Annotated in this window: 34 protein-coding genes (2 of these 34 cut by a window edge); 15 read left to right on the top strand and 19 right to left on the bottom strand. The window is 46.8% G+C overall.

Annotation, left to right across the window (positions count from 1 at the left end; genetic code table 11):
• Together C7475_RS29165 and C7475_RS29160 are read left to right on the top strand one after the other, a co-directional pair.
• A protein-coding gene (locus C7475_RS29165; RefSeq protein WP_110056965.1) for a hypothetical protein crosses the window boundary here: on the top strand, positions 1 to 291 show its 3' end. It extends 456 nt beyond the left edge of the window; 291 of the gene's 747 nt are visible here — the last part of the coding sequence; the start codon falls outside the window, past its left edge; it ends in the stop codon at positions 289 to 291.
• A 77-nt stretch (positions 292 to 368) separates the two neighbouring features.
• Positions 369 to 1,085 carry a hypothetical protein gene (locus tag C7475_RS29160; RefSeq protein WP_110056964.1) on the top strand — a complete coding sequence of 239 codons (717 nt, stop codon included), beginning with the start codon at positions 369 to 371 and terminating at the stop codon, positions 1,083 to 1,085.
• A gap of 140 nt (positions 1,086 to 1,225) precedes the next feature.
• On the opposite strand, the gene C7475_RS29155 is transcribed toward C7475_RS29160, so the two are convergent.
• From C7475_RS29155 to C7475_RS29130, 6 genes are all read right to left on the bottom strand, one after another.
• Positions 1,226 to 1,711: an SMI1/KNR4 family protein gene (locus C7475_RS29155; protein ID WP_110056963.1), complete on the bottom strand. Its 486-nt coding sequence runs from the start codon at positions 1,709 to 1,711 to the stop codon at positions 1,226 to 1,228.
• Positions 1,711 to 7,746, bottom strand: coding sequence for a deaminase domain-containing protein (locus C7475_RS29150; protein ID WP_110056962.1), 6,036 nt, complete (start codon positions 7,744 to 7,746; stop codon positions 1,711 to 1,713). The genes C7475_RS29155 and C7475_RS29150 overlap by 1 nt, the downstream gene beginning before the upstream one ends.
• Before the next feature lie 26 nt (positions 7,747 to 7,772).
• Positions 7,773 to 9,563, bottom strand: a complete 1,791-nt coding sequence (locus tag C7475_RS29145; RefSeq protein WP_146217691.1) for a hypothetical protein — start codon at positions 9,561 to 9,563, stop codon at positions 7,773 to 7,775.
• A 49-nt stretch (positions 9,564 to 9,612) separates the two neighbouring features.
• Entirely contained in the window at positions 9,613 to 11,685 is a 2,073-nt protein-coding gene (locus C7475_RS29140; RefSeq protein ID WP_146217690.1) for a fibronectin type III domain-containing protein, read from the bottom strand.
• Positions 11,686 to 11,690: 5 nt separating this feature from the next.
• Positions 11,691 to 16,100 (bottom strand): hypothetical protein, encoded by a 4,410-nt coding sequence (locus tag C7475_RS29135; protein ID WP_110056959.1) that lies wholly within the window; start codon positions 16,098 to 16,100, stop codon positions 11,691 to 11,693.
• Positions 16,101 to 16,435: 335 nt separating this feature from the next.
• The gene (locus C7475_RS29130) at positions 16,436 to 16,639 is read right to left on the bottom strand and encodes a hypothetical protein (RefSeq protein WP_110056958.1); all 204 of its coding nucleotides are present in this window, start codon (positions 16,637 to 16,639) and stop codon (positions 16,436 to 16,438) included.
• 90 nt (positions 16,640 to 16,729) lie between these two features.
• Here C7475_RS29130 and C7475_RS29125 point away from each other — a divergent pair, with 90 nt between their 5' ends.
• Positions 16,730 to 17,131, top strand: coding sequence for a hypothetical protein (locus C7475_RS29125; protein ID WP_233260002.1), 402 nt, complete (start codon positions 16,730 to 16,732; stop codon positions 17,129 to 17,131).
• Between the two features lie 155 nt (positions 17,132 to 17,286).
• Here C7475_RS29125 and C7475_RS29120 read toward each other — a convergent pair whose 3' ends face one another.
• The 8 genes from C7475_RS29120 to C7475_RS29085 all read right to left on the bottom strand — a co-directional run bounded on the left by C7475_RS29120 (position 17,287) and on the right by C7475_RS29085 (position 28,472).
• Positions 17,287 to 18,813 carry a SusD/RagB family nutrient-binding outer membrane lipoprotein gene (locus C7475_RS29120; protein ID WP_110056957.1) on the bottom strand — a complete coding sequence of 509 codons (1,527 nt, stop codon included), beginning with the start codon at positions 18,811 to 18,813 and terminating at the stop codon, positions 17,287 to 17,289.
• A 9-nt stretch (positions 18,814 to 18,822) separates the two neighbouring features.
• A complete protein-coding gene (locus C7475_RS29115; RefSeq protein ID WP_110056956.1) occupies positions 18,823 to 22,032 on the bottom strand; it encodes a SusC/RagA family TonB-linked outer membrane protein in 3,210 nt (1,069 codons plus the stop codon).
• 18 nt (positions 22,033 to 22,050) lie between these two features.
• The gene (locus tag C7475_RS29110) at positions 22,051 to 22,968 is read right to left on the bottom strand and encodes a FecR family protein (protein ID WP_110056955.1); all 918 of its coding nucleotides are present in this window, start codon (positions 22,966 to 22,968) and stop codon (positions 22,051 to 22,053) included.
• Positions 22,969 to 23,012: 44 nt separating this feature from the next.
• Positions 23,013 to 23,570, bottom strand: coding sequence for an RNA polymerase sigma-70 factor (locus C7475_RS29105; protein ID WP_110056954.1), 558 nt, complete (start codon positions 23,568 to 23,570; stop codon positions 23,013 to 23,015).
• Positions 23,571 to 23,674: 104 nt separating this feature from the next.
• On the bottom strand, positions 23,675 to 24,460 hold the full coding sequence (gene eutC / locus C7475_RS29100) for an ethanolamine ammonia-lyase subunit EutC (RefSeq protein WP_110056953.1): 786 nt from the start codon (positions 24,458 to 24,460) through the stop codon (positions 23,675 to 23,677).
• A 37-nt stretch (positions 24,461 to 24,497) separates the two neighbouring features.
• A complete protein-coding gene (locus C7475_RS29095) occupies positions 24,498 to 25,877 on the bottom strand; it encodes an ethanolamine ammonia-lyase subunit EutB (protein ID WP_110056952.1) in 1,380 nt (459 codons plus the stop codon).
• Between the two features lie 158 nt (positions 25,878 to 26,035).
• On the bottom strand, positions 26,036 to 27,367 hold the full coding sequence (gene eat, locus C7475_RS29090; protein ID WP_110056951.1) for an ethanolamine permease: 1,332 nt from the start codon (positions 27,365 to 27,367) through the stop codon (positions 26,036 to 26,038).
• Between the two features lie 100 nt (positions 27,368 to 27,467).
• Positions 27,468 to 28,472, bottom strand: a complete 1,005-nt coding sequence (locus C7475_RS29085) for a GlxA family transcriptional regulator (RefSeq protein ID WP_110056950.1) — start codon at positions 28,470 to 28,472, stop codon at positions 27,468 to 27,470.
• A gap of 136 nt (positions 28,473 to 28,608) precedes the next feature.
• Between C7475_RS29085 and C7475_RS29080 the strand changes: the two genes are divergently transcribed.
• On the top strand, positions 28,609 to 29,001 hold the full coding sequence (locus tag C7475_RS29080) for a VOC family protein (RefSeq protein WP_110056949.1): 393 nt from the start codon (positions 28,609 to 28,611) through the stop codon (positions 28,999 to 29,001).
• Between the two features lie 286 nt (positions 29,002 to 29,287).
• Positions 29,288 to 30,442 (top strand): alginate lyase family protein, encoded by a 1,155-nt coding sequence (locus C7475_RS29075; RefSeq protein ID WP_110056948.1) that lies wholly within the window; start codon positions 29,288 to 29,290, stop codon positions 30,440 to 30,442.
• 113 nt (positions 30,443 to 30,555) lie between these two features.
• On the opposite strand, the gene C7475_RS29070 is transcribed toward C7475_RS29075, so the two are convergent.
• Entirely contained in the window at positions 30,556 to 31,818 is a 1,263-nt protein-coding gene (locus C7475_RS29070; RefSeq protein ID WP_110057015.1) for an epoxide hydrolase family protein, read from the bottom strand.
• A 538-nt stretch (positions 31,819 to 32,356) separates the two neighbouring features.
• Here C7475_RS29070 and C7475_RS29065 point away from each other — a divergent pair.
• The 3 genes from C7475_RS29065 to C7475_RS29055 all read left to right on the top strand — a co-directional run bounded on the left by C7475_RS29065 (position 32,357) and on the right by C7475_RS29055 (position 35,889).
• Entirely contained in the window at positions 32,357 to 32,758 is a 402-nt protein-coding gene (locus tag C7475_RS29065) for a BlaI/MecI/CopY family transcriptional regulator (protein ID WP_110056947.1), read from the top strand.
• A 26-nt stretch (positions 32,759 to 32,784) separates the two neighbouring features.
• A complete protein-coding gene (locus C7475_RS29060) occupies positions 32,785 to 34,734 on the top strand; it encodes a M56 family metallopeptidase (protein WP_110056946.1) in 1,950 nt (649 codons plus the stop codon).
• A 213-nt stretch (positions 34,735 to 34,947) separates the two neighbouring features.
• Entirely contained in the window at positions 34,948 to 35,889 is a 942-nt protein-coding gene (locus tag C7475_RS29055) for a hypothetical protein (RefSeq protein ID WP_110056945.1), read from the top strand.
• 148 nt (positions 35,890 to 36,037) lie between these two features.
• Here C7475_RS29055 and C7475_RS29050 read toward each other — a convergent pair whose 3' ends face one another.
• Positions 36,038 to 39,277, bottom strand: a complete 3,240-nt coding sequence (locus C7475_RS29050) for a S41 family peptidase (RefSeq protein ID WP_110056944.1) — start codon at positions 39,275 to 39,277, stop codon at positions 36,038 to 36,040.
• 106 nt (positions 39,278 to 39,383) lie between these two features.
• Positions 39,384 to 40,820 carry an amino acid permease gene (locus C7475_RS29045; protein ID WP_110056943.1) on the bottom strand — a complete coding sequence of 479 codons (1,437 nt, stop codon included), beginning with the start codon at positions 40,818 to 40,820 and terminating at the stop codon, positions 39,384 to 39,386.
• Between the two features lie 1,039 nt (positions 40,821 to 41,859).
• Here C7475_RS29045 and C7475_RS29040 point away from each other — a divergent pair.
• From C7475_RS29040 to C7475_RS29010, 7 genes are all read left to right on the top strand, one after another.
• The gene (locus C7475_RS29040) at positions 41,860 to 42,633 is read left to right on the top strand and encodes a hypothetical protein (protein WP_110056942.1); all 774 of its coding nucleotides are present in this window, start codon (positions 41,860 to 41,862) and stop codon (positions 42,631 to 42,633) included.
• A 330-nt stretch (positions 42,634 to 42,963) separates the two neighbouring features.
• Positions 42,964 to 45,138 (top strand): TonB-dependent receptor domain-containing protein, encoded by a 2,175-nt coding sequence (locus C7475_RS29035; protein WP_110056941.1) that lies wholly within the window; start codon positions 42,964 to 42,966, stop codon positions 45,136 to 45,138.
• Positions 45,139 to 45,360: 222 nt separating this feature from the next.
• Complete coding sequence (gene katG / locus C7475_RS29030; protein ID WP_110056940.1) at positions 45,361 to 47,640, top strand: catalase/peroxidase HPI; 2,280 nt, start codon at positions 45,361 to 45,363, stop codon at positions 47,638 to 47,640.
• A 74-nt stretch (positions 47,641 to 47,714) separates the two neighbouring features.
• Positions 47,715 to 48,707, top strand: a complete 993-nt coding sequence (locus tag C7475_RS29025; RefSeq protein WP_110056939.1) for a hypothetical protein — start codon at positions 47,715 to 47,717, stop codon at positions 48,705 to 48,707.
• A gap of 50 nt (positions 48,708 to 48,757) precedes the next feature.
• Positions 48,758 to 49,144: a helix-turn-helix domain-containing protein gene (locus C7475_RS29020; RefSeq protein WP_110056938.1), complete on the top strand. Its 387-nt coding sequence runs from the start codon at positions 48,758 to 48,760 to the stop codon at positions 49,142 to 49,144.
• Between the two features lie 16 nt (positions 49,145 to 49,160).
• Positions 49,161 to 49,955, top strand: coding sequence for an AraC family transcriptional regulator (locus C7475_RS29015; RefSeq protein WP_110056937.1), 795 nt, complete (start codon positions 49,161 to 49,163; stop codon positions 49,953 to 49,955).
• Positions 49,956 to 50,019: 64 nt separating this feature from the next.
• The gene (locus C7475_RS29010; protein ID WP_110056936.1) at positions 50,020 to 51,852 is read left to right on the top strand and encodes a hypothetical protein; all 1,833 of its coding nucleotides are present in this window, start codon (positions 50,020 to 50,022) and stop codon (positions 51,850 to 51,852) included.
• Positions 51,853 to 51,854: 2 nt separating this feature from the next.
• On the opposite strand, the gene C7475_RS29005 is transcribed toward C7475_RS29010, so the two are convergent.
• Together C7475_RS29005 and C7475_RS29000 are read right to left on the bottom strand one after the other, a co-directional pair.
• Positions 51,855 to 54,254, bottom strand: coding sequence for an ABC transporter permease (locus C7475_RS29005; RefSeq protein ID WP_110056935.1), 2,400 nt, complete (start codon positions 54,252 to 54,254; stop codon positions 51,855 to 51,857).
• A 194-nt stretch (positions 54,255 to 54,448) separates the two neighbouring features.
• Positions 54,449 to 57,671, bottom strand: the 3' portion of a protein-coding gene (locus tag C7475_RS29000) for a TonB-dependent receptor (protein WP_110056934.1). The gene runs 2 nt beyond the window's last position; only the last 3,223 of its 3,225 coding nucleotides appear in the window; the start codon is cut by the window's right edge — 1 of its three bases falls inside, at position 57,671; the stop codon is at positions 54,449 to 54,451.

Below are 57,671 nucleotides of genomic sequence, written 5' to 3'. Positions count from 1 at the left end.
CAGGACTTCCGTTCCGGCTATGGCAAAGAGATATTCAAAGTGGTACGCTGGCTGGTAAGCAGGAATTTCTCCGCAGCATTGAATATTGCCACTGACCTGCGTCAGCTGAAATGTGATGCGCAGACAACATATGATAATGATGCTTTGTATCAGACCCTGGAAAATGCAAGTCAAAAGTCAAGTGCTGCACAAGGTGTAACCGGCGGTAGCGGTAGTAACAGTGGGGCTATATGGGGTATCATTGGTTTCATTCTTATTATCATTAAGTTGATACTGATGTTTTCAAACTAAGATCTGATTTCCCGATAAAACGAAAGCTGACTGAAACGCATTATTGCTTTCAGTCAGCTTCATATACTTTATAACCCATGCAATACGAACAAACCCTCACTGCCAGCATATCCGAACATGAGAAGACATTCCGCACCGCTATCAGCAATGACCCTGTGCTGCTCCACTTCCTTCAGGCGGGGACTATGGGCAGTGGTGAAAGATTTGCCAAGCAGGCAATCTACAGGGAGGCTGCATTTGTGACATTTATCTCTCCTTATTTTCAGGATGCATATGTTAAAGCCACCATCAGCGCGCTTGATCTGAAAGATACAAACCTGATGAGTGACGTAGCGGCGAATCCTATCCTGCTGGATTACCAACACAGACAACAGGCCTTTGATCAGATCCTTGTTTACCTGGAAGAAAAGAAAGCAAAACTGGCCTCACTGCATTATAAAATAGTAATGCATGAGCCAATGGACTTTATGGAGCTGCCTGATTTTACCAATATAATGACAATCACTAACCTAAATTATCTGCCCGGTGAGTTCCTGGACTTCCGTACCGCTTATGCGGAAGTGGCCCTAAAGGTGATAAAATCTATCGCTAACCGGGAGATAAAGATGTCATTAAATATGAACACCAACCTGCGTGAACTGATCGTCGACATTCAAATGTTAAATGAAATCACTGAGTTCTACAAGGTGATCAGCGGTGCGAACAACGAACAAAGTGCGATGGAATGTGAACGGGCCCATCGCTGGCACCGGCACCACAGGCGCTCTCATTCGGATTGGGATTGGGATTTCTGATCGCTGTTTTATCTTAGATACGCTATCTTACTAACTAAAATATAACTACCGCACCTGCCGGTTAAAACAAAAGCTGACTGAAGGCAAATGGAGATTTCCATTATTACTTTCAGTCAGCTTTTATTTATAAGGTAAGAGTTCTATAATCTTCCCGCGTCTTTATCTCTTTTCAAAAGAACAAACCCTTCGTACCAGCCCATTCGTTTGATATAATCAGAGAAACGGTCCGTCACCTGCTCATATTCTTCCGATCCTCCTTCATACTCATAGACAGGCGGATCATCTCCTTCATCAAGTCTGAAAAAACTGACTACCGCATTTTCTTTAAAAACCACGAATACAAATATGTTGTCATAATCGAGCGTTATCCCGTTTCTATCTGTAATTTCTTTAGCTCCGGCCTGCATCTCTTTATACTCGGGGAATTTATATCCATTTTCAGGTGCGATCCTGAACGCCCGTTTTTTTCCAAGTAAAAGATAAAGTTCCCGGTACGCCCGTGGAAACTTTATCTTAAGCTCTTTCTCTATCTTATTCACCTCACCCTCCGTACATGACTCAGGGATATCGAAATACTTCTTGTAGTCAAGTAAGAAATCCAGGTACAACAAATCAGCATTCGTCATTATTCTAAATATTTTCCTTCGTAAACAATCACCTCAATATTAGGGAATTTCTCCTTAAAGATCCTTATTGCGTTGGCACAGGAAGGACAAACGGGTCTCTCACTATAAAGGTTGATCTTCTTAATGTCAGTTGCATTCATCTTTCCGCTCGCTATCTTATTCCAGATATACTCAAGGTACTTAGATTCGGAATCCTGTACACGATCAATAGCTCCGGTGTTGAACTGATCATAATGGCGGTCTTTGGGGACAGCATCCGGAATGATCACTTCTGACTTTGGATCAGCAGGAGGATTTGTTGGTCTTGGATTCTTCCCGCTATGCGACACTTGTTCAATCACTTCACCATTTGCCATTTCCATTTCGGTAACAAGAAGGTTCTGGTCTGCACCTATACCATACTTCGTTCTTGCCGCCTTCAACGTTTTCATTGCCTCATCACTCAGCGCTGCATTGCGATAGATCGCTGTCGTAAATATTGAGTTGGCAAAGAAGCTGGTTTCAAAATCAGCAGCCTGCAAAAGGTTCTCTATTTCAATTCTGATAGCGTTGAACTGTTTGTACTTTTCCGTGGTAAGTTTACCGCTCTTCAGAATAGTTTCAGCGTCTTTTATCTGTTTATTAAGCCTGGTGAACAGTGTTGGATCTTCTGTGAACACCGTCAATAGAGCCTCCCTGTAATTCGTAAACCTCCTGTTACCAACTAGTCCGTTTACACCCAGGGGCAGTTCCTTTTTAATAACCTGAATAAGCCTATCGCTGTTTTCGCATGCCGTTATAAATTCCTTGTTCTCAAGCAACTTCTTCGCTAGTGCGCTATTAATACCAAATGCTTCTGCGAGTGAGCTCACATCCCATTTTCTGATAGTGGCCTTACCCAGCAGTATCATATCCCCTTCCGCTGGCTGCTGCTTTCCAATGATTAGTTTTTTACTATCGTCTACATTGCCCGCCTCGTCTATGTACTTAAATCCGTTATCCGCCTCTATCAGTCCGTTCTTATATACTTTTACCGCTCCATCATTTGCTACTATCGAACGGCCTAGTTTACGGCTAAGATTCTTTGCCGTCTCGATATCAACGCAGGACAACAATACCAGTTGACCGTCAGCCGGGATATTATTTGTACTGTTGATCCATTGAGCAAGGGACCTATGTGTCATTTCGATATCCTGCCCCTTATGCATCACCCTGAATATGTCACCATCAGCATGCACGACAAGGTAGACGTTCTTATCATCAACTGCTTTCGTGCTTTCCAGCCAGGATACCACCTCGTCCGTTCTATTGCCACTTACAGCCACCACTCTTTTTTCTATCTCTTTTGCATCTGCTACCAGGTCGTCCAGGTGAATGGCATCTGCCAGCTGTTTCCTTACCTTCAGCATATCTTCTATCTTCTGCTGCGACTTACCTGCCTGCCGTGCTGCATTCAGCTCTACATCCAATTGAGCCAATGTCCTTTCAATCTTCGGTATTGACGCAACCATGTTTGGCAGGGATACTGCAAAACAGGAAAGTTGCAGATAGAACCTTGTATCATCCGAGACAGCGTCATTGTCGAGCAACTGTAATGTAATGCCCCCCGCAGATCCAATCAGATCAGCGTATACAATGGCCTTCCTTAAATAATTACCTGCAGTAAACAAGACTTTCGCGCCCCAGACACCAACTATCATCGTACCGATATCGACTGCCAGCCACGCCGTTTTTTCCGTCACCTGTGCATTAGTTACAGACGCCATCAATGCTACCTGCAAGGCCGGTACACGTAGTATAGCCCCTCTCTCATACACCTTATCTCCAATTGCGAACTTACCTGCGGTTTTAATTGTTACGATATCATTGTATCTGAACAACTTTTTATTTATCAGCAGCTGGCTCGTGTCGAAAAGTTCTACCTCAACATTTTTGAACTGCAACATGTCAGCTTCTACCTGTGCGATAATGTTGTGATCTTCCAGCTCGTCCACGACCTTTTCCTCTTTTTCATAGAAGTATCCCGATCCCGTGATCATATTACTCAGGGCCATCAATACACCTATCTGAGCGTCTTCCGTCTTGTTCATCTCGTCAAACAGCTCGTAGATCTTTCGGATGGTGATACTATCTTCTATGTATACCAGCGCCGGGAACTGATCTTCCTCCTTGAAGCTTGCAAGCAAACGTAAATATGGAAGGTCCTTCCGGTTAAAGTAAACTGCAGTGTTGTAATGCTTCGTCAGCAGTTTCAGCGCCAGTTCTCTTTTCTCCAGCGGTACAGATCGCAGATGAAATGCCGGATCGCCATCCAGTTGGGCAAATATTGCGTTAGCCGGTGTTCCGTCATACAGGTTCTCCCAGAAGTGATCATCTTCAGCTACTGAGGTATTGATGAACTTAACAAATTCGGTATAGAAGGTTTCGAAGAAAAGTTCCTTGTTTCCGTTATACGCAACCTTAATACTATCATGTTTCTTCAGGTATGCACCCCACGGATACTGATAATCGTACGTGGTCCTGGTATCCTTTATTTGCTGGTTAGGATCCCCTATCACGTGCACCTCCGATACCGTCTGTGGCATTTCCCAGTTACCTCTGTCTTCAAAATTGGTTTGGGTAAACTTATCAAAGTAGTCAGGGAAAACATTTCTCATCTGCGCCAGCTTGTCTACCCAGATATATTCTGCTGTCGAACAATGCCCCTTGATCATGCTGATCGTTACAGGCGAGATACAGTACTGACAAGCGCCATTTACAGTCATTGGAACTTCCTGCTCAAGCACTCCTCCATAAACACCTTTCATCGGCATCCGTCCTTTGAACGGATTGAAACGTCCCACCAACTCAGTAAAGTTAAGCTTCGGTTCTCCTCCCTTGTAAGCCGGAACACCAATCCTGGCGAACTTAAACAGCTTGTATTTCTCATCACACTGTACAGGATATACAAATCCATCAACCAAAGTAGTATCCGCAATCTGTATAAAGCGCTCACCGTTTGAATTCCTGTATACACCTTCCGCATCAACGAAACGGTATTCTTCCATGGTGCCTGCGCTGTTCTTCTTTTGGAAAGCCCTTACTGCCCCTACTGTGATCTGAGGATCATACGTATCCTTACCTCCTGCCACCCTGATCGCACCATACTGGAACTGTACGCTGCCCAGACTGTCGAACGGCACTGACACAGCTGTACCCGATAATGAGAGGAAGGAAACCGTCTTATCGTCCTTGTTCATGAAGGTACTGTTGATCTGCTGACCTATGTAGTTCTGACTGCTTCCATCTTCATCAAATACGCCCCATACATGTCCCGGATCGTGCAGGATATCCCACTGGAATTTCAACAGGCCGAAACCATTACCGTAGTCCATCAGGTTGTCGGTAGAGCTGCGCTCCAGGCCAACAACATTGCTGAACGTATGCTCCAGTGTATAATCGCCATGCCCTATTTCATGCACCACTGTGCGGGCAACGTTATCATCACCGGCGCCTTTCGTGAATACAAATCCAAACTGGCTTTCACGCGGCATCTTACCTGCGAGGTCGCCATCGGACAATGCGGCTTCGTCTACCAGGAACAGGTACACAGCATCATTATCGATCTTAACGGCCTTCTTATAAGCCTTCTGTAAGGCCTTCTCTTCGCCCGTGAATCCATTACTGAGGAATGCACTCCCCTTATCCTGCAGGATGCTGTCGCCATTGCTGTCCCATGTTCTGTTAAAGCGGAAGCCTTCATCTGTCTTCACCTCATAGGTGATACCGACTTTGCCATAAGCCTGCTGTAAGGCTGCTTTTATTTTTGCTTCAGGCACGGCCACCTTCGATCCTACCGGCACCAGCACCAGTTTCTTTGGCAATGGCGTATAACTTACCAATAACAGTTTACCCAGGCTGATGTAACCACCTTTTCCATCCGGATGAACTGCGTATATTTCCTGTGCATCACCGCCATGGCCACCTGTCAGCTTAATAGAGAAACGACCGTTACCATTATCTTTCGCTTCCAGCACGATGCCCTTACCAGTAATAAACTTCAGCTTAGCGGCTGTAATATCACTTGCTGAGTTTGTCAATGTAGCGATCACTTCTTCCTGTTCGCCCGGTACGATAGCTTTTGCACTAACGTGGTACTTACCATCTGCCAGCGATTCATATTCGCGGGCTACCATCTCTTTACCTGCGTAACTGTCTTTCCATGCGTCAAATCCGTAAGTATTGCCCTGACCGGCAGTAAACGTTACTGTTCCTTTGTCAAGCTGCAGGTTCTTTAAGGATTCCAGTACCCGCGGTGTGATCGAATTATCACGTTTACCAATAGCAGTTACCTTTCCGCCTTTATCAATGTTAAAGAGATAACCCTCGCCATCTTCCAGGACGAGCGGTAAGGTTTTACCCTTGTCCTTGTAGTTTATCACTTCTTCCTTACCGGTCTCATTGTCTTTAAGTGTGATGGTACCTTCGTCCGTATTTACCTTGATATTAGCAGGTATGAAGAGTTTCAGTTTTGTTACGATATCAGGAACGATATCCCCGTTCTTCACATCGCCTACGTCATTACCACCATGTTGTTCATCCAGTTTGTCGTTTACGAACTTGTCGATACCTTCTGTTGAAGCATACACATTGCCCGCTGTCACCACCATGTCTGTATTGATGGAGATATCCTTGAACTCCATCTGCAAACCAATACCAAAACCAAGCGTGATTACACGGCCTTTACCGGAGAACTTACCGTTACTACCCTTTGCTTCTGTCAGTATGATATCAAAGTTGCCTACGCGAATGATCTTTCCGATACTTAAACTTGCCAGCGGTTCTTTGTTAGTGGGCACAGGTATCCTACCGGCATCACCACATACAAAGGTCTTAGCAGAATCTGTTTTTACAGTTACTACATCACTGGGAGGTCCATAGATACCGGCTATTTTCCATTGCATTCTTCCTTCATACACACGGCCCGGTTCGAGGCTATTCACGCTAAGTGCAGTATCTCCTTTCTTTTCTTCTGTTTGCCAGTCGAACTCCGTATCGCCTGTTTTGGCCGCACGATATTGCACGCGGTAAGCCTCCACCTTATAAACCGCATCAGCAGGTTCCCAGTTAAAACGTAAGCTGCGTTCGCCGGTAGAACGTCCTTTCAATAACGGCTTCTGTATATTGCCCTGTGTAAAAGGATTATTACCAAGATAAGTGAACGTACAACTCTGGCTCAGTCCCTGGTTGCTGAACATATCCCTTCCGCTCTTATCACGTGCCTGTACCACCCATACGTATTGCATGCTGTCCCTCAACTGCGGTTCGCCAGGACCATATGCGATCGTGTTACTTTGTGTAACCACTGTGTAAATAGGCTTGGCGCTACGTAGAATGTAATCGGGATTGCTACCGGCCGGTCTTACCTCATACAGGGAGAAGACATATTCTGTTCCGCTTCCCGGCAAAGGGTTAGGCGAGTTACGGCTGCTCCAGTTAAAGGTGACGAACTGCGGGTCCAGTTTCTCCACGCGGCTGTTACAGATAGGCAGGTTTAATAAGGGCGGATCACTCTTCCGGAAAAAGAACACGTTCGATCCCATATTACTTACCTGTACCTGCGGGCGGCTATAGTCAAACGCCGTGAAGGATATGCGGTATGCCCCTTCCGGCAGGGAACGGGTCTTTTCGTACTGGTCCCTGCTGAAGCCACCACTGTATTCAATATTGGCGGGGTTAAGATAATCTGCCAGATCAATCCCTCCGATGATAGTAGGAATGCCAGCGCTCAATGACAGTGGCTTGGGATTGAACATAGCGGCTGTCCGCATAATAACCGTACCGTTCTGTTCAACAGTCATCCGCAACCGGATATTGTAGCTGGGCAGTGTCAGGTCATTCTGCACAAGTATCACGCGCAGTTTGTCGCTACCTGCTACTGCATAGTCAGGAAGATAAACACTGTACGGTGGTATGATCTGCGTGCTGGCAGTAACCGGGTATTGCTGGGCATGAACGTTTGTTATACCTAATGCAAACAGCAACAGGCATAGAACGGATCGGTATATATGGGACATCCTCTGGATATGATTAAACGTTATTGTCAAAATGAATAGGTATAGTTGATCGTACTTGTCAGTTCATTGTAACCGGGCTGGTAAGTGGTAGCTCCACGAAGTACCCATGAAACAGTTGCGCCTATCGTGTGTGTCTGCTTACTGAATAACTTCTTCTTTCCTTCCCCTTCCGCAGCGGCATCGGGTTGTTTTCCTTTCGGACTGTAATTAACATTCAGCCCTGTATTAAAGAGCGTACTGTTAGTTGATATGACCGTTCCTTCGCCTGTTGTATTCTTTGCAGATGTTACATTGTATACTGCTGAAACGCCTGTGCGTAATGTCTTCTCCAGGAATTGTTTATTGACGTTCATACCGGGTCCCATGAAAGTAGTGCTCAATCCGGCTGCTGTGTTCTTGTAATAGTTCACGGTGGCGCTCATGGTCAGGTCTTTCGGCGGCAGACTGTAGGAGTAGCTGACATTGGACGTAAAGAATTTAGTAAGTATCGGTGCAGTCGTATCATTGCTGCTTCTGTCGCTTGCATACTGGTAGGAAGAGTTCAGCGTAATTGCCTGCTGTCTTTCTTTATCGCCGGTATGATACATCACCATGGCATTGTAGGTATTATTCACCTGGTAGAAGTCCAGCGTATCCATTGGGTTGTTGAAATAAGGATCGGCCTGTGGTCTGACGCGGGTATAGTTACTGAAGTTGGAATATCCTCCGTTCAACGCCCAGTGGTCGCCAGCAACAACGCTGGCATTACCGTTCACTACCCAGCGTTTGGCATCACTGCTCTTACTGTCGTCCAGGTTATTGACCTGCATACCTGCATTAGCAGAGAGGTTCACCCTGCCATTGAACAGTTTAAAGGAAGGAGCTACGGTGATGTTGCGCATGTCGTTCACCACATTATATGCGCCCAGTGTTACATAGTCGGGCGCTACCCTTTCATAGCGCAGCTGCACTGTATAAAACGATCCGTTATATCCCAGTCCTGCCTGTATGGCATCGAAGTAACGGGTATTATTGGTAGGTGATAAAAAGTGGCTTAAGAGGTTGGACGTTCCCCTGCTGCTATCAAACGCATTCTTTTCTCCACGTACATCCCGGTTGATGGCAGACACTGAATATTCTACATCGACGAAGATGTGCTGAATAATGTTTTGCTTCACATTGAAGGCTACCGCGACGTTCTCTCTAGGTGTAATGGTTGCGTCGTCGGGAATGAAGGGCAGAGAAGCCGCATCGTCTTTAGCGCGGAATAGCGATATGCCATAGGCGTTGCCTTCATTTTCATATGCCACTTTCAGACCTGCGCCTTTACGCTCGAAAGAGGCCCTGCTATAGCTTTCCGGCACAAGTACATCAAAAGGCACGGCTTTCAGCAAGGTGCCGTACATGGCGGAGATACGCCATTTCGAAGGCGTCAGCTCCACTCCCACACCATTGAACATATGACCTGCCAGGGTGTAATTGCTGAAGTTCATACTGGAACTTCCCACGTACAATCGAGCCCATTTGTAACTTGGTGCAAAGCGGAACTGATTAAAAGGCTGAGAGTAGTTCTTTCCCTGGTTGCTATAGCTGAATGAGAAAGGCATATCATATCCGAACATGTTGATATTGATATTACCATTGAGGTACCATGCAAAGGGGTCTCTTCTGGCGTCAATGCCACTGGCCGTATAAGCGGTGGTACTCGCATTTACGGAGCCATTCATGGTCACACCTTTCTTTACGCCAAGCTGGTCAAGTGCCTGACCGTTTGCCATACTGATGCAGATCAGCAACATACTGACCGTTGTAATAAAAAATATGTAGCAATGCTTCATAACGCAATACTTTTATTTGGGAGATAATAAACAAGCACCTGGTGTGTGCTTAATATTTAACTTCCACCACTTTGCTCATTTCTGCTTTCACATCTCCTTTCATTACAGCGGTGATCTTATATTTATAGACATTTCCAATGAACACCTCATTGTCGGTCCAGTCCTGTTTAGTGCCATCCGCAGTAGTGTACAGAATAAAGGGATTGTCGTTCTTCGCGCGATAGATGCGGTATTGTTTTACTTCCGGTTGATTATATTGCCAGCTTAGTTCTATCTGTTTCTTCTCTGTATTGACTGTTCCTTTGAGGCCTTTCACTCCCGGGCGTTTACCTGATTCAAACCAGATATCGCCGCTTAGTTCTTTAGCATGATTACCTGAATCATCGTATACGGCCAGTTCGTAGTAGTAAGTGTTACCTGCTACCAATGCTGTATCGGTATAGCTTTCCCGCTTGGAGGCGGTATCCCACACGGCCACTTCTTTCCGGCTGCTGTCTTTTGTATTGATGCTGTATAGCGTATACTTTACGACATCGGCACTGGAGCTATTTACCCATTCGAGTACGACAGCGTGCAAGCTGTCAGACCTGTAAGCCTTCGTGATAAGCGGCCGCGAAGGCGCTATGGTATCGGGTCGTTTCAACATCACGTAAGGCGAATATTCAGATGGATTGTAGTTCTTATCTACCGCGATCACCTTGTAGAATACTTTAGAGGTAAGGGTATGCAGGGTGATGGTATCTGTGAACTGCGGGCGCATCAGGATTTCACGTGTTACTTCTATAAATTCTTCTTTGGTACTGTTAGCCCGGAACACTCTGTAACCGCGCAGGTCTTTTTCTGTATTTGCCGTCCACAGTAAAGAGACAATACCGGTAGAATCTACTTTACCTGCCAGTCCGACGGGAATGGCAGGCGGCGTACTGTCTATCAGTTGTGCAAAGTATGGGAATGAATAAATGGCTTTGCCTCTACGGGTAATTCCCTTTATGCGATAGTAATTTGACAGTTCGGGCTTATCGTCGGTAAAGGTGGTTGCTGTACCCTTTAAGGTTGCCAGCGGGCTGAAAGGCCCTGTCCCTTTATCTGAACGGGTGATGATCAGTTTATCCAGTTGCTGTGACAATTTACCTGGCAGGCTCCATTGCAGGGTGATCTTCTTGTTGTCCACGACAATGATCGTGTCCATGACAGGCATGTCGGAAACTGCCGGTACTCCTATACCTGCTACGGTCTGTGAATAGGGCCCATATTCGCCGAAGGGCGTAACACCTCTTATTCGATAGGTATATCTGTTATCATTATCCGGCAGGGAGTCCTGGTAATAGGAAAAGCCGTTCTTATCCGGCGAGGTGGGCAGGATAGGAAGATCTGATACTGGTTTAAAGTTTTTTCCATCTACGGCACGTTCTACCATATAGGCACTATACATACTACGGCTATAGGTGGTGAGCCAGCCCAGAGTGGCAGTACTGTCGCCACAAACAATGGCCAGTTCCGCCGGTTTCGCCAGTGCAACCGGTTCATCCAGTGAGGCTACTACGAAGGCCGTATCGATAATCAGGCCCTGTGGTTGCTGTGCCACTGCAATGCGGTAAACGTAACGTTCTCCTTTCTTTACCTCTTCGTCTTCCAGGTACAGACCTGCACTTTGAGCGGTGGCTATGGAAAGATCGCATGACAGCAAGGCCATTACCATCCGCCAGTCATTAGTGTTCTTACTTTCCAGGTAGGCGCCGAAGCCCTGTTCGGGCGTTACTTTTTTACCGCCTTCACCGTAGATCAGTTCTGCGATCATCGCAAAGCGATCATCCCTCTCTGCCAACGCTTCCATACGTTGCAAGGTGTATGGCTTCAATGGCTGACGGGTTAGCAGTACAGGTTTCGGCTGATTAATCAATACGCCGTTGTTCGATATAGTAAAGCGTTCAACGGTATAACCATACTTATTACCGATCTCCCAGGCTATAAAGCTGGCGGGCGACCAGCGCAGGCGGACCTTACCATTTTTGGGATCAGCTATCCCCACGACCTTATGTTCATTATCCTGTCCATAGGAAATACCTGTGCTGCACAATAACAACGTCACCGAGGTTAAAAGGGATAATAGGAAACGAAGCATGTCACTTATAATTTATAGTAGATACTCTTTGTAATTGTTGATGAGATCTGGTTCAATCCAGGTAAACGGTACTGCAGTTCTACAGGATAATAGATGTTACCCTGCAGGTCAGGGAATGTATGCAGTAACAGATTACCTGCTGGTGTAGCCGTAGTTCCAGTCAGATATGACCTGCCTGCTTTTGCAGTCAGCTCCATGTAGTCCTCATGCGCAGCAAAAGGCACGTAGTACATGAAGCGGCACACACCTGGTTTTAAAGGTGCAATACCATCGGTCACATGATTGCTTTCCAGCTGGTAGTAATTGTTATCATTGTTATACATGCGCACAGCTTCCAGTGGCGGTACGCCGCCGGTGGTAGCAGGATCACGTTCCAGCTTCATGCCTGATTCAAATGGATAACCGTTGTACATCAATGGCAGGACCTTGTTCTGCAACCAGGCGTTGTTCGTACCGGCCTTCAGTAATATGAGCGGTTTGCTGTTAAAGGTGGCGTCTCCGTTGATGTCAAACCTGTCAAAGGTTTCATCTGTATTGAAGCGGGTACCGATCACGGTTACATAACCTGTTGCGATATCCCACAGGTCCTGTGCGTTGGTTACGGCACTCATTTTCTCTGCAAAGGTGTTGTACTTGCTGGTGCGGAAATTGTATGCGATGATCTCTTTGTTGACGTCCGACTTCGCATCGCCTTTCAGTGAGGAGCTTGTAATAGTTGTGCTGTCGCCATCTTCTCCCACAGTAAGGTCCTCATTTTTCACTACGTTGTCAGCGGCCTTCTCTCCATCGAGGGAGGTGCGGGTGATGCTGTATGTGTAGATCATTTCCTTAGACAATCCGGAGGGAATATCAAAGTTGACCTGGGTCATTGCTTCATCATAGGATACATTCGAAGCAGCAGCCTGTTTCTGCGCAGAAGTAAATGCGGCCGTTACACTATAGTTTTTACCTTCGTCATCTGTTTTCCTGAACAGTTTCGGCTGACCATACTTCAGTTTGATATACCCTTTTTTATACTCACCTGGCAGGAAGTTATACTGGCTTCTTATAGGGTAAGCGTACAGGATATTCTCCCAGCTGATTGTTGTCGGTTCTTCGCCGGTAGTGAAGGTGCTTGACTTCGTTTCATAATCTATGTTCCTGCCGTCGCTTTTCAATACATCCCAGCCTGCACCATTCTGTTTCTCGAAGTGGATCTTTGCAGCAGCTGTCAGTGTGCTTTCTCCCGGCAACACATCGCGTTGATTGAGAGAAGCAGACATACCATCAGGGTTCACAACGATAGTACCGGTGATCGGTGTCTTATCGTTCATCAGCGTTACTTCATCCAGCTTAACACGGTAGGTAGCTACCTGATCATACTCATTCATCATGGAGAAAGGTTTCTCTATCGCAATGTTGAATGCTACCTGCGGCGAAGAGAACACGCTCACATCTGTGCCCTGATCATCCGGTTTAATATCGCTGATCACTTCAACGTTGATCTCTTTTCCGCCTACGATCTCACATTGTGAGCCCAGTTCCACCTTGATGCTGGCCTTTCCTTTCACCATGCCGCCGAGGATGGAATATTTCACGCCGACCATGCCACGGAACCATGCAGGGTTAGGCAGTTTAGCCTGTAACAATACCGCTGCTGATAGTTTGGCGATGGAGAACCCTTTCTTCCTTCCGAATACTTTCACACGGATACCTACGTCCCCTTTCAGATAAGCATATGCTTGTCCGGAGGCATACCATCCATTAAAGCCGATCACGCTACCGCTGCCTTTACACCTGGCTTCTCCGTAGTTACGCAATAAGATATCCGCGCCAGCGCCTACGGCAAACTCGCCATATACGCCATAGTCAAACGAGAAGGCCACTTTAAAGTGGGCGCCGAAACCAAAGCCTTTACCGGTACTCATACTATTTTCCATAGCCATGAAGTCGGTATTCACATCATCAAACACTTCATTCACTTCAGCAGGTACGGGTGGCATATCTTCCACTTTGGTACCCATCATGAAGTAGTTCTTTATTTCCGCTACGCCTATCACAGAAAGCCCGTTCATTTTTGACGGACGGCCTACGTATGCGTACCAGTCGTCCGGTCCGACGTGCAGCACCGATTCACCCACCAATCCACGTTCATGGATACCTTTAATTATACCGAGGATGTTGATGTAGGTTTTCATGCTTGCGTCAAACGTGCTGTTGACGTTGTCGTAACGCATCTTGAACTGAACCCATATTGGTGCGGAGTCATCCTCTTTTGCCTCATTTTTGCTCTTGGCCTTCAAGGCTTCGTGCATTACATATCCTGCACCGTCAAACTGTACATAACGTAACCCACCATTTGTCCCAAACTGTACTTCAAGCGCCACATTCACATTGATCAGCATTTCAGTGGCCAGTGCCAATGATACGCCACCCATGAAACCGAGGCCGGCTTCTTTGACCGGTACGTACTGGAAGATCTCGTTCACGTCCTTCAGACCTCCTTTTTTATCTATAACGTTCCTGCTATCGTAAGGGTCGAAATCTGCAGGCCGTTCCATATGATATGACATGCCTCCCATCAAACCGGTGATCTGCAGGATAGGCGGTACAGGAATGCGTATACCGATGTATGCGTCCACGTGCCAGTAGCGGTAATCATCTTTGGAACCGAAGTAGGCGGTCGCCTTTGCTTTCGGGATGGGGCCGGGAAGAGAGAAATCAAGCATTCCCCGGAAGCCGTTCCCATATACAGGATGATCATCAAACAGGGTAATGATACCATGCATCTGGAAGGCCATTACTTTCACTGTCAGGTCGATATCGCTGACGGTTACTTTATCCAGTTTCCATTTTGTATCGATCTTTTCAACAGCCACATTATTCACCATCACAGTTTCCTTTATTTCCTCCTGGGCTGCTGTTACGGTAAATCCGGCACTGCCGGCGAAGCCTTTGTCTTCTGAGTTCATGAAGTTCAGCTTCACGGTAGCGCCGATGGCCACTTTTCCATCTGAAATACCGAGGCTCAGGTCGTCAAACCCGATCGGGAAACCACTCATCTTTGAGTCACCTTTTTCTGTTTCTAAAGAAAAGGTGCCGCTATGTACGTAAGGCTTTTGTGTAGAAAGGGTCAGGTCTTCGAAGGCAATACCTTTTACCTTCAGCACGCTTTTATTGAGTTCTACTTTACCCGTGAGGGTTGCTTTCGGGATGAAGTCTTTATCTGTCTTGGTCACTTCGATGCGGCAATCCTTATTCAGGGTAATATTGCCTGCAAAGAATTTAAATGTTTTATCGGCGGTGGTCTGTAAAGCGAAGGAATAGTAAGTATCGCTGCCACGCATACTGATGGAGGCGTCGTAATTCAACGGATCATCACCCAGGAAACCGACCTTCAGCTGTCCGCCGAGGGAGCCGCCATTCAGTTTGTTCTTACTGAAGCTTAATCCCACTTTTTCGATGGACATTGGCCAACCGCCTGCACTGGCATCACCCAGTTTCACGATGTTATCAGCAGTGAGGGTACCACTTACCCCCTGATCATCTATGATGAAGTTTGTAACGTTGACTTTGGGCCTTCCACCTTTTGCGGCCACCTGTTGGGGCAATCCTACCTCCAGCTCCTGCAGGTAAAAACCTCTCCACAGCAAGGGACTGGCCGGATCGTCCAGCATATCGGCACTTACTTTGAGGCCGGTAGGGTTCATCACGTCACTCATATCCACAACGGCATGTTTGACTTTGAAGTTGAAGTCGTTCAACCCCTTTATGCGGAATGTGGGGATGTCGATATCGGCCATGATATTACTGAGGTCGCTGACGTTCACATTCAGACTAGCACGCACCGTTTGCTGTGCGGGGTCATCAGGTTCCAGCCAGCCTTTATCGAAATCAAATACGCCGCTCAAGTTGGCCGATTTGAAGCCGTTGCAATCCCATTCGACGAAGTTGCTGCCATTACCGGGGAAGGTAATCGCCACATGTTCATTCATGTTAACCTTTTGTTCATTGAGCAGGACCAGTTTGGTAGATGTTCCAACACCTATTCCTCCGGGAGTAAAGGCGATGTCCTTTCCACCAAAGATGAGGTCGCGGTCGGTACCCGGGAAGGTAAAACGGAAATAGGCGCTCAGATAGGCGCCTTGCGGTGTCATACGAATGCTGTCAATAGCAATGACATAGACCTTACCGTTTATTTCACGGACAAGACCGACCGGCAGTGTGCCGAGCGATTCGTTGGTCAGAAAACTTATAAACTTATTGTTTTCCTTGATCTTATTGAACACGCCCATAGCATGGTCAACTAATCCGGATTTGGCCGTATCTGCCGGTAAAGTGCTCGTGGAATCCGCCGCATTTACGTCAAGAGGCCTGAGGAAAAACAACAAAAAAAACAATACTGCCAGTACAGGTATAGGGTTGTTGTGCTTCATCGGTCAACAGGATGGGTCGTCCCTTAATATTAACAATAAAACAAATGTAACATTTTATTAACCATATTATACTTTTCTATATAATATTATTTAAGTGACTGATTATCATTGCAAAGGAAGTGAGTACGAGTAATTTTCCTGTACTGGTAGTGGTAAGTGAGCTGCGGCTGGAGGGTAGTTTGTCAGGGGCATCCGGGGGGTAAAGTACGCTTTATATATGGCGTATATATGGCGTATACATGCTTCATACGTGGACTTGATACGTAAAAGATCAGGCATTTTACCGGAGCATATAAGACATATGGCCTGCCATTCCGGTAAAATGCCTGTGTTCACTATTCCATGGTTTCACTGACCATCGCATTAATTTTCTTCTGTGTTTTGCGTAGGTGACGGTTTGCCATACGGCGGGCATCATCCGCGGTGGCTTCTGCTCCATCCAGGAGGCGTTGCATACCGCCATTCTTCCTGGTCAAATAGATGATCACTCCTGCTGCTGCTGCGCCGACAATGGAAGCGGCTATCAATGCTTTTTTCATAATCCTTCTTTTTGGTTACACTGGGGATAATACAAGAGTTATACCAATTGGCAACAGATTTTATATTTTTGCCGGCACAATTAAGTCCAAATGCCCGAAACCACACCTGTCTACAGCATTCCGTTGAAATACCGGAAAATGGAAAATCTGCATATTGTTTTCTGGTTGTTGAAAGATATAGGCTGGTGCCTGATCTGGAAACCACTGGGCATTGCGATGATCTTCCCCACGCTGATCATTGCTATCGTCATTGCTTACCGCACACGACAGTTTATGTCCGAATTATGCCATAATCTGGCTATTGCGGTGTGGATTACCGCCAACTCCTACTGGATGATCAGTGAGTTCCTTCATTTTGATGCAGAGATCGTTACCGGATGGATCACTTATAAACACCTCGCGCTGATTCCGTTCTTAACGGGCGTGCTGATACTGGGGTATTATTACCTCTGGCATAAACCAAGACATCCGGAAGAGACAGAGACGATGTGAGATGATTGCCGGATCGGATGATGATCGGGTTTATCAACGGTTTTGAATAATTGCGATTATGGGGGATGGTTGTTGAACACCCACGACCACGGGGTGACGCACCCGTTCACGGTTCCGTCCCCGGGGTTTACACCCCAGGTTCCTGTACAATGATGTTAATTGTTCCACCATACGGGGTGTAACCAATCGTCCCATCCTCCCATCCTGTTCACGGCGTCCTGGTAGTGTTCAGCGTTGCTGAAGGCCTCTGTTGAAGGATAGGTCAAACGTTTAGGAGGTGTTCCATTGGTCTGGGATTCATTACCCATATCGGTAATGGGCGCCAATACCGGGAAGCCGCTGCGGCGCTGGTTGGCGTATGCTTCAAAGCCGTTAGGGAAAAGTGCCACCCATTTTTGCATATTGATCTGTTCGAGTTCCTTTCCGGGTGTCAGGTCGTGTGCCCTGATAAATTCTGTTACCGTTTCTTCGGATATATAGGCTATCTCCGGATAGTATTTCAGCTGTTCGATCGCTGACCGGATACCGGTCTGATACCAGGTATTGGCATCGTCAGATATCCAGCCTCTCGCGGCTGCTTCCGCCTGCAGGAATGCTACTTCCGCATACCCCATGTGCAGGAAAGGATTTCCCAAGTGGTAAAAAGATTGGCTAAGCGTGCAGTACTTGTTGGTGGCAGGTATGACCACTCCTTCCGGGCTGACATAATCTTCCACATCATCCCAATAGTACAATCCCGGCGCCATAGACAGATAGTTTGTAACAGCTGTTATATCATTCCCGGAGGCATCCTTATTGACAAAAAAGGTGGACAGACGGGGATCTTTCTCTGCTTTCAGATACTCTACAAATGTGCTGCATCCCCTGGTCCACTCATGCACATTATCTTCCTGTAAGGCTTGTGAATAACCGTTTCCCCGTAAGTCGGGGTATGCATAATTATCGTGTAACATGCGGAAATTGTCTTCCGCGTTTTGCATCACACCGGCAGCTATTGCTGCCTTTACCTGCTCTCTTGCAACGATACCGTTCGCTTTGGTAAGCCGCATTGCCAAACGTAGTCTTAATGAACCTGCCAGCCGTTTCCATTTCCCCAGGTCGCCATTATAAACGATATCATTTGCGATGCCTTCTTTTGACGGATCGAATTGTGCTGTTGCTTCGGACAGTTCCTTAAAAAAATCAGGATAGATGTCTGCCTGTTTATCGTACGCGGGTGTGTATATTTTGTCATAATACGCCAGGCCAGCCTGTGAGTAAGGAATATCTCCATAGGCATCCGTCAGTAGGGAAAATACATACACCCGTAATATGCGGGCTGCCGCGAGGTAGTTCACGTAAATGGTATCGTTCTTATAATTTTCGAGCAGGTCTACCAGTTGTTTCAAACTCTTGCCATAGAGGTTTTCCCACATGCAGTTGTTATAAAATTCATCGTGAATATATTTCCCTCCTCTACCCATCTCTTCCGGTCCTGTAAGGTATTGCACCATCGGCTGGAAAAGATAAAGATTAGGATATCCCATCTCACGGCCTCCGTCCATAAAGTAAGCGGCAGCCGTTAGCTGATCGCCGGGGGGAATACGTTCTTTCGTCTTCGGGTTGGTATTGATCTCCTCAAAACCGGCAGTACACGAAGACAACAATATTATAAGCAGCAAACTCCATCTAGATCTTTTCATTGGCAGCAGTTAAAACTTGACGAACAGTTTAACACCGTAAGACTTTCGTGTTGGCAGGGAGCCATATTCCAGTCCCTGCGCGGTCGTATTATTATAACTCGATTCAGGATCTATATTAGGTACCGCTTTGTAAAGCGTGAACGGATTGCGCGTGATCAGTGAAACCGTTCCTTCACGGAATACGTTGTTGAAGAGGCTTTGCGGCAGTTCGTAATCGAGGTGCAGCTCCCTGACCTTTACAAAGGTGGCATCGTAAACAAATGCTTCCGGAATGTTCTCCGCCAGTCTTTTCCAGTAGGCCTGCGGATTCACGTATGCCGTCACCTCATTGCCGGTAGCTGCGGCTATACCCGTGATCGGTAATCCGCCGGTAGCCGTCCATTGTTCCGGTGTTCTTCCTGCGCGTATCCTCTCCTGTTCTGAACGTGCCCAGCCTTCCCGTCCTTCGAGCGTACCTTTCTGATTTCCCTTCTCATATGCCAACAGGTTAGTCATGGAATAGATGTTACCGCCATATTTCACGTCTACGAGTACGGTTAGCGATAAACGTTTATATGAGAACTGGTTGGTGATGCTACCTGTCCAGGCATACTGGTTAGTGCCCAGCCGGCTATCGGCCGTTGTATATTTCGGCAGATTATTTCCATCCAGTACCAACCGTCCTTTTGTATCCCGCAGGAAGTGGCGGCCTGTCAGCATACCGTATTCCGCATCCTTCTTTGCTACCACGGAAACATTGCCCCAGCGCGCCACTGCCATGGGGTAATAGGGAGACATCAATGAATTCAGCGACTGTATCCTGTTCATGTTGCGTGAAAAAATGATGCGTGTATCCCAGCTGAAGTCTTTATGTATCACAGGTGTTCCTCCCAATGCTATTTCTATGCCTTCATTACGGATCTTACCTGAATTGATCACGGCACTGGTGTAACCACTGGTGGTAGACACCGGCGCATTCAGCACCTGGCCAATCGTTCTGGTATGATACCAGGTAGCATCCAGGTGTATACGGTCTTTGAAAAAAGACAGGTCCACTCCTCCTTCGTAAGCATAATTAACACCCGGCCGCAGATCTGCAAACGGTACATTATCCACAGCCACACCACCAATGGAGTATCCTTTTATGCTGGGAATGTCGGGGTTGTAACCATATGTGAGACGCAGCAGATAAGGCTGTACAGCATCGGTACCTGTCTGTGCCACGGACAAACGGAATTTACCGAACGACAGTACCTGCTTGTTTTTGATCAGCTCTGTAAACTGAAATGCGGCAGATGCAGAGGGATAAAAATAAGCATTATGATTCCTCGGTAAGGTAGACGACCAGTCGTTACGCCCTGTCAGCGACAGGTATAACAGCCGCTTGTAATCAATGTCCAGGGAGGCGTAAACAGCATTGATCCTCTTCCGGAGGATCATTTCATGACGCATACGGGTCTGGAAATTATCAAGACCTCTTTCACCACGGATGTTCATTTCGCGTGCCGTTGTATTACGGACACGTTCTTCATAGTCCATACGGGTAATGCCCATATTCACTGAAAAGCGGAATTGATCCAGCTGACGGGTATAACTGAGCAGCAGGTCAGTGTTTATCTCCCACAGCTTCCTGTCTTTGAGCGCCATTGCGCCGAGCGGATTGACAGGCGTAGAATAATTCATCAGCTCATAAAAAGAGAATGCAGAATAATCTATACCCGAACGTACATGTACCGAGAAGCCCGGGCAGAGTTTATATTTCAGGCGGACAAAACCATTCAGACGGTCCTGATCGCTGTAGTTGGGCTGTTCATAAATAGCCCAGTAAGGATTGACCTGATAGGTGTTATTGTTCCAGTTGATATAATTTCCCGTCGCCGGATCTTTATATTCCTTTAACCAGTTAAGATCAATATTCGGAGCAATACCACTCAGCACATAACCGACATTGTTGGGGTTATCTGACAAGGCCGGGCGGTTCTGCACATCTTCATTGAGCCAGGCCATGCGGGCATCGAGCTCCAGTCGCCGGGAAAAGCGGGTCGTAACCCTGGCGGACAGGTGATGTCTTTGCAGTCCGCTGGTGGGTACGATGTCATTGTTGCGTGTATTGGTGTAAGATATCCGCAGGCGGGTCTTCTCGTTCCCTGTAGACAGTGCCAGTGTATTGGTCAGCGTAAATCCCTGGCGGAAGAACTGCTCTTTAGAATGCCTTGCTTTCATATAGGGGACTTTCTGTCCGTTCCAGAGCAGTACGAGGCTGTCGGCATTCATTTTCGGTCCCCAGCTGTATTGGGTATCCCAGCGGGCCTGGACAACATTTCCGGGCAACATACCATCCCGGCCACTGCCGTAGACTTCCTGGAAATCGTATTGACTGTTGAATCGTTCCAGCACTGCATTCGACGTAAACTCTATTTCCAGCCCTTTACGGACACCTTTCCTGGTCGTGACCAGTAAGACTCCATTTGCCGCGCGACTGCCATATAAGGCCGCGGAAGCCCCTCCTTTGAGCACGGAGAGCGTCTCTACATCATCCGGGTTAATAATGGCAGTACCATCACCGAGGTCATACCCTCCATATCTTTCCGCCTGACCGGGGGAAGTATTGTTAACGGGGATACCGTCTATAACGAGTAAGGGCTGATTATTCCCACCGAGTAAGCGCATTCCCCGCAGGGTCAGTTTTGTGGAACCTGCGGCGCCGCTGTTCACAGGACTAACATCCAGTCCGGCGATCTTCCCGCTCAGTGTATTCATGGGATGGATGTCCCGCACCCTTGTCAGTTCTTTTCCTTTGATCTCAGCATGTGCGTACCCGAGAGAATATTGTTCCCTGTTGATGCCAAGTGCGGTTACCACAACAGTGTTCATCTGCATGATACGGGCAGCTGTCAGTGTATCTCTATGGGGAGGGGTAATTTTTTTAAATCTGATAATGATCTGATGCCCGATGGTCCGGATATCATATTGCGTAGCAGGAAAAATACGTTCCAGTGCTGCCTGTATGGTGATCTGAGTTTCATTCATTGTAACGCGGGCATGCCCGTTGATGATCTCATTAGGATAAGCAAAGGACACACCAGTTTGCAGTCCTATCCATTTCAGAAAATCAGGTACGGACATTTTCCTCGTCCGGATATTCAGACGCTGCTGGAGTAGTGGAGACTCTTGCGCTGTACTGGTCAGGACAGCAAACAATAAGAGGGTAACTATACCTAAAGTGGCCAGGACCTTCATAAGGGTAATGGAGCTCAGTTATTCTTGCCCCAGGACGGCCCCAAATATGTTTATTGCCTCATCCCGGGGTGTATTATGCAGACGTAAGGTAATCCGTTTATGCCGTAAATCTTCTGCAATGTTTATGATACTGATATGATAATGCGCGGATATTACCTTTGCTACGTATTCAGCTTCTTCGTTTTCAAATACCAGTTCGTTCGTGGCCCATGCACATTTATTGCTATAGTTACCTTCGGGATGTTTCATCTCATCATCCTTGCGGTTAACCGTAGCCAGATTACCGTCGCCACTGTTCAGCACCAGTTTCTTTCCTCCGCTGTGCAGGCTCACTTTTCCTTCGAAGACGATCACTTCTGTGTAAGCACTATCTATGCGCACGTTAAATGCCGTTCCGAGCACCTTTACGGTAGATTTATCCGCTATGACAAGGAACTGCCGCTGCGGGTCCTGCACAACATCGAAATAGGCCTCTCCTTTCAGTAATCTTACTTCGCGTTCTTTGAATGACTTTCTGTATGCCAGCGAGCTGCCTGCTTTCATGTATATCCTGGAACCATCCGGCAAGCCTATACTATCCACATAGTATGCAGGCGTCGTGTAAGTGATCCAGCCGTCGCGTGATGTTTGCCACCACCATCCGCCTGCGACAAGCAACAACAGGACCGCAGCTGCTGCTACGATCTTCCACGGGAACAGGTGTTTCACAGGCGCGGACGGTATTATCTGTTCTGATAATTCCTGCCAGCCTTCCTGTACATTAAAAGGCACAGGGGGGACATCTGCGGCGGCTTCCCAAAGCTGCTTCAGTTCTGCATACAAATGGCGGTTCTCTTCCGATTCCTGCAACCATTGGTTTAATGCAGCCTGTTTGTCCCTGTTACCGGGGTCTGTCAGACAATCTATGACAAACTCCGTTACATCGTTCTTGTTCATTGCTTTATAATATGATGACAATTCAGCACCCCGATACTTTGATGCTACTGCAATTTTTTTCCGTCCAATAAGTGTGTACGCAGGTATTTCAGGGCCATGGCCAGCTGAAAATACACTGTATTGAGTGTGATACCCAGGCGTTCTGCGATCTGTACCGGTTCGAGTCCTTCGAAACGGCTAAGCAGAAAGATCTCCCGGCAGCGGGGGGCCAATCCCTGCACCAGGCGCATGATCTCTTTCTGTAACAGCAGGTGGTCGGTGATCTCATGTAATGAGGCATCATCGGCCTGCCATTGCAAAGCTTCTTCACTCACATTTCTTGAACGTCTTTTTAATTCATTGATACTTCTGTTGGTCACTGCACGGTACAGGTAGTGCCGCACGTTGCCGGTGATCGTGATCTGTTGTCCTTTCTCCCACAGATGAACGAACAGGCTTTGCACGACCTCTTTAGCCAGATCGTTGTCCTTTACCCAACGATAAGCCAGGAGGAACAATTCCTCACTATATGCGGTATAAATTTTCCGGAAAACATCGGCATTAAGGCCCCGGAGCGCGTCCGTAGCTTCTTCGGCAGAGATATGGTATCCGTCTTGCGTCATCTATTCATTATACGAATGCCGCACAAAGTATTATCTTTTTTTAAATAATAGTTGGGAATTTTCGGAGATATTGATTGTAGATGGTGTAACGCTGAATGTCCGTTTCAGCCCTCCAGGCGCGCTGTGGCGTCATAGTTATCTTTTAAACCAACACCTGATAACTGTAATCTGACAGCCTCTTGCAACAGGTAACAGATCTTCCCTGCGGCCTGCTCGTATTGCAATCCTTCCTGCCGGATATTCGATATACAGTTCCTTGATTCGTCTGTATTTCCTATGCGTGGATTGAATGTGATATAAGCGCCCATACTATCTGCCGCACTAAGTCCGGGCCGCTCTCCTATTAATACGAGTGTCATCCTGGCTTTTAATAATTCACCTGCTTCATCGCCGATGGCCACCCTTGCCTGCTCTATCAGGCAAACGGGGCTTAGTGATATACCTGCAGATTTCAGCATCGGTAGCAACTGTGCCAGCAATGGCAGCGTATGTATATTCATGGCCGTAGCAGAGAGCCCGTCTGCGATGATGATAGCTACGTCTTTCTGCAATGATGATATGGGTAATGTATGCAGTGTTTCTATGCTATGTGCATCCAGCCGCCGGCCTTTATCAGGGCGTTGCAGATATTCCTGCCTGTCTGCCACACTGCTGTGCAATAACAACATGTCTATATGGAAAGGTTGCAGCTGCTCCTGTATCAACATCGTATCCAGCCGTGAATAAACAGCATCCCGGGCATGTGCATGCGCCAGCTTAAAGGATAATACTTCCTTCAACGGTATGGCAGTCCCTGTTCGTCCAATCGCGATACGTGCTGTGGTAAAAGCTTTCAATGAAGACCAGGGGTCTTCCTGTACCGGGTTCCTATGCTGTAATTCCCTATTCATCCTTATGTTTTCTTTTTCTTTCCGTGTGATATTCTAATTACTCTCCCGCATTATAACCTAAGAGCTGATGCATCTTTCCTACCTGTTGCAACTGGCCTTTGCTATTCAGGATACCCTGCCGCAGCAGCCAGGCCTCAAACTCAGGCGCGGGTGTTAATCCTAATACCTTACGGACATACAATGCATCGTGAAATGAAGTGGACTGATAATTCAGCATGATGTCATCTGCGCCCGGTACTCCCATAATGAAATTACATCCTGCTACTCCTAACAGCGTGAGCAGGTTATCCATATCATCCTGATCAGCCTCCGCATGATTTGTATAACAGATGTCTACTCCCATCGGTAGTCCCAGCAGCTTACCACAGCAATGATCTTCCAACGCTGCACGAATGATCTGTTTGCCGTCGAACAGATATTCAGGGCCGATAAATCCTACAACGGTATTCACGAGTAATGGAGAAAACTGCCTCGCCACTGCATATGATCTGACCTCGCAGGTTTGCTGGTCTACGCCTTCATGCGCATTAGCCGATAATGCACTGCCCTGCCCTGTTTCAAAATACATCACGTTGTTACCTATCGTTCCCCGCTGTAACGACAACGCTGCTTCATGCGCTTCTTTCAGCAATGATAACTGAATACCGAAACTGCTGTTGGTCCTCTCTGTTCCTCCGATAGACTGGAATACCAGGTCGACCGGTGCACGATGCATGATTTCCAGTGCTGTCGTTACATGACAAAGGATACAAGACTGTGTAGGGATATCAAATTGTGTACGTAACTGGTCCAGCATCTGTAACAGCCTGATAACCGTCTGCGGACTGTCGGTCGCCGGATTGATCCCTATCACCGCATCTCCGCTACCATATAACAGCCCGTCTATGATACTGGCAGCAATGCCTTTGGGATCGTCCGTATTATGATTAGGCTGCAAGCGCACCGATAAATGTCCTTTCAAACCGATCGTATTCCGGAAACGTGTAACTACTTCGCATTTTTGCGCTACACTGATCAGGTCCTGGTTACGCATCAGTTTAGATACTGCCGCTACCATCTCCGGTGTTAACCCAGGCGATAGCCTTTGCAGCGTTTGCGGATCTGCTTCATCACTTAACAGCCAATCACGCAGTTCACCGACAGTGAAATGGCTGATGGGCGCAAAAGCAGATTGGTCATGGGTATCTATGATCAAACGGGTGATCTCGTCTTTTTCATAGGGAATGATCGCTTCTTGAAGAAATGTTTTTAAAGGCACATCCGCTAATGTCATCTGCGCGGCTACACGTTCTTCATAGCTGTCAGCAGCGAGTCCGGCGAGGGCATCGCCGGAACGGAAGGGCGTCGCCTTCGCGAGTAAGGTGCGGAGGTTGCCGAACTGGTATGTTTTGTTATGTATGGTGTGATGGTATGCCACGGTTGTTTGTTTTGTTTGTTTTTCCGTCTGCGGCCTCCGTCCCAGGCCTCCTGCCCAGGCTCGGGCCCGGGCCCGGGGTTAACACCCCGCGTTACAAACAGGGGCCCCCTAAGGGTCCTATTGTGTTTTGTTGTTTGTGTTTTGTTTTTTTTGTTTTGTTATATGATCAATTCCTGTTGTGTTACAGGGGCTGATATACGGTGTTTACCCATTGCGACAAATATGATCAACGCAATGACCAGTCCCGTGAAAAATAATAATGCCAGCAATTGATTATAGTAAATGATCGCTATTAATGAGATAACTGATAATACCAATGCGATGCCCGGAAACCAGGGATAGAAGGGCGCTTTAAAAGGACGTTCTAATGCAGGTTCCTTTTTTCGAAGGATGAACAGGCTGATCATACTGAAGATATACATGACCACTGCACCCATTACGGACAGTATCACCAGCTGGTCTGTTTTGCCGAGGTAGAGTGCTACCACACCCAATAATCCTCCGACAATTAATGCCACATACGGTACTTTTCTTTTGGGACTGACTATTGCCAGCGCGGCGGGAAGATAACCACTTCGGGCCAGTGCAAAAAGCTGGCGGGAATAACTGATAATGATGCCATTGAAAGATGCAATCAATCCGAAGAGACCAATACCTGCGAAGATCTTCGTGATGCCACTTTGTTTACCCAGTACGACCCCTATCGCTTCGGGCAAAGGGTAATCAATAGCAGATAATGATTTCCAGTCTGTGATCCCACCGGTAAGTACCATCACGCCGATAGCCAGCAAAGCAAGCGTTAACATGGCAGAGATATATCCTTTAGGAATATTACGGGAAGGTTCTTTTACTTCCTCTGCTACCATAGCGATACCCTCAATGCAGACATACAGCCAGATAGCAAAAGGCAGTGCGGCAAATACGCCAAACCATCCCGCAGGCATAGCATTGTGCATGAAGTTGGATGCCTTGAAAGATGGCCCTACAATGCCCATATATACCAACAGCTCAAATACCGCAAGTAATGTGATGATGAGTGAGAAGAGCGCGGACTCTTTAATACCTAACAGGTTGATCCCTGTTAGCAGTACATAGAAAGCGACACCACATCCCAGTACCGGCAATGAAGGATGCAGGAAATGCAGGTAATTGCCAAGTGCAAAAGCAATGGCCGGTGTGGCCAACAGGAACTCTACAGCGGTGGCGTATCCTGCGATGAGGCCACCGAAAGGTCCCATAGCCCTGTGCGTATAAGTAAAGGGACCGCCTGCCTGTGGAATGGACGTGGTCAGTTCTGTAAAGCTGAAAATGAAGGTAAAATACAATAAGGTGATGATGAGCGTGGCCAGAAGGAAACCGACTGTACCGGCTACACCCCAGCCATAGTTCCAGCCGAAATATTCACCGGAGATGACCAGTCCGACGCCGATGGCCCAGAGGTGTATGGGCTTTATTACTTTCTTTAAAACAGTTGTTTGCTGAGCAGACATATGTACACGGGATTGCTGGTAATGCCTGAATCACTACCATTGGTTGATAAAGTATATTCCCGTTTCCCTCCGTGAAATGTTATCAAGATACACAAAAAGATCACATCTCAAGTGCCAGGGAGGTATTTGCATTGCGGTTGCCTGCAAACTTAACCCTGTACTCTGTGGGGGTGAGCCCTACCTCTTTTCTGAATACTTTACGGAATGCTTTGATGTCGTTATAACCACAGTCGAGCATCACTGCCAGGATACTGTTGCTGGTCTGTTCCAGCATCTTCTTGGCGGCCTCAATGCGGGTCTTTTGCAGGTATTCAATCGGGGTGATGCCTGTAGCCTGTTTAAAGCGGCGTACGAAGTTCCGGCGGCTGGCAGGAATGTTCTCCATGAACGACTCCACGTTACGCGCCTCCTGGAAACTGGCTTCCATGCGTTGCTGTACTTCTGATATCAGCGGGTCCGTATGTTTCTTTTCCGGCAGGAACATACCGAAGTAGGATTGTGTTTCACGGTCCATATCGATAGCAAATAGTTTCGCAGCTTTTACGGACATATCCTGTCCACAGTGTTTCTCTACCAGGTGCAACAGCAAATGGAAAGTACTTGTAGCGCCTCCGCTGGTGAAGATACCGGATGAAGCTGTCAGCACTCTATCAGGTTGCAGCAATACATCCGGAAAATGATTAGCAAAAGCGGTACATGCATTCATATGCGTGGTAGCAGGTTTACCGTCCAGCAGCCCTGTGGCGGCCAGGAGGAAAGCACCGGTACAGAAGCTGGCAATTTCTGCTCCTGCATGGTGTTGCTGCCTGATCCAGGGGATGAGCGTGCTATTGGCGGCGATGGCGCCATCCACATCTCCTGCAATGAAAGCAGGGATCAGCACCAGCTCCGGTTTAACAGCGTCCTTTAAAGCAACCGTTGCATAACGGCCGTAATGAGGTAATATATCCACTCCTTCCTGATCGGGCAATACCAGCTGAATATTGAAGAATGGGGCCTGCTGGTTTGCAGCATACATATTGTTTACTGATTCAAAAACATCCAGAATGGCTGCCGTGCTGATTAGCCGGTGGTTGTAGGTGAGCATCAGTGCCAGGTTCATCATGATTTCAGGTTTTAAACAAAGTGCTGGTCAAGTTACGACATTTGTCCCAAATACACCCTTCCAGCCTCATTCTCAGTTATTCTAGAAAAGATTACAATCCGTATCTTAGGAGCCGGGCAATATATAAACCACAATTATGGAAAAAAAGAAACCAGGCACCATTCTCTGGCATGATCTCGCAGTTCCTGATGCCGTTGCAGTCAGTGAATTCTATCAGAAGGTAATAGGATGGGAAAAAACAGGGCTCAGTATGGGCGATTACGAGGACTTCGTTATGCAGGTCCCCGATGGGGATCAGGCAACCGGCACAACTGGTGTTTGTCATGCGAAAGGGTCTAACAGTTACATTCCTCCCTACTGGCTGGTGTATGTAGCCGTGGCAAACCTGGATAACAGCCTGGAGCAGGTTAAAGCCCTGGGCGGGAAGGTGATCGGCGATAAACGTAAAATGGGGAATGACTGGTATGGCCTAATACAAGACCCCGCAGGCGCCTACATGATGTTATGTGAACAAGGCGACCCGGCTTAATATCTGATGTTCCTTTGTTATTCAGATAATTACACAAGTAACAAAAGATCTTGTGTATGGTAGCTTGTTGCCATACACAAGACTTCTCAGAAAATTTGTTCTCCAGAGAACAGGAAAATATTGTAATTATTGTAAACTTAATACAATAATAACCCTACAACCGTCGTTTCTGGACATTATTTACACCTGGTTCCCTCATATCCAACGTAAAACAGACGCATAACCATTATATACTTCTATCAGACCACAACGAATTCCGCTATAGCCTGATAAATCCCTCTTAAACATGAAGAAGACCGTAAATTCCCTCCTCCTTTGCATGACTACGTTTGCCATGGCAACGCTATTGCTGATGTGCAAAAAACAAGATGAAAACGCTGCGAAGCCTGCTTTGGCTAACAACCTGGTAGCAGCTGCTGCAGCGATAGATACATTTGTACATCCTGGTGTACTGAATACACAAGCCAGCCTTGACCTCATAGGTTCCGAGGTAAATGGCGGAGAACCGGTACGTACTGCCTCTTACCAGAAAGTACTGGACTATGTAAACAACAATCCGCTTCCTACTAAATACTGGGCGACCGTAACTGTAGGTTCAAACGGGGCAACGACAGAATCTAAAAGTCAGATCAGGAAAGACGCCGTACTGGCGTACGCACTGGCATTACGTTGGGCTAAGACGGGTACAGCTACATATGCTCAGCAATGTATCGCCATTCTGAACGGCTGGTCTTACACGTTCAAAAACTACGCACTGATGTCGGGCGCTAACCAGTACCAGCCTTCCCTGGAGGCATCCTGGACCACTCCGAGCTTCGTAGCTGCGGCAGAGATCATGCGTTATTACAAGGCCTTTGGAAAGTCGGCCGGCTGGGCTACCGCCGACATCAACCAGTTCAACAACTATCTGAACCTGGTGAAGAACAACTACATTAACAACACACCTGCCTACAACAACAACTGGAACGCTTCTGCCGGTTATGCGAAAATGGCTATTGGGATCTTCCTGAACAGCAAGACTGTTTATCAGAACGGTTACAATATCATTACGCAACACCTGCCTATTATCATTAAGGCGGATGGCTCTATTCCTGAATATTGCGACAGAAATGACTGCGTACATTTCCAGTATTCACTGACAGCATTTTCATATGCTGCTGAACTGGCCAGGATACAGGGCGATAACTCCCTGTATACCTTCAATTCAAACCTGCTCAGCAAAGGCTATGATTATATGAGAGCTGCTTACGGCAGAACTACTTCCTGTAAGATCTGTACTACGTCCAGCCCTGTATTCCCAGGTACCGAAGTGGCTTACAGCTATTACAAAACAGCTAACCTGAAGTACCTCCGGGAACTGCAGGACCCGCTGTATGTGCCTAACGACAGAACATTCTTAGGCTTCACCTCCTATACACACTTTAACGTACCAGGCCTGTAATAACAAACAGCCGTAAACAGATAACAGCTATAGCGGATAAAAAGACCGCCCCGGAATATTCCAGGGCGGTCCTTTTTTATATAAAACCTCCAAAAGAAAAAGCGATCCGATTGTTACTTGCGCAGTGGTTTAAATGCTGCACGTAATTCTTCAGCGAATAATTGTGGTTCTTCCCATGCAGCAAAGTGGCCACCTTTCTTCACCTCATTAAAATAGGTCAGGTGAGGATACGCACGTTCTGCCCATGTTTTAGGCGCCTGGTAAATTTCACCAGGGAACACGGTTATAGCAACAGGGACCTTGATCTCATTCGTCTTCTGCTCTACCGCGTTGAAGTTGTTATTGTTGTTTTCCCAATACAACTGTGCGGCAGAAGCTGCTGTTCCGGTCACCCAGTACAATGTAATGTCATCCAGTATTTCGTCTTTGGTAAGTGACTTCTCTGCATTACCTCCACTGTAAGTCCAGTCGTTGAATTTATCCATGAAGAAAGAAGCCAGGGCCACAGGAGAATCGGTCAATCCGAAGCCTAAAGTTTCAGGACGTGTTACCATCATACCCGCATAACCGGCACCTCTAGTATAAAGCTTATTGAGTGAAGCGTAAGCTGCCTTTTCTTTATCGGATAATCCAGCAGGTGCAAGGTCACCGTTCTTCAGTGCATTGGCGATATCTGCAGGTACGGTAGCCGGCATATTCACATGGATGCCCAGTAAACCTTCAGGCGCCTGACGTCCCATGGCATCTGCGACAACTGCACCCCAGTCACCACCCTGTGATACATAGTGCTGGTAATCTAAACGTTTCATTAATACATCCCAGGCACGCCCCATTCTTTCAACACCCCATCCTGGTTCTTTAGGTTTCTCAGAGAAACCATAACCCGGCATGGATGGTATTACAACATCAAATGCGTCATCAGCTGTGCCGCCATATTTTGTAGGATCGGTCAGCGGGCCGATAGCTTTTACCATTTCAAGGACTGAACCCGGCCAACCATGTGTCAGTAATAATGGCATTGCATTTTTATGTTTGGAACGTACGTGTATGAAATGTATGTCCAGGCCATCAATGTTAGTTACGAATTGCGGCAGTGCATTCAACTTAGCTTCTACATTCCGCCAGTCATAATCAGTGCCCCAGTATTTCAGAAGCCTCTGCATCTGTTCCAGTTTAACACCTTGTGACTGGTCGTTCACGGTTTCTTTATCCACCCATTTCGTGGCATTGATACGTTGGCGAAGTTCTGTTAATGTCTGTTCGGGAACGTTGATGTGGAAAGGACGGATGGCTTCGGATTTACTTTGTGCAAAACCTGTTGCTGTGAATAACATCAGCGCTCCGGCGGCCAATGTCTTTACTATATTCGTTTTCATTTCATTTTGTTTTATGTAAGGATATTTTTTTCGTGTGTCAAAAGTATAGCCGTTATTAACGTTCATCAATGTTGAGTTGGCATAGGTGGACGAATTGAGGGTTGAAGCAGTCAATTCGCAAGTTGAAGTTATGGCCGGGTTATTCTTATAGGCAGGAAATGTTCAGCTGCTTCGGCTTCTGGCTGCAGTTCTTTGAAACTCCTTTTTATTTAGCTTTTATTTGGCGGTTGAGCTTTAGGTTATTGATTAAACCCCTGTTGCATCGCATCAGCATGCTTCAAATAACTGAGGCCAGGAACTCCAACCTGAGCCTCTGCTGGCTGGTCTTCCCAGTATATAAATGATGGGATACATATGTGGGCCCTATAATTACTTCATGCTTATTTACGGTGGTGACAGCTTTAGACAATAAGGACAGGAACTTTATAAGAACGTTTGCTGCATTACCTGGTCTTCCTGGTACATAGATGACGGGGTATGGGAAAAAAAATAAGCCTACCTATTGCAACGTACGTTTTTAATACATACCTTTGGTATCATGAGTTTATTTAAGAAAGATACATCCCCGGAAATGGTGCCGACGAAGACAGAAATGGACGTACTGCAGGTCCTGTGGCAGTATGGCCCCTCTACTGTGCGCTTTGTTCATGATAAGCTGAACGAGCAGAAGGAGGCGGTGATCTATACCAGTACTCTGAAACTGATGCAGGTTATGAAGGAAAAAGGGATGCTGGAGCGTGACGAAAGCAGCATGAAGCACGTTTATAGTGCTGCTGTTGAGGAGAAAAAGGTGAAAGGCACCCTGCTGAACCGGTTTATGGATAGCATGTATAACGGCTCTCCCAGCGACCTGATGGTGGCATTACTGGGTAATGATAAGACCTCTCCGGAAGAGTTGAAGAAAATGAAAGAGTTATTGAAAAATATGGAAGGTAAATAAGACGACAATTAAATCAATTTATATCCATGTACCCGTACCTCAACATAAATGCTGGTATTGAACGGTTCCTTCAGGCCTTTAGCTGGATGCTGGTGCATTCTCTCTGGCAGGGATTGCTGCTGGCTGTTGTCACAGCCGTCTTACTGCAAACCGCTAAAAGGGTGAAGGCGCAGTTGAGGTATAACATTGTATTCATCCAGTTCATCTTATTTATACTGGCCTGTGCATGGACCTTCATTCATGGTTTAAGCGGGCCTTCAAGGAGCATGGTACCACTGGCAGGTGCTATCGGACAGAATGCCTCACAGCTGCTGAATCTTGATGCTGTCAATGTGAGACTGTTTACCGATAGTTGTGCCGCTTATATATCCGATCATGCGCCACTGCTGGTGCTGATATGGGCTATTTTCTTCACCTTCCGTTCTCTCAGGATGGTACAGGGTCTGATCTATCTGCAAAAGACCAGGAGTACCTACACAATTACCACGGCAGACTGGCAGGAACGGCTGGTACTCCTTTGCAGGAAACTGCATATCAGGCGTTATGTCCGTTTACTCGAATCTGCCCGCGTGAAAGTGCCTATGGTAATAGGCCATATGAAACCGGTGATACTGATGCCTGCGGGATTGCTGACAGGTTTGCCGGTGGAACAGATAGAGGCTGTGCTGCTGCATGAACTGGCACACATACGCCGGCACGATTACCTGGTTAATCTTCTACAAACGGTTTGTGAAACTGTTTACTTCTTTAATCCGGGTCTGTTGTGGATGTCCGCATTGCTGCGCGATGAACGGGAACACTGTTGTGATGATATTGCTCTCGGACAAACCGGTAACAAGAGAGAGTTCATACAGGCACTGATCAGTTTCAAGGAACATGCTATGTACAACTATCCATCTGCAGTAGCATTTCCTGGCAAAAAGAACCAGTTATTGCAAAGGGTCAGCCGCATTATCAATAATAAAAATCAATCGCTGGGAACAGGCGAAAAAGTCTTCTTCCTTGCCGGTATTATTTTGCTGACGGCTATTTTATCGACCGCCGCTATTACACAACTGCGGGAGATAGAACATGATATCTTCAGCAGTAAACATACAGCAAAGGCGTACTATTATACACCACCTGTACAGCAACAGTTTTCTGCTATCATCCGTGCAGCTGATAAGCCAGCCGGAAGTACTGCCAATAATGTGATCGAAAACAAATATCAACATCCTACTGATGAATCTTCGGATAGATCTTCCGCAACGAGCGATCAGACAGTTCAGCCAATGGAGGTAGTAAATGCCAATATCGTTCAGAACGATGGAATGGAAGTAACTCAGAGATATAATGCCCATCAGGACAAGGCGAAAGATAACAGCCAGTATGGTCGAAGTCAGTATGGTAGTGGCCAGTATAGTAGTAGCAGCCAGTATGGTGGAGGTGAGTCTGGTGGAGGTCAGTATGGTGGAGAAATACAAGGCAGATCACAGGCCCCATTTTATAGTCCCCGCCAACGCCGGCAGCCAGTCATCAGAAAGCCATATCATCCGGAGAATAGTCCCAGGTTGAACAGATTAACTGCTTCCCTCACTGTAAATGAAACTGCCGAACAACGTACTGCACGTGAAATAAGGGAACGTCAGAAAGAAGATGCAAGACTCGCACATGTACAGGCAGAGAAAGACAGGCAACAGAGCATCAGGGATAAGGAGCAGGCAGACAGAGACCGAGAGCAGGCCATCAGAGATCGTGCACAGGCGGAGAGAGACAGGGAACAAGCCGTTAAAGATCGTATGCAGGCGGAGAGGGACCGGGAGCAAGCCGTTAAAGACCGTATGCAGGCAGACAGAGACAGGGAGCAAGCCAATAGGGATCGCATGCAGGCTGAAAAAGACAGACAACAAGCCATACTGGACCGCTTGCAAGGTGAGAAAGACCGTGCACAGGCGGAGGCAGATAAGAGACGACAAACACAATTTCCAGCTATATAACAACAGACCATCGTTTTAAAAACCGTGCTATAAACACGGATGGCATTGTATTGCCGCTACCATTCTAAAATAACAGATATGACCTGAAAATTTTCACAGTCCGCACTGTGACAGGAGAGCTATTTCCATCATTTTTTTACAGCTAAAGCTGTAACAGGATGTTTATTGCCTGTACATCCCGGGCCTTATTACAAACTTTAAATTCATCAGAAAATGAGAACAAATTATTTTACAAGCAACATACTGCTTGCTGCATGCCTGCTGGTATTGACGATTTCCGTAAACGCGCAACAATCAACATCTTCGACCAGTAACTATTCCAGCGATGGACGAAACGGGAAGTCGCGCATCACTATCAATGATGATGATAAGACTTATCACATGGAGTTTGTCGATGATAAACTGAGCTTCCTCTCTGTTGATGGTATACTTGTTCCGCAGGAAAAATGGGGCGACTACAAGAAAATTGTCGATAGTGCTATTGCACAAATGAAGAAAGACCGTGAACAGGCAAGACTTGATCGTATACAAGCGGAGAAAGACAGGGAACAGGCAAGGCTCGACCGTCTTCAGGCCGATAAAGACAGACAGCAGGCACTGAGAGATCGTGCACAGGCTGAGAAAGACAGAGAACAGGCCATTAAAGACCGTTCACGGGCCGATCAGGATAAAAACCAGCGCCTGCGGGACAAAGAGCAGGCTGACCGCGATCGTTTACAGGCAGATAGAGACAGAGAGCAGGCAGAGAGAGATCGTGTACAGGCTGATAAGGACAGGGAGCAGGCTGTAAGGGACCGTGCGCAGGCTGAGAAAGACAGAGAACAGGCTGTAAGGGATCGCTTGCAGGCTGAGAAAGACAGGGAACAAGCTGCCAGGGACCGTGTTCAGGCGGAGAAAGACCGTGCACAGGCGGCGGCAGACAGAAAACTGCTGGATGAAATGATGGCCGATATGGTGAGTGATAAACTGATCAACAGTGCTGCCGACCTCCGTTTGCTGACCCTCACTCCTACTGAAATTACTGTGAATGGTATTAAACAGCCTGATGCTGTGCACAAAAAATACCAGGACAAATACCCCCGCTTTGCTAAGAATAGCCTGACATACAGTTCTAATGGCCAGAACAGGAATATGCAGATGAGCGGAAATGATTAAAGGATCTGCATGCAGTCATTTTAGCAAAAAGGAAAAAAGCCGTCCCGATTCCGGGATGGCAATCCGTTTGATCATTTAACTGTTACGGTATAATAAAAAAGGGTGCATCACGCCGTTGATGCACCCTTTTCATTGATATAAAGTTGTTTTATTTGATCTCTTTCATCATCTCTGTCACGGCGGCTTCCAGCTGATTATCCTTACCACTCAACGCATCTTCGTAACGCAGTGGAACACGGATATCCGGTTCCAGTTGTGTATTCTCCAGCGGATGATCGCCAGTTCTTCCGAACACTGCTACCATTGGAATACCAAAAACCAATGTCGGATCTATCTGCCTTTCCCACCATACTGCTGTACCTGTTCCAGGTACCGGCATACCGATCAGTTTACCCAGGTTATCCTGTTTGTAGATGAAAGGAAAGATATGGGCATCGCTGTAGTTGCCTTCTCCCATCAGTACGCAGCTTGGTCTTGTCCAGCGGGTCTGTGGTTCCCACGCTTTTGTTCTATGGCTTTGCGGAGCGAAGTTGATGTATGCTTTTCCACCGAGGAAATTATACAGATCATCATGCAGCCATCCGCCACCGTTAAAACGGGTGTCTACGATCAGTGCCTGCTTCTCTCTGTTCTTACCCATTACTTCATCGTATGCGGAACGGTAGCTGGCGTCATTCATGCCTTGTACATGTACGTACCCTATTTTACCACCACTCAGCTTGTCTACCATATTACGCATGTTATTCACCCAACGTTTGTACATCAGGTTACCTTCTTCCTGGTTGGAGATAGGTTTTACCGATTCATCCCAACGTTTTTGTGTAGCAGGGTCGTAGATGCTTACGAGGATATTATTACCTGTCTTACGGTTCAGCAGCATGGCCCAGTCCTGTTGTGCAGAGATCTCGTTACCGTCGATACGTTCAATGATGTATCCTTTTTTCAGTTTGCTGAATGCTTTGTCAAATGGTCCTCCGGTAATTACTTCATCCACTTTCAGGCCATTGCCTATAAAGGTTTCATCGTACAGTAACCCCAGCGCGGCTGTGTTATCGCCATCAGCACGGCTGGCATTAAAACGGCCACCGGTATGAGAGGCATTCAGCTCACCCAGCAGTTCACTGAGCAATTCCTGGAAGTCGTAGTTGTTATTGATATGTGGCAGGAAACGTGCGTAGTTGTTCGCGTACATTTCCCAGTCTATTTTCTTCAGAACGGCGGGGTCGTAGAACTTATCCTCCACCTGTTTCCATGCGTGCTGATAGATGTAACGGCGTTCTGCTTCCTGGTCAAGCAGGAACTCTGTGCTGATTGATATTGGTGTGATCTTGCCAGAAGTTGCATCAACTTTCACCACACTACCACGATTGTTGACGAATACGGTGTTGCCATCCTTACTAAGCTCAATGCTACCTGGAGTACCGCCTAGTTTGGCCAGTATCTTGGTCTCTCCTGTTCTTGGCTCTGTTACCCACAGATCATATCCTTTTTCGAAGGCTGCCATATAGAATACCTTACTCGCGTCGTTATTCAGCACATAGTCGCTGATAGAGGCGCTGTTGATGGTCATACGGATGATCCGGCCATCGAGGTTATTGAAGTCGGGATTAAAGGGCTTTTTAGGCGTAGCTGCAGTGTCCTTTTTCGTAGTAGCAGAATCCTTACCGGATTTCTTTGCATTGTCTTCTTTCTCTTTCAGCAGGTTAAATTCATCTTTCGATAATTTATACCTGTCATATGCTTCCTGGTCAAAGAATACACCGAAGATGTCCAACTCCCTGTTACCTTGTGTAGCCAGTCCCCGGCGACCATTACGATCGCTCAGCCAGGTCAGCACCTTACCATCTGCCGCCCATTTATTATTGTTTTCTCCGAAGCCGCTCATCACCGGGTAGATAGTCTGTCCTTTGGCATCTGCGGAGATGATAGCAGCATTACTCACGTTGAAATATCCCTGGTGATCGTCGGTTACGATCCACTTTCCATCGGGGCTCCAGAAGAACTGCCAGTCACCGTCGGAGTAAGAGAAGTTACGGCCTGCAGGTAACAGTGTACGACTCTTTTTGGAGGCGACATTGAACACACGTAATATGTTACGGTCTTCCATGTAAGCTATTTCCTTACCATCGGGAGAGAACAGCGGCTGGAACTCTTCTGCTTCCGTAGCAATGAGCGGTTCTTCCTTCAGGATGGTAGATGCGAAGAAATAGGGCTCTTCTGTGCGCACGATTGAAGCCTGGTAGATGTCCCAGTTACCTTTGCGCTCAGCGGCATAAACGATATGTTTCCCATCGGGCGCCCAGGCAACGGAACGTTCCTGCTGGGGCGTGTTGGTGATACGTTTGGTCATATTGCCTTCCACACTGGTAACAAAGATCTCACCACGCGCTACAAAGGCCATTTCCTTTCCGTTAGGGCTCATGGCAAACCCGGTCACATTACCACTTATAGACAGTGGTTTGGTCACGGAAGAGCGGCCGTCATTGAAGACCTGTATGGCCACTTTCTTCGGTTGCTGGCCTTCTTTCAATGTATAGATCTCACCGTTCCAGGTAAAGCAAAGCAGGTTGTCATCTGATTTGGACAGATGGCGTACCGGATGTTTTTCGAAACGGGTGAGTTGTTGCAGTTTAGTCTTATCTGTCAGAGAACCTTTAAAGAGGTTCTGAGCGATGCCCCCTTTTTCACTCAGGTAGAACACCTGGTTATCGTCGGCAAATATGGGTTCCCTGTCTTCGCCTTCATAGCCGGATACCTGTTTGTAGGTCTTCCCGGCTATATCGTACACCCAGATATCTCTTGTTACGGAAGACACATGGTGTTTACGCCAGGGATCTTCATAGCCTTTGGTGTCCTGGAAAATGATCTGTGAGCCTTTACTATTATAGTGGGCCCATTCTGCACCTGCCGCGCTGACCAGGATAGAACGGCCGCCAGCAACAGGCACATTATACAGGTTGTCGAACAGGCCTGAACTAAAGCGTACGTTAGCAGCAGGCGCATTACGGGCACTGCCGAAAAGTACCTGTTTATTGTCAGGCGTAAAGTCGTACGGATAATCGCCAGCGCTGTTGTAAGTCAGGCGAACAGGTGTACCGCCGGTGGCAGGCATCACAAATACGTCGAAGTTGCCGTAACGGTCGCTGGCGAAGGCCAGTGATTTGCCGTCATGGCTCCATACAGGCATCATATCATGGGCTTCATGAATGGTGATGGGGATGGCCACACCGCCATTGGCATCTACCCGGTAGATGTCTCCTTTGTAGCCAAAAGCGATGGTCTTGCCGTCAGGCGAGATAGCAGGGTATTGTAACCATAAGGCGTTTTCCTGTGCGTAAGCCGTTGTGGCAGCGTAGCACATGGTAAGAGCAAGTAGTAGTTTTCTCATAAATAAAGGCGGCTGTTAAATTCACTATCCAAGATAGCAAATTTAACAGCCGCCTTTATTTCCGAAATGATAAAAGGTTTTCTTTCCTGATGGACCTCTTCTGTCGTCAGCTGTTCCGCAGTTTACTATGTTTGCGGCCATATCCGAAGTAGATGGCAAAACCGATCAGCAGCCATACGATAAGCCGTATCCAGGTATCCAGCGGTAATGAGAACATCATGAGGAGGCAGGTAAGGATACCCAGTATCGGCACTAACGGTACAAATGGTGTTTTAAATGCCCTGTGGATATCCGGCTGTTTGATACGCAGGATAATAACGCCCAGGCAGACCATTACAAAGGCCAGCAGGGTACCGATACTGGTCATCTCCCCTACTACGTGAATAGGCACCAGTCCTGCGAAAAGGCTGATGAAGACACATAGTACGATATTCGATTTGTAGGGAGTGGCGTAACGGGGATGTAATTTGGAGAACACCTGTGGCAGCAATCCGTCTTTACTCATGGAATAAAACACCCTGGACTGTCCCAGGAGATCTACCAGGATCACGGACGTATAACCGATAAGGATCGCTGCTATTACCGCCAGGAACAACCACTCATACGGCGTGTGTGCAATAGCCACTGCCACAGGAGCGGCATTGTCCTTAAACTCGGTATAATGCGCCAATCCTGTCATCACATAGCCAAACAGGACGAAGAGAATGGTACAGATAATAAGAGAACCCAGGATGCCAATGGGCATATTCTTTTTAGGGTTCTTCGTTTCCTGCGCCATTGTAGCTACGATATCGAAACCAATGAACACAAAGAACACTACGCCGGCGCCCCTAAGAATACCGCTCACGCCGAAATGTCCGAACTCGCCCGTATTCTGTGGTATGAACGGCTTGTAGTTTTCCGGATTGATATAGTGCCAGCCTAACGCAATGAAGACCAGTACAACACTGATCTTCAATGCCACTACGATGGCATTGAACAAGGCAGAGCCTTTTGTTCCAAAGATAATGATGGAGGTAATAAAGACGATGATCAGTACTGCGGGCAGGTTGATATACCCGTGGATCTGCGTGCCATCCGCCAGTTTAACCAGTTCAAACGGTGACGTGACCAGTTGTGCCGGCAGGTGGATATTAAATTTGTCAAGAAAGGTTACGAGGTATTTAGACCAGCTGATACCGACTGTGGCTGCGCCTACGGAGTATTCCAGCACAAGGTCCCAGCCGATGATCCAGGCGAACAATTCTCCGAGCGTAGCGTAAGCGTATGTGTAGGCACTACCGGCAACGGGCACCATAGAGGCCATTTCTGCGTAACATAGCGCACTGAAGGCACATCCTACTGCTGCGAGTATGAACGACAGAATAACGGCAGGGCCGGTATTATTGGCGGCCGCAATGCCTGTCAGCGAGAAAAGACCTGCGCCTATGATCACGCCGATACCTATTGCAATGAGATTAATTCCCCCGAGATTACGTCTTAATGTGTTGGCCCCGCTCTGAGCAGCTTCCAGCTGAAGACTTTCTATTGATTTTTTTATCACAGGTAAAGTTGGTTTGGCTGCAAAGGTAATGGCTTCTTAATACCCTACAAAATTAATAGGTTTTCTCTGGGCGGAACTATTTTGATTCTGTTAACATCTCATTAACGAGAACAATCATCCTGTTTTATAACTTAGCCAATATATTTCATAGGTATAGGGATATCAGACAGCTGCTCTTTATAGGGCGGCTTATTTTTTACAACTGCTTTTAGCGTTGATCTATGCCATAAAAACAACTGTGCCTTTTTGTGTAATTGCCGACGAAATGCCTGTTGGTCTTGATGTTAGAGGAATCACCAGCGATAATTGTAATTTCAAATGTCCTTCGGGGCGTACGTGGAAATGATTTCTTCATTTTTATTTTTTTCCAAATTTGATGTTAGGGTTCTTTTTGACGTTTACGGAGGTTACCGTTAAATGTGTGGATTTTTGCTGCATGTTGTGCGGGGATGCGTATGTGGGTTTAACGGCATTTGAGATCACTGTTCTTATTTAGCTTTTGGTATTTGCTATTCAGTTTGATTTGGGCTGACGGTTATTCTAGCGTTGACCTTCTAGCTCACGGTCGCAGGTGGGATCACTGGCTGTCGTTCTTTGAAGTTCCTTGCTATGTAGCTTTGATTGGCGGTTAGGCTTTGGGAATTCTATTTAAACCCCTGGTGCATCGTATTGAGCATACTTCAAATAACTAAGGCCAGTGATTCCCACCCGCGCCGCTCGCTGCGGCCGGTCTCCCAACCTATAGCAGGACGACTTGTCACGTTTTGTGATGGCAGATGTTATGTGTATGGATCAGTATAAACAGCATGATGGTATAAATAGCTGATGATGTAAATAACAAAGGGTATGAACAACATGTGATGTGAACAACGTCTGGCATGAACAACATGTGAGATGAACAACATATGGTATGAACAACATGTGGCAAAAACGGCATAAGTGGCAATAACGGCAATAAAGTACGCTTTAAACAGGACGTTAACCCGACGTTACTACGACGTATACCCCTAGTATGCTACATTTGCATAAACTAAATAACATGCCCAAAATTGCCGGTGGTGTACCTCCTTTTGTAGGTACCAGAGACAATCTCACAATATATCTTATGAACGGAGAGTATATCATCCGTACTAAAAGTTCACTTACTGGTAAGCGCATTAAACATGATCCTGCTTTTGCTAAAACAATGATGTATGCGGGATGGCTTAAAGTGGGTGCACGTATTGCTTCACACATATATAGGCAAATACCTGCCGATGAACGTGTATATAAACAATATCGCGAACTTACTGGAAAGGCAATGTCCCTCTTAAAAGAAGGCTTTAATGCAGATGATGTAGTTATTATGATGGAAGCCGTTTATCTGTCTCAGTCAATGGATAACATAACTGGTAGGGAAACTAATGGGTACAATGTATGTTGCGAATATCATGAATGTTGTAGTGAACATACAGGTGTAGTCTATAAGGAAAACGATGGCGACTATTATAATGAACATAGTTTGAAATATACCGGCAAATCTAATGACGTATATGTTAAATGTAATAGAGAACGGCTAAGATTATATGTATGCAGCTATAGCTGTAATTGTAGTTCTAGCTGTAGTACTTCGGATAACTTCAATGTAAACGGACATCATGAATGCCTTCGTATAAGGGCTATATGTGATAGTAAATATAATAGCAAATATAACAGTAACTATGTAAAGAGTATGCATACGGATAGGTACATGAATATATACTGTCATGCTATTATTGGGGAGACCGCCCGCAGCGAGCGGTGCAGGTGGGAATCACTGGCCTTAGTTATTTGAAGTATGCTGATGCGACAGATAGGGGTTTAAATAGAATTCCCAAAGCCTAACCGCCAATCAAAGCTACATAGCAAGGAACTTCAAAGAACGACAGCCAGTGATCCCACCTGCAACCGTGAGCTAGAAGGTCAACGCCGGAATAATCGTAAGTCCAAATACCAGCCAAACCATAACAAAGGGCGTTATAGCATACAAATCCGCCACTGAGAACGACGCCAGCACCGGAATAATCTTAAGCCTTTCACAAAAATTCATTAACTTAAGGTAGACTCAACCAAAGTCTCTTACAATGTGAACGTGAATGTTAATATCGATCCCAAATACATTTTGATGAAATATTCCATACTCATCTTATTATCGTCATTACTATCAGTCAACAGCTATGCCCAGGAACAAAGAGATACGGCACGAACGCTCAATGAAGTGACCATATATGATATCCGCCGTGATGTTAATATCGGCAGGCTGGATAGTATACGCGGGACTTATATCTTCCTGGGTAAAAAAAATGAGGTTATAAAAGTTACAGCAACCGATGCCGCTGTTACAGAGAAATATGGCAGGCAGATCTTCGCGAAGATCCCCGGTGTTTTTGTTTATGATATGGATGGAACCGGCAATCAGGTGAACATCGCTACCCGTGGCCTCGATCCGCATAGGGGCTGGGAATCTAACGTACGTAAAGATGGCGTGATCACCAACTCAGATATGTACGGTTATCCCGCCAGTCATTACAACATTCCCTTTGAAGCCGTCGAAAATATTGAACTTGTCCGTGGTACCGGCTCGCTGCAATACGGGGCGCAATTTGGCGGGATGATCAATTATGTCAGCAAGCAGCCGTCAACAAAGCCTTTTTCATTCGAGAGTATCAATACCGCCGGGTCGTACGGATTATTGAGCACCTTTAACTCCATCAGCGGTACTAAAGGAAAGTTCAGCTACTATGCCTGGTTCAATAATAAAACGAATAATGGTTACCGTAAGAATAGCGACTCCAGATACAATGCACAGAACATTACGTTCTTTTACCGTTTCTCCGCTAAGCTGTTACTGAAAACCGAGTGGACGCGATCTGATTATACCATTCACCTGGCAGGCCCGCTTAACGACGCTATGTTTAAACAGGACCCCAAAATGGCTACCCGGTCGAGGAACTATTATAACCCTGCCATTCATGTACCTTCCGTTAGCTTTGACTGGCAGCCAGGTAAGAATACACGGGTTACATTCACTACTTCCGCCGTAATTGGTGTCCGGAATAGCGTTTTGTTTGACAAACCGGCAACTACTGCTGACAGTATCAATAGTGAGACGTTACAATACAATAACCGGCAGGTTGATATCGACCATTTTAATAGCTATACGTCTGAATTGCGGGTATTGCAGCATTATCGGTTATTTCGAAGGACAAACAGCCTTTCTGCCGGGATACAGTACATGAACAATAAACTGCACCGCCAGCAACTTGGTAAAGGGACTACCGGTGGTGATTATGACCTCTCGCTCGTTACACCGGGTTTTGGCCGTGATATGTATTTCAAGACCAGTAATATTGCCTTTTTTGCTGAGAACAGCTGGGCGCTGACGTCAAAACTATCTGTGAATACGGGCGTACGTGTTGAAAGCGGTACTACCCATATGACCGGTACTATATCTTATTATGAGCCGGCCGATGTTCCCAATACCATCAAACATCACTTTCCTCTTTTCGGTGTAAGTACGGAATACCGGCTGACCAATGAAATGAGTCTTTACGCCGGTTGGTCACAGGCATACAGACCTGTTATTTTTAAGGACATTATTCCTTCTTCTATATATGAAGTAAGCGACAAAAATCTGAAGGATGCAAAAGGATATAACATCGAAGGTGGTTTCAGGGGAAAATGGCATATCCTTACCTGGGACCTCAGTTATTTCAGGCTGCTGTATAAGAATAGGCTGGGTACTATCGCTCAGACAAAAACCAACGGCGATGAGATCATTTACAGGACTAATATTGGCAACGCTGTCAACAATGGTATTGAGTTGTTTACACAGGCAGAAATGAAGCTGAACAAATATATGGTGCTTACACTTTTTACTTCCACTGCTTACATGCATGCTGTTTACAAAGATGCAGTTATCCGTAACGGCAATACGAATGTGGACGTCGATGGTAATAAAGTAGAAAGCGCCCCTGCCTGGCAAAGCCGTAACGGCGCAACAATTAAGTTCAAACGTTTTAGTCTGACAGCCTTGCACAGCCATACCAGCAGCACCTTTGCCGATGCCTTGAACACCGTAACACCAAATGCTACAGGATCTTCAGGTCTTGTTCCTTCCTATAATATATTTGACTTTAATGCGCGGGCATATCTTACTAATTATCTGCATATAAGGTTAAACCTCAATAACGCTTTTGATAAGCAATACTTCACCAAACGTCCGCAGTTCTATCCGGGTCCGGGTATCTGGCCTTCTGACGGGCGTACAGCTTCCATTACGGCAGGCGTAAAATTATAGCCTTAACTTTAAAATAACGGCTGTTGAGACAAATGCCGGAAACTATTATTCATCTTTGAATGAAAGGTGAGCAATTACATTATATAGATTTAAACTATTAAAATATAGATTTAATTGTTTTCATTTATATCTTCAATATTACTATTTTAGCAATCCACGTAAAAATTAAGACACATCATTTAGGAAGCAACTTCTTTCTTACAATACCCTAAACTTGTAAAAATGGGAACAGAAACAACTAATGACATCAGTAAATGCCCGTTTCACAATGGCACTTTGAAACAGAATGCAGGTGGTGGCGGTACCAGGAACCGTGATTGGTGGCCGGAGCAGTTAAAACTGAACATCCTGCGTCAGCATTCATCCCTGTCAAATCCGATGGAGGACAATTTCAACTATGCCGAAGCTTTCAAAAGCCTCGATCTGGAAGCCGTTAAAAAAGACCTTCATGCGCTGATGACGGATTCTCAGGACTGGTGGCCTGCCGACTTTGGACATTACGGTCCGCTGTTCGTAAGGATGGCGTGGCATAGTGCAGGTACCTACCGCGTATTTGATGGCCGTGGTGGTGGCGGTTCCGGACAGCAGCGTTTCGCCCCGCTTAACAGCTGGCCTGATAACGTGAGCCTTGATAAGGCCCGCAGACTGCTGTGGCCTATCAAACAGAAATATGGCCGTAACCTTTCATGGGCTGACCTGCTGATCCTTACAGGTAACGTAGCCCTGGAGTCAATGGGTTTCAAAACATTTGGCTTTGCAGGCGGGCGTGAAGACAAATGGGAATCAGAAGAAGATGTGTATTGGGGTTCTGAAACCACCTGGCTGGGTGGCGATCTGCGTTATGCGCACGGTTCACCAGGTGTGGAAGGACATGGGGTACTTGTATCTGACGACGATGCAGATGGCGACATCCACTCACGTAACCTGGAGAAACCACTTGGCGCTGTACAAATGGGATTGATCTATGTGAACCCGGAAGGTCCTGATGGCAATCCTGATCCTATTGCTGCTGCTAAAGATATCCGCGATACTTTTGGCCGTATGGCGATGAATGATGAAGAAACTGTTGCGCTGATTGCAGGTGGTCACAGCTTCGGTAAAACACACGGTGCGGCTCCTTCTTCCAATGTAGGTAAAGAGCCTGAAGCTGCAGGACTCGAAGCACAGGGCCTCGGCTGGAGCAATAGTTACGGTTCCGGTAAAGGTGCTGATACTATTACCAGCGGTCTGGAAGTAACATGGACCACTACGCCGACCAAATGGAGCAATAACTTCTTCGAAAACCTGTTCGGCTTTGAATGGGAGCTTTCCAAGAGCCCTGCCGGTGCGCACCAGTGGGTAGCGAAGAATGCAGACAATATTATTCCGCATGCTTTTGATGATTCAAAGAAAATTTTACCGGGTATGCTTACTACCGACCTCTCTCTGAGGTTTGACCCGGTTTATGAAAAGATATCAAGGCGCTTCCTGGAAAATCCGGATGAATTTGCAGATGCCTTTGCACGTGCATGGTTTAAATTAACACACCGTGACATGGGTCCCCGCGTACTTTATCTCGGTGCTGATGCACCACAGGAAGTACTGATCTGGCAGGACCCTATTCCGGCTGTAGATCATGCATTGATCAATGAAAGTGATATTGCTGCATTGAAGGCTAAAGTGCTGGAATCAGGACTGAGTGTATCTGAACTGGTTTCTACCGCATGGGCTTCTGCCTCTACCTTCCGTGGCACTGATAAGCGCGGTGGTGCGAATGGCGCACGTATTCGCCTGGCGCCTCAACGGTACTGGAGAGTGAACAATCCGCCACAACTGCAGAAGGTATTGAATGCTTTGGAAGGTATTCAGAAAGACTTCAACGGTGCGCAGACTGCCGGTAAGAAAGTTTCACTGGCTGATCTGATCGTACTGGCAGGTTGTGCAGGTGTTGAAAAGGCTGCAAAAGACGCCGGACAAGCTGTTACAGTTCCTTTCACTCCGGGTCGTATGGACGCTTCACAGGAAGAAACTGATGTTGAATCAGTTGGTTACCTGGAGCCAATTGCTGACGGTTTCCGTAACTACCGTAGAGCGAAGTTCCGCGCTTCTACTGAGTCGCTGCTGGTAGATAAGGCTCATCTGCTCACATTAACAGCACCTGAGTTAACTGTGCTGGTAGGTGGTATGCGTGTACTAAACACTAATTTCGACGGTTCCGGCGATGGCGTTTTCACAACACGTCCCGGTGTGCTTAGCAATGATTTCTTTGTAAATCTCCTTGATATGGGCACTGCATGGAAAGCAGTATCGGCTGATCAGGAACTTTATGAAGGTATTGACCGTGCTACCGGTAAGACAAAATGGACAGCTACCCGTGCTGATCTTGTGTTCGGTTCTAATGCAGAACTGAGGGCTATTGCTGAAGTATACGGAAGCAGTGATGCGCAGGGCAAACTTGTAAAAGACTTTGTTGCTGCATGGAATAAAGTGATGAACCTGGACAGGTTTGATTTAGCCAGATAGTACCTGGCTAATCATGATAAGGAAAGGCTATTCCTGTCTGCGGACGGAATAGCCTTTTTCTATATCTTAGATATATGATACAGGAAGAAACCCCTCTTACCAATGAAGATATCCGGCTCCTCAAAACTGCGGCAAGGATCACAGGATTACGGTGGTTACTGCTATTATTATTCACTGCTATTACACTTGTTTTAGCTTCCCTCCTGCTAATGGCTGCCTGCGGCAGACATGCTTCCCTTTACATTCCCGTTTCTGTAGCCTGGCTTGTAATAATGTCTATCTGTTTTTTTATGTGGCGCCGTGCCCTGAAACAACGGCGTATTATCAGGTCGGGATTGCAGGGCGGGAGAAAACGCCTGGTGCGCATAAAGATAAAAGCCCTTCATGCTTCTCATAAACGGGACAATCTGCAGTATGTGAGCACCAATCATGAGATCATCGAGGTGAAGGCTGCATTGCCCGAGAAAAGCTTCTTCTACGAACAAAGGAACAGTTATCACCATGCGAACGTCAGCAACATCAGCGGACTAACCGGTCAGGAGGTGGTGCTCCATATCAGTGCCGGCGGGAACATCCTGCTGAAAGCTGAATACCCGTATACGCCGTATGCGGAGACAACGGCAAAGATCTCTGCGGATGATCTGCTGCTGATGAAGGAAAAACAGTCCACACTGGTCAAGCTGTTCCTTACCGGCTGTACCGGTCTGGCATTGATCCTACTACTCGGTGGCATTGCCAAAGGTTATTATTCTAACCTCTATATTGTTATTGCCATCATTTATATCATCTTCTTCCTGCTGGCGACGCCTGCTTATTATGTCTATAACAGTTATACCCGGGCCGAGAGTAAGATCATTGTTCGTGGGAAAGTGACGGAGATCATCTCTACTGTCAGGCACAATCAGGGTACCGGTGATGTCTATTACCGGGTGAGCGACAAGCTGTTCCTTGTCAGACCTATTGAGAACCTGGGCACCAAAGTCCAGCCCGGCAACGAGGTAGAGCTCCATTTCATCCGTAGGAAGAATGGCCAGCGGGGCAGAATGCTATATGATATAAAATGTTAGCAACTAATAAAAAGTTAGTAGTAACTTTGTGTTAGTTAAATGTGATACAAATGTCTTTTAAATCTCAAAACCGTATCGGGGCACAGGAATGTACAGAGGCTTTAACAGCTGTAGGTGACGCCTTGTATGTAATAGGTGGAAAATGGAAATTAAGGATCATCATAGCCCTGTCTGAAGGACATACCAGGTTCAATGAGCTGCAACGCAAGGTGGACGGTATTTCTGCCCGTGTATTGTCAAACGAGCTCAAAGACCTTGAACTGAACAACTTCCTGACCAGAACGGTACAAACCGGCTCTCCTGTTATTGTGGAGTACAAGCTGACAGACTATGCCGACACCTTGCAGGATGTCCTGAAGTCATTACAGGCCTGGGGCGCTATGCACCGGAGAACTATCAAGGAGCGGATGCGGCAGGAAGCACTGGCCACCTCTTAAACACCACTATCGCGCTATGTTGTTAACCGATGGAAAATATTACGGCAATACGGTTCACCGTCTTGAGTTGGAGCACTTCAATCTCACGCTGACGGTTTATGCCTCAGATGCTCATCTGCCTAAACACCATCATGAGAATCCTTATCTCAGTCTGCTGCTGGAAGGTAACTACGTAGAAAAGGGTGCTAAAGGCGAGACCATTATAGCCGGAGGCCATTCTATTTTCAGACCTGATGATCATGAACATGCCAATATTTTTGACGGTAAGCCCGCCAGATGTTTTAACCTGGAGTTGAAAAACAACCTTGCAGGCACATTCAACCGGCAGATGAAGGCACAGGATACAATGATCTTCAAACAATCTTTTCTTGATCTGTTCCTGCTGCACTACCGGTTTGTAACGGGACATGCAGCTGATACGCTGGATATGCTTTCTTTCGAGATCGTGACCAGCCTGTTTGAGCAGGACCAGCTTAGCAGGTATGGGCAGGCCAGCTGGATAAAGACAATTACTGAGCGTATCCATGATATGCCGGATGAACAGCACCTGGTGGACGCGCTGGCGGCAGAAGCCAATGTACATCCGGTGTACATGTTGCGGAAATTCAAAGAGAAGACAGGCCTGCGCCTGTCAGAATACATTACGAGGGTGCGCCTGGAGAAGGCGGCCAACAGTATTGTAGCCGGTCATGATAATCTGACGGGCATCAGTTATAGCAGCGGGTTCTATGATCAAAGCCACTTCAGCCGCAGTTTCAAAAGTTATTTCGGCGTCTCTCCACGCGATTTCAGCAAAACGATAAAAGGTTAGTTCTGTACAAGTTTATCCCTTACGGGCGCACTTACTTTGCTCATAAAGTAAGCACCCGTAAAACATGAAACACATCACCACATTATCCATACTTTTTCTGCTGATAACCAGTCTTTGTACTGCCCAACAAACAGACATGCGGTGGCAGAAAGCTGCCCAGACATTCTTCACTTTTAACATTGATGGTTCGGCGGTCATTCTCAGGGATATCCTCAACGATCCGCGTACCAGTAGCAGCGATAGCGCCAAGGTGTATAGCACACTCGCACTACGCGACTGGCAATTCCATCGTAACTATGAACTGGCGGCCAAACGCCTGGACAGTGCGCTGGCACTTCGTTCCGGCAGTAATGCTTCTCTTGTGGCGCTCAGCAATATCGCAACAGAAGCGGGCCACTACCCTGCTTCACTGGAAGCTGCGGATAAAGCGCTGGCCAGCGCGGCCAATGCCGCCGAATGGAGAGAGGCGGCCATAGCCTATGCCAACACTGTTTATCTTTCTTCAAAAAACAACAAGAAACAGGATACGACCCTATTGGGTAAAGCAGGCCGGTTGCTTGAGGGAGTGCTGGACCAGATGCCGGGACATCCGCAGGCAGCGAAACTACTGGTAGGGACAGGCGTCCTTAAAAAAGACGGCAGGTTCCTGTCAGATGGCTGGAATGCCTATTTTCATTTTGCTTCGGCTGACAGTGCTTATGCTTATCTAAAGGAGCCTGCGGGCGTGTTTTTAGCCGTATTACCTCATTGGAAGGCCTCATCTGCCGAGAATGAACAAATAGCCGCCGCACTGGCTAAATCGGGCTTTTACGAGTATGCAGCATTGCTGGCAGGACGTTCACAGAAAGACATCATTGCTTATGCCAGGTATTTGCAGGAAACAACAACCCTGACGGATGATTACTACCGGAAACTGGCAGTACATGCTCCTACCAGCGACAGCCTGTTTGAACAGCAGGTACTATCTACCTGTGCACGGCTGTTAGAAAAGCTGAAACTATCCGCAGGAAAAGATACACTGACATATGAAAAGTTCCTGGAGTTAGTGCAGCCCAGATTCGGTGCAATGGGTTTTCTTGGGACTACATCCAGCTTTCATGCAAAAGAGATCTGCCTGGGTCAGATCGTTAATGTTACCCGCAAGGAAGTATTACAGTACGGATATAAAGCCTCTCTTACATTTATTGAAATAGACCTGATGACCTCCAATGGCTTCATCAGCTGGTTCACCAATAAAAGAATGGGAAACGGCGGCTGGTCTGTAAATGATACTATTTACAGAGTACGGGAAGCATATATCAGAGAACCGATGGAGGCCTGGACAATGATCACAGACAGCACTGTACGAAAAGAGAAATTATCCATCTTTGAAAATGCTATTGCCGGTACCATTACACCTGATACTACCACCCTGCTGGCCGGTATCAACGGTCTGCTGCGCCTGAATGCGATGGATAGCCTCTATGCCATGTTATACAGACAGGGACTGCGTGGCAGCGATCTGCAATTGCAGTTCATGAATACGCTTGAAAGAAGGCAGGAAGATGCTTCTATCTTCGCGCATGAAGGCAGACATAGTATTGACCAGATCTATTTTGCGAAAGACTTTGAAAATGCACCCAGCAGCGAGCGGGAATACCGCGCCAAACTATCTGAAATGACCTGTGCTGATTTCCCGGTATATATATTCGGCAAGATCGTCAGCAGTATCGGTCCTTCGGGACATGGTCAGGCCAACAGGAGAATACTGGATGATGCACTTGCCTGGATGGGAAAACATCAGCCGGAGATCAGCGGCTATGATACCACACAACCCGCTATCAGGCAGCTCTACCGGCTTTCGGCCGATCAGATACAGTCTTGTTTCCGTGAAGTGGACCCGTTGAACAAGCAGTAACGCTATTCTCTTTTCAGACTTTTTACCGGATCAGCTACAGCTGCCTTTACTGCATAGAAACTTACCGTTGCCAGTGCAATAGCGCTTACCAGTAAAGCGGCTGTGGCAAACATCCACCAGCTGATCGTGATACGGTATGGATAATTTTCCAGCCACTTGTTACCTGCATACCAGGCTACTGGTATAGCCAGTACCAGGGATATAATGACCAGCTTCAGGAAATCTTTTGACAGGATCGTCACCACTGAAGCAACCGAAGCGCCCAGTACCTTGCGGATCCCGATCTCTTTTGTTCTTTTCTCTGCGGATAGTACTGATAATCCGAAGAGACCAATGCATGAGATGAAGATCGTCAGGATAGCACTGAGCAGGATGATCTGTTTCCATTTCGCTTCCGCTGCATAGTTCTCCCTGTTATCGACGTCTTTGAATTCATAACCATACGGACTAAGAGGGAATATTTGTTTAAATACCTTCTCTATATCATGGAGTGCAGCAGTTTCACTATTGGGTCTTATTTTAATAAATGTCTTGCCGTACCCATTACTATGTTTCATCGTGAATAACTGCGAACCGATCTTTTCCGTCAGTGAGGCATAGTGATAATCTTTTACCACACCGATCACTGTATATTTTTCTCCTTCCTTATACCAGAAATCCACTACCTGGCCGATAGGATCTTTCCAGCCGGCCTCTTTTACAAATGCCTCATTTACGAGAACGGACCGTATTGAATCGGCAGGAAAATCTTTAGAGAAATTACGTCCTTTGACAACTGGTATTTTCAGTTCGGGGATGTAATGTTCATCTACTGTTTCATAACTAAAATGGATATTGGTCTCACCATTGATATGGGCTGTCGTTCCCCAGGTACCACCGTTTTTGAAAGCCACATCTGCTATGGCCTTGCTCTTCATCAATTCTGATCTGACATGTTCTGTCTGTTCAGCGACGATCCTGTTGTGACCGACGGTCACCAGGTTCGTATCATCATAACCCAGCTTCTCATTCGTCAGATAATTGAACTGCGAGTAAATAGTGAAGGTGCCTATGATTAAAAAAGATGCCAGTGTAAACTGCAGAATAACCAGTCCTTTTTGGAGATAGTTTTTACCTCCTAACGTGAACCTGCTGTATAATACTTTCACCGGATTATAACCGGACAATACCAATGAAGGATAAAAGCCTGCAAGCAGACCGGTGAACAGGAAAAGTGTAATATATCCGGCAACCAGTTTTACATCAAACAGATAGGATAAGGCAAGCGCTTTATTTGATAGGTCATTAAAGACCGATAAGGATAATTGTACAAGGATCAATGCCAGTGTAAAGGCAGCAAAGCTCAGGATAAAAGATTCACCCATAAACTGCATCATGAGCTGTCTTCTGTCGCCACCCACTACTTTACGGATGCCGATCTCTTTTGCACGTTTCAGCGAACGGGCTATTGTGAGGTTAACAAAATTGATACAAGCAATCAGCAATATAAATAATGCGATACCTGAGAGGATGTAAGAGTAAACAGGATTGCTGCTATCGGTAAGGCCATTGTTTGCACTGTAGGCTTTACTCAGGTGCAGGTCTGGCAGGGATTGCAGGGTATACTCCACTGTACCGAAAGGGCCATACCGTTCTACCATTCTCTTTCTGGCTTCATTGGCGTCCATTGCATATACCTTTTTCATCTTTGCCTCCACCTGTTTCGCATCAGCGCCTGGCTGCAGCAAAACAAAGGTGTTCAGGAAAGAATTGAACCAGCTTTCATCGTTTGCCTCGTCCTGTGCCGATACCCTTATTGGCATCAAAGCGCTGAACTTGAGAGAAGAGTTCTGTGGACATCTTTTCGCTACCCCTGTTACTGTATATGGTTTGAACGCATCGTCTCCTCCTTTCATCATGATGGTTTTACCCAATGCATCTCTTGTACCGAACTGTTTCATGGCCAGGTCTTCACTGATAACAATTGCATCAGGGGCCAGCAGCGCAGTTTTGGGATTACCACTCAGTAATGGGAATGAAAAGAGAGAAAAGAAATTCGAGTCTACCAGATGTATCTCCTGCGAGTTAATATCTACGCCTGTCCGTATGTCTTTCCTGTCGCTTTGTATGCGGACAAAGGCTTTGATCTCAGGGATGTTTGCCGTGAATCGCGGTCCCTGTAAATATCCTGTCGTTCCGTTTGTTCCCTCTACAGCACCATCCACCGTATAACTCTTCGCACCTACACGGTAGATCGTGTTCAGATTCTCGTGAAACCTGTCATAACTGACCTCATCTTTCACGTATAAGATGATCAGCATACTACAGGCCAAACCTATACTTAGTCCCAGAATATTGATGACCGAATAGATCTTATTCCGTAACAGGTTTCTTAACGCAGTTTTGAAGTAGTTCTTAAACATAGGAGATAAAGTTGCTGCCAGGTCTGGAACAAAAATAGTGACAACTTTGGAATAATATGATAATCAGCAACTTTCACATCTACAATGCAGTAATAATGTCCGGTTTTGATACAATGGTGTCCGCTTGCGGCATAATACAAAAGGGGCGCCGCAAACAGATGCGACACCCCTTTTTTATCATAACCGGATATTAATCAGAAGATATATCTCGCACCCAGCTGTAACTGCCACCTGGAGATCAGATCAGGGCTGGTGATGAAAGTTTCGCGTTGGGAAGGATCGAACTGGTAAATAGCTTTACCATTATTATCCCTTCCTACAACACCTACGGGTTGATAATAACCTGTGGTACTTGCAAACTTACGCAGTCCCCATTTGCTGCTGATCATATTACCCAGGTTCACTACATCAAGGCTCAACTGGATGGTGCTCACCTTTTCTTTTCCTTTGAAGTTAAAGTCCTGTAATACGCGCATATCTATCTGGCTGAACCAGGGAGTAGTACCTGCGTATTTACCGGTATACTGACCACGATGGCTACTCAGGTATTCATCCTGGTTGATGAACCTTTCCAGTGCTGCTCTTTGCGCCTGCTCTGACTGACTTGCGCCTTCTGCATCGATCAGCGGAGCGAAGCTCATGTTCCCTATTTCAGCAGCTGTAGGCACATACATCAGGTCATTGGCGAAAGAACCATCATTGTTCAGGTCTCCTCCATATACATAAGAGTAACGGTTACCGCTTGTCCAGTTGCTGAAGAACGATACGGTGGTAGCATACTTTCCTTTACAGTATTCAAATTTCTTGATACCGGCGAAAGTGATACGATGGGTGTTACCATACAGGGAAGTAGATTCCACTGCCCTGTTAGCGTTACCGATAACGGGGTTACGGTCAAATGCATCACCGGAGATCTCGGCAGAGATAGAGCTGGCGTCTTTCGCTACGAGGTAGTTATATCCCAGCATGAAGAAATATCCTTTGCCAAAAGTTTGCTGCGCCTGGAAGGTCCCGTTGAAGGAGTAACCTACTTTCTCATTGGTGAATACATAAGTTGCGGTATTTCCTTTATCGGATGCCTGGTACACAGCGCGGTTATCGCCGGTGCCTGAGTTGAGCACACCTGTAGGTGTACCCAGGCCATAGTCGCGCACCATCATGGCATTGATATCTTTAGAGTAGGCGACATCTGCACTCAGCACAGTACCGATCGGGAGTTTATAATCCAGTCCGATATTGGAACGCCAGATCTGCGGCCATTTGAAATTACGGGCGGTTACATTGTAGTAACCAGTGAACGGATTACCGATCGCATTACCCAGCCATACAAATGGGAAGCGGCCGGTAAACAGACCTGTACCACCACGCAGCTGTACGGTCTTATCACCTTTAATATCCCAGTTAAAACCTAAACGTGGCGATACCAGTACTTTGCCACTTGGCATACGGGTATTGTCAATTTCCTGTCCAGGGCCATTCTGTACGGGAACACCGTTCTTATCGAACAGGTTCAGATCGTCCGTATTAGGTACGGTCGGAGAACCCGTTGTAAATGTACCGGCGAACGTACCATCGGGATTTAAGTTAGGGCTGCTGTAACTGGCTTTGGATGTGAAGTACAGCGCCTTGTCAAAACGTACGCCGTAGGTCAGCTTGAAGTTATTGGCTACGCTGAATTCATCCTGCAGATAAGCTGAAAGCTGTCCTACGGTGAGATAGTACCATGTCCATTCGTCGGCCGCTACGCGGTTCTTGGCATATTCAACATTGCCGTCATAGTCTCCGGCAGCTACGTTGTTCAGGAAGGTAGCGATATCCACACCAGAGAATACGGTAAAGCCAAACCCTGTCAGGTTAAAGGAGTTACCGAATTTGAACTGTTCATAGGATGCTCCGATGGTAAGGGTATGTTTGGGGAGGATGATGTTGAAGTTATCTGTCAGCTGCAACGCATCCTGATTGAGGCGGTTATTAATGGAGAAAGGCTCGTATCCTGCTACTATATAAGGCACACTATATTTGGTGATGTTCAGTACGGGGAAAGGCGAAGAGAACGGATCGCGCTTGTCCCTGAAGCTGGTGAACACTGCACGGAACTTATTGGAATAGGTATCGTTGAAGTTAGACTTCAGCTCCAGTCCGAAAGAGTGCAGTTTGTTGATCATCTTATATCCGGAATTGCGGAACTGCAGGGTGATGGCATCTGGCCCGCGGCGGTTGATAGCATTGGGGTGTGCCGTTTTCTCCTGCGATGCATCCAGTCCGTTATAGGTGAAGGACAGGTTATGCTGGCTGTTGATCACCCAGTCAATTTTAGCCAGCCATTTGTAGTTCTTACGTTCCAGTTCAAAATCCTGGAAAGGGCCGGTGTCATATCCGAAGCGGTTCTTGAGCGCTGTGCTGACTGCGTTCAGGTCTGATTCCAGCACGCGGGATGTCGTCACTCCTCCGGCATTACTGTTGTTCCTTGCCACATAAGCGCTGGCGCCGTCTTTACGTTGTTCTGTTTCGAAATTGACAAAGTAGAACAGTTTATTCTTCTTAATAGCACCTCCCAGCGAGAAGCCTCCCTGGAAGCTTTTAAGGGTAGGTACTGTTACCTTCTCCCCGTCTATTTTATCGCCCGTAAGGCCGTCATTACGGTAGAAGCCATACACGGTACCACCGAATTTATTACTACCGCTTTTCGTTACGGTGTTCACGCCTGCTCCTGTAAACCCTGACTGTGTCACGTCATAAGGCGCGATATTGATCTGGATCTGATCGATAGCGTCCAGTGATATAGGCTGCGCGTTTGTTTGTCCGCCGGGAGCCGGTGCATCCAGTCCGAACGGGTTATTGAACACGGCGCCGTCCAGTGAGAAGTTGTTATACTGACCGTTCCTTCCGGCAAATGAAATACCATTGTAGGTAGGGGAAGCGGAAGGGGTGATACGCAGATAATCATCCGCGGAGCGGGAGATCGTCGGCAACTGCCGGATCTGCACAGAGCTAATGTTGGTAGAAGCCCCTGTACGCTGGTCATTGAAGATGGTAGAGCGGCCGCTGATCACCACTTCATTCAACTTACCGGCGGCTTCGATCAATCGAAGGTCCAGCGCGGTGTTTTGTCCGAGGGTAAGATAAATACCTGTCGCATTTTCGGTACCGTAACCGGTGAATGATACTGTCACGGTGTAAGGTCCGCCTACGCGAAGGTTCGGTACTACGAAGCTTCCGTCCGATTTGGTCACCAATCCCTTATTGATACCTGCATCGGCAAAGGCAACGCGTACGGTGGCGCCGGGCAGCGGTTGTCCTGCCTGATTTTTAACGATACCGCTCAATGTGGCGGTCGTTACCTGGGCTTGTGCTTGAAAGAATAGAATACAGGCAATGAATAAGCTTCCTAATAGCTTAGTTAGATTTGGTTGATGC

The organism is Chitinophaga sp. S165 (genome assembly GCF_003182155.1).
In the GTDB taxonomy this organism is placed as follows: Bacteria; Bacteroidota; Bacteroidia; order Chitinophagales; family Chitinophagaceae; genus Chitinophaga.
This window is presented reverse-complemented; position numbering and strand designations above follow the sequence as displayed.

Excerpts from the sequence above, each read along its gene's own strand:
- C7475_RS29145 (WP_146217691.1), bottom strand. The coding sequence starts at position 9,563 with ATGAAGCATTGCTACATATTTTTTATTACAACGGTCAGTATGTTGCTG.
- C7475_RS29055 (WP_110056945.1), top strand. The coding sequence starts at position 34,948 with ATGAGAACAAATTATTTTACAAGCAACATACTGCTTGCTGCATGCCTG.
- C7475_RS29020 (WP_110056938.1), top strand. The coding sequence starts at position 48,758 with ATGTCTTTTAAATCTCAAAACCGTATCGGGGCACAGGAATGTACAGAG.
- katG (WP_110056940.1), top strand. The coding sequence starts at position 45,361 with ATGGGAACAGAAACAACTAATGACATCAGTAAATGCCCGTTTCACAAT.
- C7475_RS29140 (WP_146217690.1), bottom strand. The coding sequence starts at position 11,685 with ATGCTTCGTTTCCTATTATCCCTTTTAACCTCGGTGACGTTGTTATTG.
- C7475_RS29010 (WP_110056936.1), top strand. The coding sequence starts at position 50,020 with ATGAAACACATCACCACATTATCCATACTTTTTCTGCTGATAACCAGT.
- eat (WP_110056951.1), bottom strand. The coding sequence starts at position 27,367 with ATGTCTGCTCAGCAAACAACTGTTTTAAAGAAAGTAATAAAGCCCATA.
- C7475_RS29110 (WP_110056955.1), bottom strand. The coding sequence starts at position 22,968 with ATGAACAAGAACGATGTAACGGAGTTTGTCATAGATTGTCTGACAGAC.
- C7475_RS29050 (WP_110056944.1), bottom strand. The coding sequence starts at position 39,277 with ATGAGAAAACTACTACTTGCTCTTACCATGTGCTACGCTGCCACAACG.
- C7475_RS29135 (WP_110056959.1), bottom strand. The coding sequence starts at position 16,100 with ATGAAGCACAACAACCCTATACCTGTACTGGCAGTATTGTTTTTTTTG.
- C7475_RS29040 (WP_110056942.1), top strand. The coding sequence starts at position 41,860 with ATGCCCAAAATTGCCGGTGGTGTACCTCCTTTTGTAGGTACCAGAGAC.
- eutC (WP_110056953.1), bottom strand. The coding sequence starts at position 24,460 with ATGAATAGGGAATTACAGCATAGGAACCCGGTACAGGAAGACCCCTGG.
- C7475_RS29070 (WP_110057015.1), bottom strand. The coding sequence starts at position 31,818 with ATGAAAACGAATATAGTAAAGACATTGGCCGCCGGAGCGCTGATGTTA.
- C7475_RS29015 (WP_110056937.1), top strand. The coding sequence starts at position 49,161 with ATGTTGTTAACCGATGGAAAATATTACGGCAATACGGTTCACCGTCTT.
- C7475_RS29155 (WP_110056963.1), bottom strand. The coding sequence starts at position 1,711 with ATGACGAATGCTGATTTGTTGTACCTGGATTTCTTACTTGACTACAAG.
- C7475_RS29120 (WP_110056957.1), bottom strand. The coding sequence starts at position 18,813 with ATGAAAAGATCTAGATGGAGTTTGCTGCTTATAATATTGTTGTCTTCG.
- C7475_RS29080 (WP_110056949.1), top strand. The coding sequence starts at position 28,609 with ATGGAAAAAAAGAAACCAGGCACCATTCTCTGGCATGATCTCGCAGTT.
- C7475_RS29115 (WP_110056956.1), bottom strand. The coding sequence starts at position 22,032 with ATGAAGGTCCTGGCCACTTTAGGTATAGTTACCCTCTTATTGTTTGCT.
- C7475_RS29025 (WP_110056939.1), top strand. The coding sequence starts at position 47,715 with ATGATACAGGAAGAAACCCCTCTTACCAATGAAGATATCCGGCTCCTC.
- C7475_RS29075 (WP_110056948.1), top strand. The coding sequence starts at position 29,288 with ATGAAGAAGACCGTAAATTCCCTCCTCCTTTGCATGACTACGTTTGCC.
- C7475_RS29065 (WP_110056947.1), top strand. The coding sequence starts at position 32,357 with ATGAGTTTATTTAAGAAAGATACATCCCCGGAAATGGTGCCGACGAAG.
- C7475_RS29035 (WP_110056941.1), top strand. The coding sequence starts at position 42,964 with ATGAAATATTCCATACTCATCTTATTATCGTCATTACTATCAGTCAAC.
- C7475_RS29060 (WP_110056946.1), top strand. The coding sequence starts at position 32,785 with ATGTACCCGTACCTCAACATAAATGCTGGTATTGAACGGTTCCTTCAG.
- C7475_RS29105 (WP_110056954.1), bottom strand. The coding sequence starts at position 23,570 with ATGACGCAAGACGGATACCATATCTCTGCCGAAGAAGCTACGGACGCG.
- C7475_RS29085 (WP_110056950.1), bottom strand. The coding sequence starts at position 28,472 with ATGATGAACCTGGCACTGATGCTCACCTACAACCACCGGCTAATCAGC.
- C7475_RS29150 (WP_110056962.1), bottom strand. The coding sequence starts at position 7,746 with ATGTCCCATATATACCGATCCGTTCTATGCCTGTTGCTGTTTGCATTA.
- C7475_RS29125 (WP_233260002.1), top strand. The coding sequence starts at position 16,730 with ATGCCCGAAACCACACCTGTCTACAGCATTCCGTTGAAATACCGGAAA.
- C7475_RS29005 (WP_110056935.1), bottom strand. The coding sequence starts at position 54,254 with ATGTTTAAGAACTACTTCAAAACTGCGTTAAGAAACCTGTTACGGAAT.
- C7475_RS29160 (WP_110056964.1), top strand. The coding sequence starts at position 369 with ATGCAATACGAACAAACCCTCACTGCCAGCATATCCGAACATGAGAAG.
- C7475_RS29130 (WP_110056958.1), bottom strand. The coding sequence starts at position 16,639 with ATGAAAAAAGCATTGATAGCCGCTTCCATTGTCGGCGCAGCAGCAGCA.